Source organism: Enterobacter quasihormaechei (assembly GCF_004331385.1).
Lineage (GTDB): Bacteria > Pseudomonadota > Gammaproteobacteria > Enterobacterales > Enterobacteriaceae > Enterobacter > Enterobacter quasihormaechei.
Genome location: NZ_SJON01000002.1, coordinates 173,015 through 230,046 on the forward strand (window position 1 = coordinate 173,015; position 57,032 = coordinate 230,046).

A 57,032-nucleotide genomic window follows, 5' to 3' on the forward strand; every position below is an offset into this window, starting at 1 on the left:
CGGACGCCTGATTCGTTGACCCACTGACGCAGGTAGCGCAATCCCTCTTCGTTAATGTCGAAACGTGCGGACAGAACAGGCACATCCAGCAATGCCAGCACATCCTCAGAGATGAACCGGCTATCGGGCAGCGAAAGCAGGCTGATAAAGGCCTGAAGCGCCGGGTGTGACTGACGAGCGCGGCGGTCTGAGATCGCGTAAGGCAGATAGCGGTCACCCGTTGCGCTGCCAAATACCGCCTGAATAAACGGGCTATAGCTGTCGATATCCGCCACCATTACCACGATATCGCGCGGTGTCAGGGTTGGATCGTCCTGCAACATGGCAAGCAGGCGGTCATGTAGAACTTCAACTTCACGCTGTGGACTATGGCAAACGTGGATCGCGATACTACGATCGTCAGGATCCAGTTTTCGCTTCTTATCGCTTCGCGCAAACTCCTCGGCGGTGATTCCGGCAACGGCACGGTTCTCTAAATCCAGAATATCGAGCTGAATATTGTGCAGCAGGCTGTCGGGCGTAATATCCGCAAACGCATCCACGTCCCCCTCTCCCGAGGAGGTGATATCTGAAAGCAGATAAATATAGTCGCGCCCCAGCTTGCCCCACGAGGCAAGCAGCGGGTTCGGCAGGTTCTGAATCCCCTCTTCATCGAAAAGCTGCGCCGCGTTTTCAGTGTCCTTAAACAGCGGCACGGCACGTTCCTCAAAGAGGCGTTTTCGCTGGCGGGTGACCAGCCGTGAAAGCCAGCGCGGATCCTGAATGTCTCCCCAGTAGTGCCGACACGGGTTGGTAAAAAGGATATGGATATCAGTGTGCTTACCGAGCGCTTTGAGCGCGTTCAGGTAGACCGGCGGCAGCGCGGAGATACCGCAAATGAACACGCGTGACGGCAAACGGGCTGGCCGTTCTGCGGTGTTCTCAAGTGTTGAGATAAAGCGATCGTACAGGTTAGCACGGTGCCATTTAGGCTGACCGAGCTGCTCGGTATGTTCGACCAGCGCTTTCCAGAGCGGCGCCTGCCAGATTTGCGCTTCCGGCAACCCATCGACTAATTCTCCCGCTTCCCAGCGAATCAGCCATTCTGCACGGTAAACCAGATACTGGTCGTAGAGGTCGGCGGTGCGTGAGGCCAGTTGAAACAGTTTGCGCTTGTCGGTGTCATCATTCAGGTAGTGGCGCAGCATGGCGAACTCTTCATGCTCCAGCATGTCCGGCAGCAGCGTCATCAGTTTCCAGGCCATGCTTTGTTTGTTGAAAGCGCTCTGCTCGGGAATATCCGGCAGGACGCGAACAAACATCTCCCAGATAAAGCTCGCGGGCAGCGGAAAATCGATGTTCGCCGCAATGCCAAACTTCTGCGAAAGGGACATTTGCAGCCACTGCGCCATACCGGTGCTCTGCACCAGCACCATTTCTGGCTCAAACGGATCGTCGAGACGCTCTTGCTCAACGATATACTCCATCAGTGCTTCCAGCACATCCAGACGATTTGAGTGGTAAACCCTTAGCATAAACGCTCCCGACTACCGGCTAACCGGGCAATGCAGACGCGTCAACGCGCCCTGCCGCCCCATAGGAGAAATAAGTGTGACCGTGATGCTGACACATCCGGACTGCGTTGTCTGCCCCCGGCTGACCTGCCAGCCCGGCGGGAGCATCGACGTTGAGATCTGCGTCTGATTCCACGCATGATGCCATAGCTGACGATACTGGCTAAGCGCCGCATACCGGGCCGCCAGCGCGCGATGATATCCGGATAACGCCGTCACAACCACAACCAGCAACATCATTGCCAGCAAAACCTCAACCATGCTAAATCCTTTTTGTCTGCTCAGGGTAACTGACATAGCGCTTTTTCCTTAAGGGGGCAGAAATCGCTCCAGCCGTGGGCAGAAAAGCGTATTTGTCCTTCCGTGATTTCTCCGCCCTGCCAAAGCAACAGATCGTCAATTCCGGCAATAAGCAAAGCCCGATCCCTGAGCAGCCTTAAACAGACCCGCCAACGCTGCGTCTGCTTGCACTGAACCTCTGGCCGTAATGCCCAGCGCTGAACGCGTCCCCACTCCAGCGCAGACTGCACGGCAGCCTGCTGGCGAACGGACAGACTCTCATTACTCACCAGCGCGTTAAAAGTTTTCAGCTGCTGGTTTAATCCGGTTAGGATCAGCGTGCCGAGCACCAGCAACAGCAGGACCAGCGCCAGCGATGACATGCCCCGCTGACGATTCACAGATTAAACCCCGTTACGGTGTGGCGGGTTGAAAAGGGTGTGGTCAGTTCATCTTTGCGCCGGGCGCGCAGCTCGACATTGATTACCGGTGCAAAACCAGCATGGTCGGTTTTGGAGATCATGAACTGCTCGATCAGGATCCGATCGGGGTCGGTGAGTTTATCCCATCCCTTACCTTCACAGGACGTCGCGCCCCGCAGCGTTTCAAGTGCACCGGCTTCAAGCCGAAATCCCGTGCTGTCATTTTCTGACGCGGAGGTATCCCACTGACCGTTGCTGTTTGCATCCCACTGCACAATTGCACATCGCCCTTGCCAGCCGAGGATTAACCCTTGCCCCTGACAATGCCCTGCACAGTATCCTGCTCGCTGGAGTTGTTTACCCATCGCAAGCAGGCGTTGCCACACCTCATCTTCCAGCTCTCGTTGCCCGGATTGCAGTAAAACACCCCGCTGTAGCCCCGGTAAAAAACGTGACGTGCTGAGTAACAGAATGCTGCTTATCGTCATCGCAATCAGGACCTCCAGAAGGGAGAACCCTTTTTGTTTTACTGGCATAGATCTTCTCCTGCGGCATTACACAGCCTGATACGCCCACCATTTGAGACAACAACCCACCACGCACCGGCGCGGCTCTGCACGCGAATATGTCCGGCCCATGCGGTATCCCTTAAGCCGTAAAATCCCAGCGCAGGCGTGACGTCGCTCAGCGTGACCTCCGGCCATAACGGTTTCATCACGAACGGGCCGCCGCTGTCGCAGCCCGGGACCACAGCGCTGACAAGGCAGGCCTGATTCCCGTCAGCGTGAAGTGCGATCCTGTGCTCGCTGTTGTGACGATTTGCGTCGTTTCGCAAAAACACCAGGTAATCCCGCACCTGACAGGCTGTCTGCCAGAGCCGCTGCCGCTGTTGCCAGCTGTCCCAGCCATAAAGCCCCGTCGCGCTGAGGATCACGACCAGCGAGATGGCGACAAGGGTTTCGATAAGCGTAAAGCCATGTTCGTTTTTCATGGCGGGAGTGTGGCGGAAAGGCAGAAAAGGCGCGAGCGTCAAACCAGAACATTACGAGCCGCTTTCAGGAGAATGTCGTCTGTTGCAACGCATTGCATCCTCTCTGGAAACAGGCTCGAAAAACAAAACGAGCGCGAAAAAAAACCGGCGCTCAAGAGCACCGGTTGTGTCAGGATCCGCCGTATCAGATGGCGACAGGCGCTTTAATGCCGGGATGCGGGTCGTAGCCCTCAATCTCGAAGTCATCAAAACGGTAATCGAAGATTGATTCCGGCTTACGTTTGATCACCAGTTTCGGCAGCGCGCGCGGTTCACGCGTCAGCTGGAGATGCGTCTGTTCCATATGATTGCTGTAGAGATGGGTATCACCGCCCGTCCAGACAAAATCGCCCACTTCAAGATCGCACTGCTGCGCCATCATGTGCACTAACAGCGCGTAGCTGGCGATGTTAAACGGCAGGCCGAGGAACACGTCGCAGGAGCGCTGATAGAGCTGGCAGGAGAGCTTGCCGTCCGCCACGTAGAACTGGAAGAAGGCATGGCACGGTGACAGCGCCATTTTGTCCAGCTCACCCACGTTCCAGGCAGAAACGATGATACGACGCGAGTCCGGGTCATTCTTCAGCTGGTTCATGACGGTTGTGATCTGGTCGATATGGCGACCGTCCGGGGTTGGCCACGCGCGCCATTGCTTGCCGTAGACCGGCCCCAGGTCGCCGTTTTCGTCTGCCCACTCGTCCCAGATGGAGACATTGTTTTCATGCAGATAAGCAACGTTGGTATCGCCTTGCAGGAACCAGAGCAGTTCATGAATGATCGAGCGCAGATGGCAGCGCTTCGTCGTCACCAGAGGAAAGCCTTCTTGCAGATTGAAGCGCATCTGGTGGCCAAAAATGGAGAGCGTACCGGTACCGGTACGGTCGTTTTTCGGCGTGCCCTCGTCGAGCACTTTTTTCATCAATTCAAGATACTGTTTCATGGTTCCTCAGGAAAGTTGTTGCTGTGGACGACGACGATACGCCCAAATCATCATAATGGCACCCGCGACAATCATCGGGATGGAGAGGATCTGCCCCATGCTGATGTACTGTACCCATTCGCCGGTAAACTGCGCATCCGGCTGGCGGAAGAACTCGACGATGATACGGAATGCGCCGTAGCCAATCAGGAACAGACCAGAGACAGCCCCCATTGGGCGCGGTTTGCGGATGTACAGATTCAGGATGATAAACAGCACCACGCCTTCCAGGGCCAGCTCGTAAAGCTGAGACATGTGGCGCGGCAGAACGCCGTAGGTATCGAAAACAGACTGCCACTCAGGGTGCGAAGGCAGCAGCGCGATATCCTCTGCGCGCGAGCCCGGGAAGAGCATGGTAAACGGCACGCTCGGATCGACACGCCCCCACAGCTCACCGTTGATGAAGTTGCCCAGACGCCCTGCGCCCAGCCCAAACGGAATTAACGGCGCAATAAAATCAGCCACCTGGAAGAAGTTACGTTTGGTGCGTTTGGCGAAGATCACCATGACCAGGATCACACCAATCAGCCCGCCGTGGAAGGACATGCCGCCGTCCCAGACGCGGAACAGATAGAGCGGATCGTTCAGGAATACCGGGAAGTTGTAGAACAGGACATAGCCGATACGACCGCCCAGGAACACGCCGAGGAAGCCAGCATAAAGCAGGTTTTCCACTTCGTTCTTCGTCCAGCCGCTGCCGGGACGACTGGCGCGACGGCCAGCAAGCCACATGGCAAATACGAAGCCCACCAGGTACATCAAACCGTACCAGTGAAGCGCTACGGGTCCTATTGAGAAAATTACCGGATCGAATTCCGGAAAATGCAGATAACCACTGTTCATCTGTCACCACAAGATGTTGTTATTCCGCTGAAAGTGGACAGCGGCTGAATTGCATTCCCGCCGTTGGCAGGTGCTCCAAAGTTGCGAATCATAGCATAAGGCAGGCGCGGAGGATGCGCCTGAGATGTAAAAGATGTGTATAGGGTTTGATGCACGCAGGTCCCCTCACCCTGACCCTCTCCCAAAAGGGGCGAGGGGATTGTTAGCTGCTCGCATTCATTTGTGGGGTTCCCTCCGCCCTGAGGAATAGGGGAAAGGCGTTAGCGACCACCGCGGATCAGGCCACCCATACCGCGTCGTTCCATAAATGCCGCCACCTGGTGACGAACCTCAGTTGCCAGCTGCGCGTCAAGGCTGCGCTCAGCCAGCTCGCGGGCATCATTGACGTCAATATGACGCAACAAATACTTCACGCGCGCTACCGCGCGGCCGTTCATCGACAGATGGCGATACCCCAGACCAATCAGGATCGCGACGCACATAGAGTCTCCGGCCATTTCACCGCACAGGCGTAGATCAATACCGTACTGTTCAGCCTCACGGGCGATCATCGCCAGGGCACGAAGCATCGCCGGATGCAGGCTGTCGTAGATGCTGGCAACGCGGGTGTTGTTGCGATCGACCGCCAGAATGTATTGCGTTAAGTCGTTGGTGCCGACGGAGATGAAATCGACGCGGTTCGCCAGCTGCGGCAGCATAAAGACCATTGAGGGCACTTCGAGCATCACGCCGATACGCGGTTTCGGGATCGCATAGCCGATCATCTCTTCCACTTCGCGCCCGGCGCGTTCTATCAACCGCCGTGCTTCGTCGATCTCGTCAATACTGGTGACCATCGGCAGCAAAATGCTGAGATTCCCCGTGGCCGCGTTAGCGCGCAGCATCGCACGAACCTGAATAAGGAAGATTTCCGGCTGATCGAGGGTAATGCGGATCCCGCGCCAGCCGAGGCAGGGGTTCTCCTCGCTGATGGGCATGTAGGGCAGCTGTTTATCCGCGCCGACGTCCAGGGTGCGCAACGTTACGGGTTTGTCGTTGAACATCTGCAACATGCCCTGATACTGCGCAACCTGTTCCTCTTCTGAGGGGAAGCCGCTTTGCAGCATAAACGGGATTTCGGTGCGGTAAAGGCCAATGCCGTCGATGCGGCTGCCGAGCTTTTCTTCGTGCTCGGGGCTTAAGCCAGCGTTGAGCATCACCTTTACCCGCTCACCGCTTTTGAGCTGCGCGGGCAGGTTGACGTCATCTTCCGCCAGCTTGCTTAATTCATTCTCTTCGCTGATAAGGCGCTGGTACTCCTGGAGGAGAACCGGCTCAGGATCAACCAGCAGCTCACCGCGATACCCGTCCACCACCAGCGTGCGGCGATGCAGCACGGAGGGCTGAATATCCGCGCCCATAACGGTCGGGATACCGAGCGCGCGCACCATGATAGCGGCATGGGAGTTAGCTGCGCCATCGCGCACCACCACGCCCGCCAGCCTGTCCTGCGGTAATTCCGCCAGCGTCGTCGCCGAGAGTTCATCGGCCACCAGCACAAACCGGCTTGGCCAGGCATTCGCCCCCTGAATGGTATCATCGAGGTGGAAAAGCAGACGTTGCCCAAGCGCGCGTAAATCACCGGCTCGCTCTTTCAGATAACCGTCAGTCAGCACCGCAAACTGTTCGGCAAATTTTTCGATGACCTTTTTAACCGCCCACTCTGCCACCGAACCTTTATCGACCTCGGCAAACAGCTCACGGCGCAAGCGCGCATCGGAAAGCAGGTGTGAGTAAAGATCGAAAATGGCCGCCGTCTCTTTTTGCGCGCCAGCGGCAAAGCGTTTGCTGTAGCGTCGAAACTCATTCGCTGCCTCTTCCAGCGCGGCGGTAAGCCGTTCGCGCTCAAGCGCTTCATCCAGCGTAGAGGCTTCGTAGACCTGCTCCATCAACGGAAGCGTGGCATCCATCCAGCCTTCGGCGATAGCGACGCCCGGCGAGGCCGGAAGCGCGCGGATACGCGTATGACGATACTGGCCAAAAAGGGCGGCCAGCTGGGACTGGGAGAGGATCGCAGCCATCTGCGTTGCCAGCGTGACGAGGAAGGACTCCTCGCTTTCGTCGTACTGGCGCAACTCTCGCTGCTGAACAACAAGCACGCCAAGCAGCTGACGGCGCTGAATAATCGGCACGCCAAGAAAAGCGCGGAAACGCTCCTCTTTTACGGAAGGAATATATTTAAAGCTGGGGTGTTTTTGCGCATCGGCAAGGTTGATTGGCTCCGCCAGTCGCCCGACCAGGCCAACAATACCTTCATCAAACGCGAGCGTAACGGTGCGTCCCCGTGGTTTTTTTAAACCGCGGGTTGCCATCAGGTAGTAGCAACGTCGGTCATGGTCGGCCAGATAGACCGAACAGACTTCGGTTTCCATCGCAAGACAGATGTCCGTCACCAGAATATTCAGCGCCTCGTTGAGGCGAGGCGCACTGGCAACCTTTTCAACTATTTCTCGCAAGCGGGTGAGCATGATTTGCGTAGCTTAACCTCTTTTACGTCGCCAGGCAGGTGCGCTCTGTGGCTTCGGAGGCGTCTCCTGAAGCTGCATAACGGCACTTGCGAACTCTTTCATCACCCTACGGTAAACATCGCGCTTAAAAGACACGACCTGACGAACCGGATACCAGTAGCTTACCCAGCGCCAGCCATCAAACTCCGGCGTGCTGCTGGTTTGCATATTGATATCTGAATCGTTGCCCACCAACTGCAAAAGAAACCATTTCTGTTTCTGGCCGATACAAACCGGCTTTGTGTCCCAACGCACCAAACGTTTCGGTAACTTGTAACGCAACCAGTTGCGGGTCGAAGCCAGGATGCGAACATCTTTGCGGCTTAAACCAACCTCTTCAAACAGCTCCCGGTACATCGCTTGTTCTGGGGACTCTCCAGGATTGATCCCGCCTTGCGGGAACTGCCAGGAGTGCTGACCATATCGCCGGGCCCACATCACCTGACCCTGACGATTACAAATTACTATTCCTACGTTTGGGCGGTAGCCATCGTCATCAATCACCGGACTACCCCAAACTAAATCTGATATATGAATGATTGTTTCACACTACAGGGAGGCGGTAAACCACTCTCTTACAGGCCTGCAACCTAATAACATTTGAATAACTCACAAATTTGTGAGGAGTTATAAACAGATGAGGGCGACTGAGACCATTTTTATTCACCTTTTCTGTGGATATAGTTGTGAAGAAGTACGGAATTACCGATGAACAACCTTGTAGACCGACGAAATGCCCGTTTACGACCTTCATGATAAAGAATTTAAATTCATATGGTTATAGTTAAATACAGGGCGTTAAAGGCGATTAACGTGACGATCGTCACATCAAAGATCCTCCTGCTGATGAAAGATCGAACAGCGTCGGTTTTATCCACAGATTGTGCCAATAAGTTAGGCACAATTTGTGTGAAAATTCGATTTTCATCGCACGTCAAGGCTGTAAATTGAAACAGTAGTGGCGGTTATACCCAGTTATCCCATTTTTCTGTGGATAACATGGTGTAAGATCCTGTTTATTGTCAGTGACCAGAATTGCACAACCTGTTTTTTAGCCATGCCACGCTGCTTTTTATTCTAAAAAACCTGATAAAAACCAACCACATGGAATATGTACTCAGAAAAAGGTAAACTCTATCCACAAGGGATAAAATATCAGCTCATTTTTTAATCAAAAGGTTGTTAGCATGCATTCTCTCGCCCCACTGCTCTCCCCTCCCGTCAGTGAAGCCCAGCTGCTCCAGCAGGCACAGCGTCTGGCAGGCTATTCGCTGGGTGAGCTGGCCGTAATGGCGGGGTTAACGATACCTAACGATTTGAAGCGCGATAAAGGCTGGATCGGCGTGTTGCTTGAACGCTGGCTGGGCGCAAGCGCGGGCAGTAAACCCGAGCAAGATTTTGCGGCGCTGGGCGTTGAGCTGAAAACGATCCCTGTCGATAGCCAGGGGCGGCCGCTGGAAACGACCTTTGTCTGCGTGGCGCCGCTGACGGGGAACAGCGGAGTGACATGGGAAACCAGCCACGTCAGGCATAAGCTGAAGCGGGTGTTGTGGGTACCCGTTGAGGGCGACAGGCAGATCCCGCTGGCAGAACGTCGCGTTGGCGCCCCGCTGCTCTGGAGTCCGGATGAAGAAGAGGAAAGGCAGCTTTCCGAGGACTGGGAAGAGCTGATGGATATGATTGTGCTGGGACAGGTTGAGCGGATCACCGCCCGGCATGGCGAAGTGCTGCAACTCCGTCCAAAAGCCGCCAACAGCAAAGCGCTTACTGAAGCGGTAGGCGCACGGGGCGAACCGATCCTGACACTGCCGCGCGGTTTCTATCTTAAAAAGAATTTCACCGGGGCGCTGCTGGCACGCCACTTCCTGTTGAAAACATAGTTTTTTACCAATTTTGCGCTCCGGCTAACATAATCTCCTCCTTTTTAAGATTTCCCCCCTTTCACCTGTCGTAATATCAGGTTATTACTACACTATGATTTGATACGAGCCAGGTGAGGATGAGAACGATGAAAAAATGGGCAGTAATTATCTCAGCAGTCGGTTTAGCGTTTGCGGTATCGGGTTGTAGCAGCGACTATGTCATGTCAACGAAAGACGGTCGCATGATCCTGACCGATGGCAAACCCGAAGTCGACGACGATACCGGTCTGGTGAGTTACCGCGATCGCGAAGGCAACCAAATGCAAATTAATCGCGACGAAGTATCCCAGATCATCGAGCGTTAAACAGATAAAGGTCAGTAGCTTGCTGGCCTTTATGATTTTTTCCTTCCCCTTTTGCCTTCCCTCTGCCATGTTTATATTCCTTTGTCGGGAGGTTCCTGACGCAGTCTGTATGTCTAAAAAGGAAACCGGCTATGCATTATCACCGTATCCCCCACAGCGCTCTGGAGATCAGCCAACTGGGGTTGGGCACCATGACATTTGGTGAACAAAACAGCGAAGCCGATGCCCATGCACAACTCGATTACGCCGTCAGCCAGGGCATTAACCTGATTGACGTGGCGGAGATGTACCCTGTTCCTCCACGCCCGGAAACACAAGGCCTTACCGAAACATACGTCGGCAACTGGCTGGCGAAACGTGGCAATCGCGAAAAGCTGGTTCTCGCCTCTAAGGTTAGCGGCCCTTCCCGTAATAACGATGCCGGGATCCGCCCTAACCAGATCCTCGATCGCAAGAATATCCGTGCCGCGCTGGATGCCAGCCTCAAGCGCCTGCAAACAGACTATCTCGATCTTTATCAGGTGCACTGGCCGCAGCGTCCGACAAACTGCTTCGGCAAGCTCGGCTACACCTGGAACGAGAGTGCTCCGGCCGTTACCCTGCTGGAAACGCTGGAAGCGCTTACGGAATGTCAGCGCGCGGGCAAGATCCGCTACATCGGCGTTTCCAACGAGACGGCGTTTGGCGTGATGCGCTATCTGCATCTGGCCGATAAACACGACCTGCCGCGCATCGTGACCATCCAGAACCCATACAGCCTGTTAAACCGCAGTTATGAAGTGGGTCTGGCGGAAGTGACGCAGTACGAAGAGGTGGAGCTGCTCGCCTACTCTTGCCTGGGCTTCGGTACCCTGACGGGCAAATACCTGAACGGCGCGAAACCGGCTGGCGCGCGTAACACGCTTTTCAGCCGCTTCACCCGCTATAGCGGTGAGCAGACGCAAAAAGCCGTTGCGGCGTATGTGGATATCGCGAAGCGTCACGGGCTCGATCCGGCGCAGATGGCGCTGGCCTTCGTGCGTCGTCAGCCGTTCGTCGCCAGTACTCTGCTGGGCGCGACGACAATGGCGCAGCTGAAAACCAATATTGAGAGTTTCCACCTGACCCTCAGCGAAGAGGTGTTAGCGGAGATTGAAGCGGTGCATCAGGTTTATACTTACCCGGCACCTTAAGTTGACGTTTTGCCCGGTGGCGGCGTTGCCTTACCGGGCCTACAAAATCTGCCAACATCACGAAACGTAGGCCGGGTCAGGCGGAGCCGCCACCCGGCAAAGATATCACCGCCGACGCTGCCAGACCCACAGCCCGGTAATCGCCAGCGCAAACAGTGCGCCAAACCCCACTCCGATTGCCACGACCGGCGCGCCCGCTTTTACCGCCAGCGAGTAGATCCCCAGCATCAGCAACATCGCCATGTTTTCGCCAAGGTTTTGCACCGCAATGGCGTTGCCAGCCCCGACTGTCTGCTTGCCGCGCTCCTGCAAAAGCGCGTTGAGCGGCACCACAAAGAAACCGCCTAACACGCCAATCAGTAACAACAGGGCATAGGCAGGCAATATGGCATGTTGCAGGGAGAAGAACAGAACGCCGACGCCGATCAGGATCCCCGCAGGCATGCAGCGCGCAACGGTTTCAAGCGTTACCAGTTTGGCCGCCGCCCCGGCCCCGACAACAATCCCGACGGCAACCATGGCATTCAGGTAGGTCGGCGTGGCGTTATCTGTTATCCCCAGCGCCACCGGCACCCACAGCACCAGCAGGAAACGCAGCGTGACGCCGGCACCCCAGAACAGGCTGGTCCCCATCAGCGAGAAGCGCGTTTCACCGTTGCGCCACAGTACGCGGCAGGCATTAAAGAAGCTGCCGGTCATTGGCCCAAAGCGCCAGGATTGTCCCGGACGCGCCACTGCAAGTTTAGGGATAAACAGGTTGGCGATCACCGCGCCGCCGTACATCAGGGCACAGATGCCAAGCGCGGCGAGCACGTGCCAGTCTGCCAGCACGCCGCCCGCCACCGAACCCAGCAGAATCGCCGCAATGGTGGAGGACTCCATCAGGCCGTTGGCTTTCACCAGCTTATCACCGGTGGTAAGCTCCCCCAGAATGCCGTATTTCGCCGGAGAGTAAGCGGCCGCGCCAATGCCCACCAGCGTGTAGCCGACAAACGGGTTGATACCAAAGCAGATGCTTGCCGCGCCCAGAAGCTTAAGGCTGTTGGCAAACATCATGACCCGACCTTTCGGGAAGCTGTCCGCCACCTGTCCGACAAACGGCGCAAATACAATGTAAGCACCCACAAACACCATCTGTAGGATCGGCTGGCTCCAGTCGGGATAAAACTCAGCTTTCAGCAATGCCAGCGTGGCAAACAGCAACGCGTTATCGCCGAACGCGGAAAGAAACTGAGCGGCGATAACCGCCATCATGCCTTTCGACCAGATTGAAGTGTTAGTGTGTACTGACTCACGCATTTTGCTGTTCCGCCTCTTCAACCATGCCCTTCAGGGTCACGAAATCGGGTTTACCGCTGCCCAGCACCGGTAACTGTTTGAGATAACGAATATCGCGGGGCACTGCCAGCTCGGGAATACCGTGTTCGCGTGCATACCTGAGCAGCACGTCACGCTTCAGTTCAGCGTCGGTGGTAAAGAGCACCAGCGCCTCGCCTTTACTGGCATCACTTTTCACCACGGTCGCATGCATTTTCTCCGCAGAGACCGCGGTCGCCAGCGTCTCTACCATTTCAAGAGAGACCATTTCACCGGCGATTTTGGCGAAGCGTTTTGCCCGTCCCTGGATCTGCACGAAGCCCTGATCGTCGAAGCGCACGATATCGCCCGTGTCGTACCAGCCCGTTTCAACCTCGCCATTGACGTTCTCAGCCGTCGGCGCTTCGAGCACGCCCGGATTTTCCACGCGCAGATAGCCGTTCATGACGTTCGGCCCTTTAAGCTGAAGGCGTCCGCCGTCTTCAATGCCCGGCACCGCCAGCAGCCGCGCATCCAGCCCCGGCAGAATGCGGCCAACCGTTCCCGGTTTTGCCGCCATCGGTACGTTGATGGATACCACCGGCGCACACTCCGTCACGCCATAGCCTTCCAGAATGCGCAGGCCAAATTTGTCCTGCCAAATCTGGCGCGTGCTGTCCTGGAGTTTTTCCGCCCCCGCCACCACGTAGCGCACGCGGAAGAAATCATACGGGTTGGCGAAACGCGCGTAGTTACCGAGGAAAGTGGACGTGCCGAACAGCACGGTGCAGTTACGGTCATAAACCAGTTCCGGCACAATGCGGTAGTGCAGCGGGCTTGGGTAGAGGAACACTTCGGCCCCGGTCAGTAGCGGCGTGAAGAGCCCCACGGTCAGGCCAAAAGAGTGGAACAGCGGCAGCGCCGACATAAAGCGATCGTTGGCGGTAAAGTCGGCGATAGTTTTGATCTGTTCAACGTTTGCCAGGATGCTTTTGTGGCTGTGAACCACGCCTTTCGGGTTGCCTTCAGAGCCGGAGGTAAAGAGGATGATGGCATCGTCTTCCGGCTGCTGCTTGACCTGTGCCAGATGCGGCATCAGCAGATGGGCAAAAATCCACAGCTTATCGGCCGTCGTGACGTCTGCTTTCAAATCTTCCAGGAATACCCAGCGCACCTGGGTCAGCTGTTCCGGCAAGTGCCACAGCTTGCCTTTATCCAGGAACTGGCGGGAGGTAAAGACGGTGTTGATTTGTGCCGCGGTAATCGCGCTGGAGAGCCCCTTCACGCCCGCCGTGTAGTTCATCATTGCCGGAATGCGGCCCCGGGAGACGGCACCAAAGATCACCGCCGCGCTGATACCCGCATTCGGCAGCATCAGGCCAATTTTTTCGCCCCGTGTGCTGTACTTCTCAAGGATGCGCCCGACAAACAGCGTTTTGGTCAACAGCTTACGGTAAGTATCCGGCGTAAAGTTGATGTCTTCAATGCAGTTTTTCTTCGCGCCGTAACGATACTGCGCCGACAGCAACGATTCATACAGCGTTTCGCGCGGGCGAACGGCCATGCGCGCTTCCATCATAATCTGGTGCAGCATCTCCCCGGCGATTTTACGGCGGTCACGCGCCCGCGGCGCCTCGGGCATCGGCAGAGACGTTGGCGGTAAAATGTGCAGCGTGATTTTCGGGAACAGGCGCTGCTTCACCAGCCCTTTCAGGCGGCTGAAAAAGGTCAGTTCAGCCCCCTCAATGCGCAACGGCACGACGGTGGCGCGTGACTTCGCCGCGACAAAACCGGCCCCGTCATAAATTTTCATCAGGGAGCCCGTCACGGAAATACGCCCCTCCGGGAAGATGACGACCGGGCGTCCCTGCTCAACCAGACGCACCAGATGTTTAATCATCATCGGTTTGGTTGGGTCGAGCGGCACAAAATCAATCAGCGGCCTGAGCCAGCGCATGTACCATTTTTCACTGATGGAGCTGTACACCGCGAAGACGGGACGGACGGGCAAAAACAGCGCCAGCAATACGCCATCAAGAAAGGAGACGTGATTCGGAGTGATGAGAACACGCTCGCCATAGAGCGACTGCGTATCGCCCGTTACGCGGATGCGAAACAGGACGCGAAACAGTGTGCGGAAGAACCCAAAAAGCATTTCAACTCCCTTTGCCAGCCAGTATGAAAGGTATAAATGGTGGCAGATTACACGAGAAGTAGTGAGGGAGCGATAGCAAATACAGAGGCGAAAAAAAACCTGCGCATCCGCGCAGGTTGGTGCAAGAGAAGAGTACGAAAACGTACTAAGAATTCTCACCAATCAATACCTCTGGGATCTTGATTGTGGTCTCTGGCGGTACGCTTCGCCAGCTGGAAAACGCAAGGGAATGAGCCGAAGTGCAACCAGGTGTGAATATTCTCTGTTGCTGTTACAGGTTGAACTTACAGGCAAAAAAAAACCTGCGTAAAACGCAGGTTGGTGTAAATCGTGTTAATCAACCGAAGCTGATTCCACCTATCAATACCTCTGGGATCTCGACTCTAGCAATTCACGGCGCATCGTTGCTAACGGACAATCGCAACAGCCTGAGGCAAAGTGTAACTAAAGGTTCAGATTGACATTATTCAGACATGACTGGCCGTGTAACGATTACACCGCGAGGGATGTTCTGCATCACGTTTGCAGAGGACGCCCACCCGGTCCCCTTGAATGCGCGCCGCTTTTCCGCAACACTAGTTAGTGTGTAAACGCTTACCCCTATAAGAAGGTATTGAATGGCGACAATTAAGGATGTGGCTCGTCTGGCGGGTGTTTCCGTCGCGACCGTCTCCCGCGTGATCAACAACTCCCCTAAAGCCAGTGATGCATCGCGCCAGGCCGTGCAGGACGCCATGGAAAACCTGAATTATCACCCTAACGCCAACGCGCGTGCCCTTGCCCAGCAGTCAACAGAAACCATCGGGCTGGTGGTCGGGGATGTGTCCGATCCGTTTTTCGGCGCGATGGTCAAAGCCGTAGAACAGGTCTCTTATCACACCGGTAATTTTCTGCTGATTGGTAATGGCTACCACAATGAACAAAAAGAGCGCCAGGCCATTGAGCAACTGATTCGTCATCGCTGTGCGGCGCTGGTGGTACACGCCAAAATGATCCCCGATGCCGAGCTGATTCACCTGATGAAACAAATGCCGGGGATGGTGATGATCAACCGTATTATTCCCGGTTTTGAAACCCGCTGCGTGGCGCTTGACGACCGTTACGGCGCATGGCTGGCAACCCGTCATCTGATCCAGCAGGGCCATACCCGTATCGGTTATCTGTGCTCCAACCACCCGATTTCCGATGCTGAAGATCGCCTTCAGGGCTATTACGACGCGCTGCGCGAAGCCGGTCTGCCCTGCAACGATCGCCTTGTGGCGTACGGTGAACCCGATGAGAGCGGCGGCGAGCAGGCGATGACCGAGCTGCTGGGACGCGGGCGGAATTTCACCGCCGTGGCCAGCTATAACGATTCCATGGCCGCAGGCGCAATGGGCGTGTTAAACGATAACGGGATTGACGTGCCGGCAGAAATTTCGCTGATTGGCTTTGATGATGTGCTGGTGTCGCGCTACGTGCGCCCTCGCCTGACCACCGTGCGTTACCCGATTGTAACCATGGCCACGCAGGCGGCAGAACTGGCGTTAGCGCTGGCCGAGCATCGCCCGCCGCCGGAAATTACTCACCTGTTCAGCCCAACCTTAGTGCGCCGTCACTCGGTGGTTTCGCCCGCTGAAGCCGCGAGCGAACAGCGATAGAGATGGACGGTTTTATCCGGGTATTCCAGCGCATCGCCGATGTAGTGCCAGCCGTAACGTTCGTAGAAGTCGCGGCAGGCAGACCAGAGATGCAGCTCGTGATACCCGGCGCGTCGCGCATAGCCCTTCACATGCTCCTGAAGTTTTCCCGCCAGCCCTTTTCCCCGGGCGGCTTCATCGACATACAGCGCAGCCAGCCATGGATGAAGATCCTGCCGGGAAATTAAATCGCAGCGCCACAGCCCAACGGTGCCCAGCAGCCGATCGTTCTCAACGGCAATAAAGGTGAGCGGTAACGCGCCCGGCGTCAGGCTGTGCTCGACGATGCTCTGGAAAAAGGCGCGCGGCACTCCTTCACCAAACGCTTCCCAGATCCAGTCGATTAGCTGCTCTGTAAACTGCGGCGCAGCGTAAAGCGGCAGGATCTTCACACCAGCTTCCCCTGGAAAAGGGGAACCGATTCGAAGAGATAGCCGTCAAAATCTGGCGCGTCTTCGTCTGACAGCTCAAGCAGGCTCTTTTTAACGTTCTCAAGATGCTGGAACATGGCCTGCCAGGCCCCCATCACGTCGCGGCGGCGGAGCGCAGCGAGAATGGTTTGCCTGTCGCCGAGCCACTTCAGGCGCCAGGCGCGGCTGGCGATATGACCGTTGAACTGCTGCCACAGCGGGCTGCTGTCCATGTGATGCCAGACGCTCTCAACCGTCGCCAGCAGCATCTGGTTTTGGGTGGCCCCCGCCAGCACCAGGTGGAACATTTTATTGTTGTCCTGGCTGAGATCGTCGATGGCAATCGCCCGCTGCTCCTGCTCGATGATGCGGCGCAGGTTGTCGATGTCCGCGCGGGTTGCCATTTTTGCGGCAAAGGCAGCAATGTTGCTTTCAAGCAGCTGACGCGCCTGGAGTATTTCAAACGGGCCAACGTCACTGTTCAGAAAGCGCTCTTCCTCGTTTTCATGCTCCTCCGGAATGCGCATCACGTAAACGCCAGACCCCTGGCGAATATCCACCGTTCCCTGAAGCTCAAGCATCAGCAGCGCCTCGCGCACGATGGTGCGGCTCACGCCATACGTCTCGGCGATATTGCGCTCCGGCGGCAGGCGCGATCCCACGGGATAATGCCCCTGGATAATTTGCGCACGTAAATCCTCGCCAATTTCCTGGTACTGTTTTTTTTCCGGCAGGATGACAGCCTTATCCACGTTTTCACCTGTGTTTTTCAGTTAATGCGCGGGCCGGACGTCCTTCCGGCCAGTTTGTACACTATTTTACCAGAAGGCTTACTTCCATTCATCGTCAACGCTCAGCGTGAGCACGCGCGTCTCGCGCAGCTGGCGGAACCAGGAGGCCGATGCTTTTGCCCGCCGGGCGCGATGGTTCTCAAGGTCGATTTCAATGAGCCCGTAGCGGTTTTTAAACGCGTTCATCGGCGAGACGTTGTCGGTGAAGGCCCACAGCATATAGCCGTGGCAGTTCGCGCCTTCCTCGCGCGCCAGCAGCGTGTAGTAGAGATGTTCGCTGATAAACGCGATGCGGTACGCGTCATCAATAATGCCGTTGCGGTTGCGAAACTGCGCTTCGTTCTCCACGCCCATCCCGCTCTCCGCCACGAACCAGTCGATATTGCGGTAGTCCTGTTTGATCCGCATCGCCATGTCGTAGATGATGCGCGGATAAATTTCCCAGCCGCGGGAGGGGTTCATTCTGCGCCCGGGCAGTTCGAACGGCTCGTAGTAGTACGCCGGATGGAACGGCGTCTCCGGGTGCCAGGCGCGGGACGGGGCTTTTACGCGGTGCGGGTAATAGAGGTTGATCCCCAGCTCGTCAACGGTGTTGTCGGCAATCAGCGCCAGCTCGTCAGCCGTGTAGTCCCACTGCACCTGATGCTGCGCCAGCAGGGTAAAGAGCGCCTGCGGATAGCGCCCGTGCACCAGCGGATCGAGAAAAACGCGGTTATAGAACAGATCGTACATCTCCGCCGCCCGCACGTCATGCGGCGCGCGCGAGCGCGGGTAGGTCACCTCCGGGTTGAGAATACAGCCCACCGTGCCGTCATAGCCCTTCTCACGGAACAGCTTCACCACTTTTGCCGTCGCCAGAATCTTATGGTGGTTCCACTGCATCCAGGTACTGGTGTTTTGCTCATAGGGCCAGCGCAGCGCGTCGAGGTAGACGCGCGTCTGGACCACAATCGGCTCGTTGAAGGTAAACCAGCGGGTAACGTTGCCGTGAAAGCGCTCAAACACCTTTTCCGCGTAGCGCACAAACAGCTCGACGACGTGCTTCGACGCCCAGCCGCCGTAGGTCTCCAGCAGCACGCCCGGCAGCTCGTAGTGTTCCAGGCAAATCATTGGCTCAATGCCCTGACGGTGCATTTCATCGAACAGCGCGTCGTAGTACGCGGCGTACTCCTCGTCTACCGTCGCATTTTCATAGTCGGTTAAAAAGCGTGACCAGTTGATGGAGGTGCGATAGTGCGTCAGGCCCGCCTGCTTCATCAGCGCCACGTCTTCGCGGAAGCGATTGATAAAATCGGTGGCCACCGCCGGGCCATAGCCGTTGTGCCAGACGTGACGATCGTTCTTGTACCAGAGATCGACCCACGAATCCTGCCCCGGCTTTTTGCCGCTCCAGCCCTCGGTCTGCCAGGCCGATGCCGCCGCGCCCAGAATAAAGTCCTGCGGTATGGCTATCTGTTTTGTGCTCATCATATCCTCATGCGTTATCGGTAGCTTGTTGCAGCGCGGCCTGCTCCGCGCGGCGCGAGGCAATTTTCACAAACGGCAGATAGATAATCACCGCGGTCACGATGCAGATAAACTGGGTGATCACCGCCCCCATGGAGCCTGCGGTGGACAGCCAGGCGTTGATCAGCGGCGGCGTGGTCCAGGGCACCATCACCACGGCTTTACCGGCAAACCCTGTCACGGTGGCAAAGTAGCCAATGGAGCCCGTCACCAGCGGCGTGATGATGAACGGGATAGCCAGGATCGGGTTGAGCATGATTGGCATACCGAAGATCACCGGCTCGTTGATGTTAAAAATGCCAGGCCCGATGGACAGCTTGGCGATCTCCTTCATCTCTTTACGTTTGGTGGCAATCATCACCGCGATCAGCAGGCCGATGGTCAGGCCGGAACCGCCGATGCTCATATAGACGTCCCAGAACGGCATGGTGATGATGTTCGGTACCTCTTTGCCCTGCTCGAACGCGCTCATGTTGACGGTGATCGCCCCCAGCAGCAGCGGCTCGCGGATCGGCTTGATCATCTGGTTGCCGTGGATCCCAATCACCCAGAACAGCTGGGCGACAAACATCAGCAGCAGGATCCCCGGCAGGCTTTGCACCACCCGCTCCAGCGGCTGTTGCACCACCTGGTAAACCGCGTCGTAGAGATACATACCGGTAACCTGATGGAACACGAAGCCAAAGGTCGCAATGGCGGTGGTGGTGATAATGGCCGGGATCAGCGCGGAGAACGACGCGGCGACGTTTGGCGGCACCGTGTCCGGCATCCTGATTTTCAGTCCTTTACGGTTTTCCAGCCAGCAGTAGATCTCCACCGACAGGATGGCGATAAACATGCCGAGGAACAGGCTGCGGGTATCGGAGAACTGGCGCAGCAGCACGTCTTTCACCACGTGCATCTCGCCGTCCACCAGCATTTCCACCGTCGTCGGCGTCACGCAGATAAAGCAGATCACCGCCAGCAGGCCGGGGAACAGGGACTTTATGCCGTTAATACGCCCCAGTTCAATGCCGATTAAAAACACCGCGCCGATGTTAAGGAAGTTCAGCGTGGCATAGTTAAGCGCGCTGGTGATCGGCTTTAACGCCGCGAGAAACGACAGCGACTGAAAGCTCGCCAGGCCGTTTTTCGGATCCAGCACCATATTGGAGATCAGTACCGAGAACGCCCCCACAATGATGACCGGCATTAAGGTAATAAACGCAGACTTGATCGCCTGGATATAGCGATAGCTGTTGAAGGTGGTGGCAAAACTGCCCAGAGCGTCGATCAGTTTTTCCTGAAATGCCATAGGGTAATACCTCAGTAAAAGGGCTTTTATTGAATAAGGTGTACAGCCGGATACTATTGGTATGCCAAAAATAGCGTCAGGAGCCGCTTTGTTCTGTGATTAAGCTCTCAACGACGCCAGAGGTATTCCAGATAGCGATTTATCACCATTTTGGTATACCAATGGCAGGTATTTATTCCGCGGGTGAAGATCGTTACCGAAAAGCGTGATCGTTATGGGGTTTTGCCCTCCCCACGTCGCTTATGCGCCGGATGGTCTGTGTTAAACTGCAAACCATTACGTGGAAACAGGAATTTCGAATGGCAACAATGCTGGATGTCTCACTGCGTGCGGGCGTGTCGAAGGCCACCGTTTCGCGCGTGCTGAACGGCACAGGTCAGGTTAAAGAGAGCACGCGTCAGCAGGTATTTCGCGCGATGGAGGAGCTGGGCTATCGTCCGAACTTTCTCGCGCGTTCACTGGCTAACCAGACCAGCAACAGCATTGGTCTGGTCGTCTCGACCTTCGACGGTTTTTACTTCGGACGTTTGCTACAGCAGGCGTCGCGGCAGACCGAAACGCACGGTAAACAATTGATTGTCACCGACGGCCACGATGCCCCCGAACAGGAAGAACAGGCGGTGCAGATGCTCGCCGACCGCAAATGCGACGCCATCGTGCTGTACACGCGTTACATGAGCGAAAAGACGATCCTGAAGCTGATCAACAGCGTGCAGACGCCGCTGGTGATCATTAACCGTGAAGTGAGCCAGGCGGCGGATCGCTGCGTTTTCTTTGAACAGCAGGACGCGGCCTTCAAAGCGGTGGATTATCTGATAAGCCAGGGCCATCGGGAGATCGCCTGTATCACCGTCCCGATCCACACGCCAACGGGTAAAGCGCGGCTGATGGGCTACCGTAAGGCGCTGGAGAAGCACGGTATTCGTCTCGACGAACGGCGGATTAAATACGGCGATGCGGGCATGACGCGGGGTTACGAGCTGTGCAAAGAGCTGATTGCGGAAAAGACGCCGTTCAGCGCCCTGTTTGCCTGTAACGATGATATGGCCCTGGGCGCCTCCAAAGCATTACACCAGGCCGGGCTGAAGATCCCGCAGGATATTTCGCTGTTTGGTTTTGATGATGCCCCCAGCGCAAAGTGGCTGGAGCCTGCCCTGTCGTCGGTGTATCTGCCGATCGATAACATGATCGTCACGGCCATCGACCAGGCGATCCGGCTGGCAAAAAACCAGCCGGTTGAGGCGATCCCGCCGTTCACCGGCACGCTGGTTTTACGCGATTCGGTGACAACGGGACCCTGGTTTAATCAGACCAGCTCTAACGCCAGCAGCTCCTGAATGGTCTGGCGACGGCGAATCAGCCGCGCCACGCCGTTATCGAACAGTACTTCCGGCAGCAGCGGGCGGCTGTTGTAGTTTGAAGACATCGACGCCCCGTACGCACCGGTATCATGCAGCACCAGATAATCTCCCGGTTTTACCTCTGGCAGCGAACGGGTTTCTACTTTCCCGCCTTCCTGCTGAGTAAAGACGTCGCCGGATTCGCACAGCGGGCCGGCAACCACGGTGTCGATGCGCGGCGCGTTGACCAGATCGCGGCCATCGGCAGCCAGCGCCGTAATGTGGTGATAGCTACCGTACATGGACGGACGCATCAGGTCGTTAAAGCCAGCATCAATCAGCACAAAATGACGGCTTCCCATCTCCTTCACGCTACGCACCTGCGCCACCAGCACACCGGCTTCGGCGACCAGGAAACGACCCGGCTCAATCTCCAGCTTCACCGCGTGGCCCAGATGGGCGGCGATGCTGTCGCGGGCGGCGCTCCACAGCCCGTAGTAATGATCCGTGTCGATCGCCTCTTCCCCTTCACGATAGGGAATGGACAACCCGCCGCCGGCGGAGATCGCCTCCAGATCCTGACCAAAATCGATCACCTGACGCACCATGGCGCCACAGACCTGCTCAAGGTGGCCGTAATCCACGCCGGACCCAATGTGCATGTGAATACCCACCAGCTTAAGATCGTAGCGTTGTAAAACTTCCAGCGCCGCAGGCATATCGGCATACCAGATCCCGTGCTTGCTGTTTTCGCCCCCGGTGTTGGTTTTCTGGCTGTGACCGTGTCCAAAGCCCGGGTTGATGCGCAGCCAGACGCGATGGCCAGGAGAGACCTGCCCAAGCTGCTTCAGCATATCCACCGAACCGGCATTGACCGGAATTTGCAGCTCGTGCACGCGCGCCAGCGTGGCGTCGTCAATCAGGTCGGCGGTAAAGACGATCGCGTCGCTATCGGCTTTGGGATCAAACCCCGCCGCCAGCGCACGTTCGATTTCACCCAGCGATACGGAGTCAACCTTTACGCCCTGCTCGCGCATCAGGCGCAGGATGTGAATATTGGAGCAGGCCTTCTGCGCGAAACGCACCACGTCAAACTGATGCAGCGCGGCGATCTTCTCGCGGACAATCTGCGCATCGTAGACCCACACCGGACAGCCGAATTCGGCAGGCAGGCGCAGCAGGTTATAGGCGTTTAAATCGGTTTCGGTCTGGTTGAGCGGGCGTGGCATGGTCGTCTCCGGAAATCTGTTTTTTATTATTACGCCATAGCCTGAAGAGAATAAAAAATATCGTTTTATGGTGAGTCTATGCAAAAATGATATGGATAACGCTCAGACACCAGGTGCCCTATGCCCGCCGTTAACCTACGCCATATCGAGATTTTTCATGCGGTGATGACCACCGGCAATCTCACTGAAGCCGCGCAGATGCTGCACACCTCGCAGCCCACGGTCAGCCGCGAGCTGGCGCGCTTTGAGAAGGTGCTGGGGCTGAAGCTGTTTGAACGCGCGCGCGGCAGACTGCATCCGACGGTGCAGGGGTTACGTCTGTTTGAGGAGGTTCAGCGCTCCTGGTACGGCCTGGACAGGATCGTGAGCGCGGCGGAGAGCCTGAGGGAGTTTCGCCAGGGCGAGCTGTCCATCGTCTGCCTGCCGGTCTTTTCCCAGTCATTTCTGCCGGTGCTGCTACAGCCGTTTCTGGCCCGCTATCCGGAAGTCAGCCTGACCATCGTGCCGCAGGAGTCGCCGCTGCTGGAGGAGTGGCTTTCGGCCCAGCGCCACGATTTGGGTCTGACCGAAACCCTCGTGACGCCCGCGGGCACGGAGCGCACGGAGCTGCTCTCGCTGGATGAGGTCTGCGTGTTGCCCGTCGGCCATCCGCTTAGCCACAAAGCGGTGCTGACGCCGGCGGATTTCCACGGCGAAAACTATATCAGCCTGTCGCAGACCGACAGCTACCGGCAGCTTCTGGACGGCCTGTTTGCCGAACATCAGGTGAAGCGGCGGCTGGTGGTGGAAACGCACAGCGCGGCATCGATTTGCGCGATGGTGCGCGCGGGCGTGGGTATTTCGGTGGTGAACCCGCTCACGGCGATGGATTACGCCAGCAGCGGAGTGGTCCTGCGCCGGTTTAGCGTTTCCGTTCCCTTTACCGTGAGCCTGATCCGCCCCCTGCACCGCCCCGCCTCAGCGCTGGTGGATGCGTTCAGTGAACACCTGATTGCGCACACGCGTCAGGTGGCGCTTCGCTTACCTGACCTGCAAAAACCCTTATGACAGCATAAACTCCACCGCATCGGCGGCGTGAAGCGCGGCGGTATCAAATACCGGTATCGGGCTTTGGTCCGCCGGCACCAGCAGGCCAATTTCGGTACAGCCGAAAATTACCCCTTCCGCCCCCTGCTGGGCCAGTTTCTCAATCACGCTGACGTACCAGGCGCGAGAAGATTCGCTGAAGGTACCGAGGCAGAGCTCATCAAAAATAATCTGATTAATGCGTGCCCGGTCAGCCTCCTCCGGGATCAGGCTTTCTATCCCGAACTGACTGCTCAGCCGCCCGCGGTAAAAGTCCTGCTCCATGGTGTATCGCGTCCCCAGCAGCGCCACGCGCGTCATGCCGGAAGAACGTATGGCTCGCCCGGTGGCGTCCGCGATATGTAAAAACGGCAGCGAGCAGCGGTCTTCAATATGCGACGCCACCTTATGCATGGTATTGGTGCACAGCAGAATACCCTGCGCCCCCGCACGCTCCAGCCCAAGCGCGGCATCCGCCAGCATCTGCCCGGCTTTATCCCACTCCCCGCTCGACTGGCAAGCTTCGATTTCATGAAAATCCACGCTGTGCAGCAGCAGGCTGGCCGAATGCAGACCGCCCAGACGCTGTTTGACGCCTTCATTAATCAGGCGGTAGTACGGGATCGTTGATTCCCAGCTCATGCCCCCTAACAGACCGATCGTTTTCATCTTTCCTCCTGTGCGTTTCACCCAGTGAAGCAAACTTGTGATCGCCTTTCCAGTTATTTGGCTAATCGTTTCCTTTTATGCGTGGGTGAGATAAGTTAAATGAAACATTGTTTCATTACATGACAGGGCGAAAATATGTTTATTTTCCATAAAGAGACCACGCTTGACGATCTGGGTAATGGCGTGACGCGTCGTATTCTGGCGCATGACGGCAGGATGATGGCGGTGGAAGTGAATTTTGAGCAAGGGGCGATTGGCCCGATGCATAACCACCCGCATGAGCAGCTCACCTACGTTCTTTCGGGCGAATTTGAATTTACGATTGGGGAAGAGAAGCATGTAGTGACGGCGGGCGACACTCTCTACAAAGCGCCACACGTGATGCACGGCTGCATCTGCCTGAAACCCGGTACGTTGCTGGATACGTTTACGCCGGTACGCGAAGATTTCCTGAAATAAAAAAAAGGCGCTCATTTGAGCGCCTTTTTTGATGTTACTCCGTCACCGGCTCAGGAAGCTGTTCCGGCAGCGGATTGCGGGAGCTCATCGCCTCGCGCAGCAGCACGCTGCCACAGGCAAACAGTCCGCCCAGAACACACGCCAGCAGCACGATCAGGGCTTTGCCCGGACCATCTTTTTTCACCGGCATAGAAGGAGAAAGCTGGTATTTGAATGGCTCCAGGCTCACATCTTCGAACGAGAGTTTTTGCAGCTGTGCCAGATAGTATTCACGGTTCTGGAAATCGGCGTTCAGCTCAGAAACGTCCTTCAGATTTTTTTCAATCTGCAACTTCTGCGCAATCCCGTCCGCGCCGAGCGCAACGGAGTAATCCGGATCGTCTTTCACTGCCTGTCCATTGCTATAGACCGGCTTTTTGATCCCTGCCGCGTTCGCCACTTCCAGCGAGTAGTTGAGGCGTTGCAGGTTGGTATTGTGGATATTGGTCAGACGAACCCGATCCAGCTCCAGCTGCTGTTGAACCGTTTTGGTTCTCAGGATCAGCTGATCGCGGATGTTTTGCATCGTCTCCTGCTCGACGATGCGGGAGATGTACTGAATATACCCGTTCAGCACCTTCTGCGCGTCCTCTGCCGTTGGGGCCGTGAAGCTTAACGTCCAGGAAAGGTACGGTGCTTTATCGGCATTCTTTTCCTGGGTGTTATCAATGGCCTTCATCTTTTCGGCAATATTGACCACCGCGCGGTGCAGCTCCAGCGGGTCAACCTCGGCGCCATCGAGCTGAGCCATCACGTAAGGCGAGCTCTTCATGTACTCTTCAAGCAGGGACTGGGACTGAAACTTTTTGATAAACAGATTAAACACATCCGCACGAGTGATTTTCACATCCACATCAAGCACCTGTAGCGCCACCATCATCTGGCGCAGCGAGCTCCACTGCGTCTGTTCCGCTGGCGTAATGACCGCTTTACTGGTCCACTTTTGCGGTATCAGGAAGGCGATTGCCAGGCCGACCAGTGCAAATGCGAACACAATGGTGACGATGCGTTTTTTTGCTGCCAGCAGGACGTCCAGCAGACCCAGAAGATCTATTTCTTTAGCGCTGACCGCCGGGGGAGCATATTGAGGAAAGTTGAGATCCGTATGTTGTTTGAAATCCATCGCTGACATAACTGTTCTTCTTTTAGGGATGCAGTGAAATTCTGCCTGACTGGTTCCGGTGTAACAAATCATACAAGAATGTAAGAATTATCTGAATGCCGAATTGATACATCTGTAGACCTGCTATCAGATCTGGTAGTTAGCCACGCTGCGTGACTATTGTTATTCCCGTTCCCGATTTTGCCTCTTATCCCCTCGTCAGTGCCCGCGGCGATCGTCCGTGAAAAGTCAAAAATGCCACCTCCCTCACTATATTGAAACAGCGTTTCGACGCCGATCACATTTCCACCATTAAGCGCATGACGCAGAAATAAATCGCAATAATATAAAATAAAACGATGTTTTAGTATCCAAGAACGCCGGTTCAGCTCTTTTAAAACCCAAAGCGTTCCCGGCAATAACGAAAAAGAAAAAACGTTAAAAAACAATCTACTGTTTTGCCACCACCCGACATTGCACCCTGAATTTCATCTCTCATGCCGCGCAGTGCGGGCCTGGGAAAATGTAACAAAGCTGATTCCGTATTAAACCATTGATTGCCAGGTAGGTATGTATGAATGAAAACAAGCTGCTGGGGCTCGCATGGATATCACCCTACATCATCGGGTTGATACTCTTTACGGCATTCCCCTTCGTCTCGTCGTTTTTCCTCAGCTTTACGGATTACGATTTGATGAGCCCGCCGGTGTTTAACGGCATCGAAAACTATCGCTATATGTTTACCGAAGACACGCTCTTCTGGAAATCCATGGGCGTGACCTTTGCCTACGTATTTCTGACCATCCCGTTGAAGCTCGCCTTTGCATTAGGGATTGCCTTTGTCCTGAACTTTAAATTACGCGGCATCGGATTTTTCCGGACGGCCTACTATATTCCGTCGATCCTCGGCAGTTCCGTCGCCATTGCCGTCTTGTGGCGCGCCTTATTTGCGATCGATGGCCTGCTGAACAGCTTTATCGGCGTATTGGGTTTTGACCCGGTGAACTGGCTGGGAGAACCGTCGCTGGCGCTGATGTCCGTTACCCTGCTGCGCGTCTGGCAGTTCGGTTCCGCAATGGTCATCTTCCTGGCCGCGCTGCAAAACGTACCGCAGTCCCAGTACGAAGCGGCGATGATCGACGGCGCGTCTAAATGGCAAATGTTCATGAAAGTGACCGTGCCGCTGATTACGCCGGTGATCTTCTTCAACTTCATCATGCAGACCACGCAGGCGTTCCAGGAATTTACCGGGCCGTACGTGATCACCGGCGGCGGGCCGACCTACTCCACCTACCTGTTCTCGCTCTACATCTACGACACCGCCTTCAAGTACTTCGATATGGGCTACGGGGCGGCGCTGGCGTGGGTGCTATTCCTGGTGGTGGCCGTCTTCGCCGGCATCGCCTTTAAGTCGTCGAAATACTGGGTGTTCTACTCCGCCGATAAAGGGGGCAAAAATGGCTGATATTCAACAACTTTCCACGGCAAGAAGCGTTGCGGAGCGCGAAGTGGCCCGCACGCTGCGCAGAGAGAAAATCAACGCCTACGTTCGCTACGCGATCCTGCTGTTTGTCGGCCTGCTGATGCTTTACCCGCTGGTATGGATGTTTTCGGCGTCGTTCAAACCGAACCACGAGATCTTCACCACCCTGAGCCTGTGGCCCGCCCACGCCACCTGGGATGGCTTCGTCAACGGCTGGAAAACCGGCACCGAGTACACCTTCGGCCATTACATGCTGAACACCTTTAAGTACGTCATTCCGAAGGTGATCCTGACCATTATCTCCTCCACCATCGTGGCGTACGGCTTTGCCCGCTTCGAAATCCCGTGGAAGAAGTTCTGGTTCGCCACGCTCATCACCACCATGCTGCTGCCCAGCACCGTGCTGCTGATCCCGCAGTACCTGATGTTCCGTGAGATGGGCATGCTGAATAGCTACATGCCGCTGTACCTGCCGCTGGCCTTCGCCACGCAGGGGTTCTTTGTTTTCATGCTGATCCAGTTCCTGCGCGGCGTACCACGTGACATGGAAGAGGCGGCGCAAATCGACGGCTGTAACTCGATTCAGGTGCTGTGGTACGTGGTGGTACCGATCCTGAAGCCGGCCATTATCTCCGTCGCCCTGTTCCAGTTTATGTGGTCCATGAACGACTTTATCGGGCCGCTGATTTACGTCTACAGCGTGGATAAATACCCCATCGCACTGGCGCTGAAAATGTCCATCGACGTCACCGAAGGCGCGCCGTGGAACGAAATTCTGGCAATGGCGAGCATCTCCATTCTGCCATCCATCATTGTCTTCTTCCTGGCACAGCGCTACTTCGTACAGGGCGTCACCAGCAGCGGAATTAAAGGTTAAGAGGGAAATACCATGGCTGAAGTCATTTTTAATAAGCTGGAAAAGGTCTACTCCAACGGTTTTAAAGCGGTACACGCTATCGATCTGAAAATCGCCGAAGGGGAATTCATGGTGATCGTCGGGCCATCCGGCTGCGCCAAATCCACTACCCTGCGCATGCTGGCGGGGCTGGAAACCATCAGCGGCGGCGAGGTGCGCATCGGCGACCGGATCGTGAACAACCTCGCGCCGAAGGAGCGCGGTATTGCAATGGTGTTCCAGAACTACGCCCTCTATCCGCACATGACGGTGCGCGAGAATCTGGCCTTTGGCCTCAAGCTGAGCAAGCTGCCGAAAGATCAGATTGAGTCTCAGGTGAATGAAGCCGCCAAAATTCTTGAGCTGGAAGAGCTGCTCGACCGCCTACCGCGCCAGCTTTCCGGCGGCCAGGCGCAGCGCGTAGCGGTAGGCCGTGCGATTGTGAAAAAGCCGGACGTGTTCCTGTTCGATGAGCCGCTTTCAAACCTCGACGCCAAGCTGCGCGCCTCAATGCGCATTCGTATTTCCGACCTGCACAAGCAGCTGAAGAAGTCCGGAAAACCGGCCACCACCGTTTATGTGACCCACGACCAGACCGAAGCGATGACCATGGGCGACCGCATCTGCGTGATGAAGCTCGGTCACATCATGCAGGTGGATACGCCGGACAACCTCTACCACAAGCCGAAGAACATGTTCGTGGCGGGCTTTATCGGCGCGCCGGAGATGAATATTCGCAGGAGCGTGCTGATCGAAAAAGCGGGCCAACTGCACATCGCCATCGGCAATGAAACCATGCCGCTGAACGCGGAGAAGCAGGAGAAAGTCGCCGCTTATGCAGGTCAGGAGATTTTTTACGGCGTGCGCCCGGAGTTTGTCTCGCTTTCAGACGCGCCATTCCCGAACGGCGGCTGTAGCGGGGAGATGGTGCGCGTTGAGAATATGGGCCACGAATTCTTTGTGTACCTGAAAGTCGCGGACTACGAACTGACCGCCAGGATCCCGTCCGATGAAGCCAAGCCAATGATTGATAAGGGGCTTCATCGTAAGGTGTATTTCACGTTTGATATGAACAAATGTCATATTTTTGACGCAAAAACCGAACAGAACCTCTCTCTCTGATGGAGTGATAAAAATGAAAAAAGTGCTTTTAAGCGCAGCAATCTCCGCGACCCTGGGCCTGACCGCTTTGCCATCGATGGCGCAGAATGTGGATTTACGGATGTCCTGGTGGGGCGGCAATGGCCGTCACCAGGTTACCCTGAAAGCGCTGGAAGAGTTCCATAAACAGAACCCGGACATCAACGTGAAGGCGGAATACACCGGCTGGGACGGTCACCTCTCCCGTCTGACCACCCAGATTGCGGGCGGCACCGAGCCGGACGTAATGCAGACGAACTGGAACTGGCTGCCGATCTTCTCCAAAACCGGTGACGGCTTCTACGATCTGAACAAGATGAAGGGCGTGATCGACTTAACCCAGTTCGATCCTAAAGAGCTGCAAACCACCACCGTGGACGGCAAGCTGAACGGCATTCCGATTTCGGTGACGGCGCGCGTATTCTACTTCAATGACGAGACCTGGAAAAAAGCGGGTATTGCCTACCCGAAAACCTGGGACGAGCTGATGGCGGCCGGTAAAACCTTCGAGAGCAAGCTCGGCAAGCAGTATTATCCGGTCATCCTGGAGCACCAGGATACGCTGGCGCTGCTGAACTCGTACATGATCCAGAAGTACAACGTTCCTGCGGTGGATGAGAAAACCAAAAAGTTCAGCTACACGAAAGAACAGTGGGTGGAGTTCTTCCAGACCTACAAAAAGCTGATCGACAGCCACGTCATGCCGGACACCAAATACTATGCCTCGTTCGGTAAGAGCAACATGTATGAGATGAAGCCGTGGATCCAGGGTGAATGGGGCGGCACCTACATGTGGAACTCCACTATTAACAAATATTCCGACAACCTGAAGCCGCCTGCAAAACTGGAGCTGGGCAGCTATCCGATGCTGCCGGGCGCCACCGACGCGGGCCTGTTCTTCAAGCCAGCCCAGATGCTGTCGATCGGTAAATCGACCAAAAACCCGGAAGCAGCGGCGAAGCTGATTAACTTCCTGCTCAACAGCAAAGAGGGGGTCGATACGCTGGGCCTGGAGCGCGGCGTGCCGCTGAGCAAAGTAGCGGTACAGTATCTGACCGAAGACGGCACCATAAAAGAGGACGATCCTTCCGTGGCGGGCCTGCGTCTGGCGCAGTCGCTGCCGGCGAAACTGACCGTCTCGCCATACTTTGACGATCCGCAGATTGTGGCGCAGTTCGGTACCTCTTTGCAGTATATTGACTACGGTCAGAAAACCGTGGAAGAGACGGCCGCCGACTTCCAGCGTCAGGCAGAGCGTATTTTGAGACGTGCGATGCGGTAAACACAAAGCCGGGTAAGCGAAGCGCCACCCGGCAATTACATTACACGCCGATATTACGTAATTTCTCCCCTTTCATCAGCTTGCGTTCAATATGTTCCAGGGTCACGCCTTTGGTTTCCGGGATCAGCCAGAAGGTCACACCGATAAACGCCACGTTCAGTACCGTATAAAGCCAGAAGGTACCTGCCGCGCCAATCGCATCCAGCAGCGTCAGGAAGGTCGCGCCAATGATCATGTTCGACACCCAGTTAGTGGTGGTGGAACAGGTGATCCCAAAGTCGCGGCATTTCAGCGGCTGAATTTCAGAGCACAGGATCCACACCACCGGCGCGGCGCTCATTGCGTAACCCGCGATGCACATCATAGTCATGCCCACGGAGAGCCAGGAGAGGCCGCTTGACGCCGTGCCGTTATCAAACTGCATCAGGCAGTAGCCGAGGATCAGGGTGCCGAGCGCCATCACGCTAAAGCCAATTTTCAGCGCCGGTTTGCGTCCGGCTTTATCGACGGTGAACACCGCGATAAAGGTCGCGAACATAAAGGTCAGCCCTACCACCAGCGTGGCGATCATCTGCTGTTCGGTCGTGGTAAAACCGGCCATTTTGAAGATGCGCGGGGCGTAATACATGATGATGTTCATCCCCGTAAACTGCTGCATCGCCTGCAACAGCATGCCGAGGAACACCGCGCGGCGCACGTTGCGGTTAGCCTTAAAGAGGGACCAGCCGCCCTGCTTCAGCTTCAGGCTTTCGCGGATTTCGTTTAGCTCTTCACGGGCTTTTTCAGACGTGTCGCGCAGCATGCGCAGCACCTCTTCCGCCTCCACGTGGCGTCCTTTTTGCGCCAGCCAGCGCGGGCTGTTCGGCAGGAAAATGACTAACACAATCAGCAGCAACGCGGGCAGCGCCAGCACGCCAAGCATTGCCCGCCAGTTACCGCTGTAGCTGAAGTACGTATCCGACAGAAACGCCAGCACGATACCGAGCGTCACCATCAGCTGGTACATGCTGATCATCTTCCCGCGCACGTTTTCGCTCGCCATTTCCGAGAGATAAAGCGGCGCGGTGTAGGAGGCAATACCCACCGCGACGCCCAGCAGCACGCGGGACAGCAGCAGCACTTCAACGTTGGTGGCAAACGCCGAGCCAATGGAGCCGGCAACGAACAGGATCGCCCCAACCATCAGGCTGTATTTACGCCCGAGACGGAACGACAGCCAGCCGTTAAAGAGCGCGCCGATGGCCGCGCCCAGCATCATGCTGCTCACCACCCACTCTTGCAGGCGATTACTTAACGTAAAGTGATCGGTAATAAAGGGCAGCGCGCCGGCGATAACGCCAATATCCAGGCCAAACAATAAACCGGCGACGGCAGCCGCAACAGAAACAAACTGGTTCATGCGTCGGGTATCGCGCAACGCAGCGGGCATAAGGGTAGAGTCATTTATAGATGTCATAGTTTCCTGCCTCAACAGCGAAATTCGTTAAGTGAAATTACGAGATACCGGAAGAAAGTGTCAGGTCGGAACTGGTGAAGATATGGATTTTTTCGCTACGACATACCGATCTGTGATGGACATTACAATTTCAAATCAGGGCGATTTATCCTTATTTTTTATTAATTAGTTAATATCTAAGCAATAAATGTGTGATACCCGTCATCCATTCCTTTTCAGTATGGATTTTTCATCTTTAAGGATATGGATAAAGGCAATTTTGGCGTAAAAAAAACCTCCGCCCGAGGGCAGAGGTTCTTTATTCAGGATGAATTAACGTGCCAGCCAGCCGCCGTCGACGGCAACGGTGTAGCCGTTAATGTAATCCGATGCCGGGGACGCCAGGAACACAACCGGCCCCATCAGATCGCTTGGCAGACCCCAGCGACCCGCTGGAATACGCTCCAGGATTGCCGCGCTGCGCTCTTCATCCGCACGCAGCTGCTGGGTATTGTTGGTGGCCATGTAGCCCGGCGCAATCGCGTTGACGTTGATGTTGTGCTGCGCCCACTCGTTTGCCAGCAGACGGGTCACGCCCATCACCGCGCTCTTCGATGCGGTGTAAGACGGCACGCGGATGCCGCCCTGGAAGGAGAGCATAGACGCGATATTGATGATTTTGCCGCCTTTACCCTGCGCGATAAAGTGCTTCGCCGCCGCCTGGGACATAAAGAACACGCTCTTGATGTTCAGGTTCATGACGTCGTCCCAGTCCGTTTCGCTGAAGTTAATCGCGTCTTCACGACGGATCAGGCCCGCGTTGTTAACCAGAATATCGATATGACCAAACTCCGCCACCGCGCGATCCAGCAGCTCAGGGATCCCGTCGATTTTGCGCAGGTCAGCGGTCAGGCTCAGGAAACGACGGCCCAGCGCGGTGACGCGCTCGATGGTTTCCGTTGGCTCAACGATGTTAATCCCGACGATATCACAGCCCGCTTCCGCCAGGCCTAACGCCATACCCTGCCCAAGCCCGGTATCACAACCGGAGACGACAGCCACTTTACCTTGCAGAGAAAATGCATCCAGAATCATGTTTGTTCCTTAATCGTTCAGCGCCTGTCACCAACAGGCAGATTTATGCTTAACTGCCTGCGGCTAGCGCAGATCCTTAACAGCGACGTGGTCCATATCATCGAAGACCTGGTTTTCACCGACCATACCCCAGATGAAGGTATAGGCTTTCGTCCCCACGCCAGAGTGGATAGACCAGCTCGGCGAAATAACCGCCTGCTCGTTATGCATAACGATATGGCGCGTCTCCTGCGGCTGTCCCATCATGTGGAACACGCAGGCATCTTCATCCATGTTGAAATAGAAGTAGACTTCCATGCGGCGCTCGTGGGTATGGCACGGCATGGTGTTCCAGAGGTTGCCCGGCGCAAGCTCGGTCAGCCCCATGCTCAACTGGCAGGTTTCCAGCACGTCCGGAACGAAGTATTTGTTGATGGTGCGACGGTTGCTGGTGAGGTTATCGCCAAGGGTCACCGGGGAAACGTCCGCAGGCGTCACTTTTTTGGTTGGGTAGTGGGTGTGTGCCGGGGCGCAGTTGTAGTAGAACTTCGCCGGTTTGCTGGCGTCGACGCTGGCAAAGACCACTTCTTTTGCGCCTTTACCGACGTACAGCGCGTCGCGGTGGCCGATCTCGTAGCACTGGCCATCGACGGTAATGGTGCCCGCCCCGCCGATGTTAATCACGCCCAGCTCGCGGCGTTCAAGGAAGTAGCTCACGCCCAGCTGTTTACCCACTTCACCGCCCACGGAGACGGTGTTCGCCACCGGCATAATCCCGCCCACAATAATGCGGTCAATATGGCTGTAGACCATGGTGTACTTATCGGCTTCGAACACCTGCTCAACTAAAAACTCACCGCGCAGCCCCTGGGTATCCAGCGTTTTTGCGTGCGCGCTGTGGATGCTTTGTCTGACTTCCACATCAACCTCCAGAATGGATCGTGCCCGAAGGCAAAGATAATTAACGAAACAACGTTCCGTTTTCGTGATGAGCACATATTATCCCCTGCCACAGTGATTTTCAATTGCATTTAAAACATCGTTTCATTTTTTCTGCATGTTTATGCCGGAAATGGTGTTTCGATCACGATAAATCTATCAGGACGGTCTTCTTATCCATGAAACTGATAAATTGCGCTGTCAGTCACACATAATGAAACATTGTTTTGATAATTTAACACCCAGTTTTCAACCCACAATACGCGTTCAAAGGAGTGCATTATGGCTAAAGGTATGCGGGTCAAGCTGAACTACGAGGTCAGCCGCGATCCGGATACAGGCGTGGAAGTCACCCGCCTGACCCCACCGGAAGTAACCTGTCATCGCAACTACTTTTACCAGAAGTGCTTCTTTAACGATGGCAGCCATCTGCTGTTCGCCGGGGAGTTCGACGGTCACTGGAACTATTACCTGCTGGACCTGAAAAACGCCGAAGCGGTGCAGTTAACTGAAGGTGCGGGGGATAACACCTTTGGCGGCTTCCTCTCCCCGGACGATAAATCCTTCTACTATGTGAAGAACGATCGCACCCTGCTGGAGGTGGATTTACAGACGCTGGCGGAGCGTGAAGTGTACCGCGTCCCGGAAGAGTGGGTCGGCTACGGTACCTGGGTTGCGAACAGCGACTGCACCAGGCTGGTGGGCATTGAAATTGCAAAACGAGACTGGACCCCGCTCAACGACTGGAAAATTTTTCACGATTTTTTCCACAAAGGGCCGCACTGCCGCCTGCTGCGCGTTGATCTTAAAACGGGTGAAAGCACCACCATTCATGACGAGAAGATTTGGCTGGGGCATCCCATTTATCGTCCGTTCGATGACAATACCGTGGCCTTCTGTCATGAAGGGCCGCACGACCTGGTTGATGCCCGCATGTGGCTGGTCAACGAGGACGGCAGCAACGTGCGGAAAGTGAAAACGCACGCGGAAGGTGAAAGCTGTACGCATGAATTTTGGGTGCCGGACGGCTCCGCGCTGATCTACGTCTCTTATCTGAAGGGCCAGCAGGGCCGCACCATCTCCCGCTTCAACCCGGACACCGGCATTAATGAAGCGGTAATGAACATGCCCGCCTGCTCGCACCTGATGAGCAATTTTGACGGCACCCTGCTCGTCGGCGACGGTTCCGGCACGCCTGTCGATGTGAAAGACACCGGCGGCTACACCATTGATAACGATCCTTATCTGTATGCCTTTGACGTGGCGAAGAAAGCGTTTTTCCGCATCGCCCGTCACGACACCTCCTGGGCTACGGTGGCGAACAGCCGCCAGGTAACCCACCCGCATCCGTCCTTTACGCCGGACGAAAAAGCGGTGCTGTACAGTTCCGATAAAGACGGCAAACCGGCCCTCTATATCGCGAAACTCCCCGAGCAACCTGAAATGTTGCATGCCTGACTTGAGTAAGTGTTTCTGTAACTGGCCTTGCCCTCCGATTCGGAGGGCTTTTTTTTGCGAAGAAGGTGGATTATCAGAGTTGTAGGCCGGGTAAGCGTAAGCGCCACCCGGCGGTTTTTAGCGAAGAGGGTGGATTATCAGAAGGAATACGCCACGCCTGCACGGAAGCGGGTCTGTCGTTCGTCGGTCTCTTTAACCCCCACGTTACCCACCTCAACATACGGCGCCCAGTTTTTATCCCATTTATAGGCCAGCTTGGCGTTATATTCGTTGGAATAATCTTTATTGTTATTTCGGGCCATCCCTTCAGCGCTTTTCGCGTAAACATAATTCAGCTCGGTACGCCAGTCACCTAATACCCAACCGACCCACGCATCACCACGGTTAACTTTATCATCGTCCTTATTTGAGCTTGACGGGTAGCGGGTATATTCGTAACGGTAACGCGCGGCGACGTAGAAGCCATTATCGAAGCTATATTGCACATGCAGATTCGGTTTATAAATGGTGCGGCTGTCTGTACTTTCAATCGTAAACGCAGGGGTCAGGGCGATATTGTCCGTCGCTTTCCAGCGCCAGCTAATCTGATCTTCATGACCGTTCCCCACCACGTCGGCAAAAGGCTGATCCGCCTTGTCACCGCCGGATTTCCACTTCGCTTCAACGGAAAAACCGAAGCCATTATCAAAGCGATGCGAGACGGCAACACGGTCGGCATTCGAGCCGCTGTCGATATATTCGTGACGCAGATCGACGGTCACAGCGTGGGCCGAAAACGTGCTGGTAATAAGAGAGGCAAGGACCAGAGATTTTCTAAACATGAATAAACCCTCATTTAAAATATTGTTTCTTTTTTATGAAACTTGAGTTTATTTTTTATGCACCGTTATTTTAGTGACAAAGATCGAAATTATTTGTTTCATTTTTTTTGGCAAAGATCGACGTGAACCCCATCAACAAAAAAAGCGTATTACGCGTAAATTCCAGGAGTGAGATCACACTAAGCACTTCGCAATGCGAATAATTAACCGCGCAATGAATATTGCGAGCTTAAGAAAGAACGCAAATGTGTTAAAAAAAGATTCAGCGGGATAAAAAAAACCTCCCGTAGGGAGGCTTGTTGTGTGCAGAGAGGGAAATTACCGTTCAATAGCCAGCGCCACCCCTTGCCCTCCGCCAATGCAGAGCGTTGCAATTCCTTTTCGGGCGTTACGCTTTTTCATTTCGTGGACTAAAGACACCAGAATACGGCAGCCAGAAGCGCCAATGGGATGACCCAGCGCGATCGCCCCGCCGTTAACGTTGACCCGCAGCGGATCCCATTCCAGCATTTTCCCGACCGAGATTGCCTGTGCAGCAAAGGCTTCGTTGACTTCAATCAGATCCACGTCGCTCAGCTGCCAGCCCGCCCGCTCCAGACAGCGGCGCGTGGCATAGACCGGCGCAATCCCCATTAACGCCGGATCAACGCCCACGCTGGCAAACGCCTTGATGCGCGCCAGCACCGGCAGATCCAGCTCCTGGGCTTTGCTTTCACTCATCATCATCACCGCCGCCGCACCGTCGTTGATGGAAGAGGCGTTGCCTGCCGTCACAGAACCCAGCGTTTCGAAGGCGGGATCGAGTTTTGCCAGCCCTTCCGCGCTGGCATCGGTGCGCGGCTGCTCGTCGGTATCCACGATGAGCGCTTCGCCGTTCTGGCGCAGGGTGCTGACCGGTACAATTTCATCGCGAAAGCGCCCGGAATCGATCGCCGCGCGCGCTTTTTGCTGCGAGCTGAGGGCATACGCATCCTGAAGCTCGCGGCTGATCCCGTATTCCCGCGCCAGGTTCTCCGCCGTCACGCCCATATGGTAATCGTTAAAGGCGTCCCACAGCCCGTCGTGAACCAGGCTGTCGAGCAGCTGGCTGTTTCCGAGCTGCGCGCCGGTCCGGCTGTCGGTCAGCACGTGCGGAGCGCGGCTCATGTTCTCCTGCCCGCCGGCAATGACCACATCCGCTTCACCGCACTGGATGGCCTGTGTCGCAAGATGGAGCGCCTTCAGACCTGATCCACAGACGTCGTTGATGGTGATCGCCGAAACGGTGTTAGGCAGGCCGCCCTTCAGCGCCGCCTGACGCGCAGGGTTTTGTCCCGCGCCCGCGGTCAGCACCTGGCCCAGGATCACCTCATCAATTTCATGTGCGGCAATCCCGCTGCGTTCTACCAGCGCTTTTACCACCACGCTGCCAAGATCAACCGCAGAGTGACGCGCAAGCGCTCCCTGAAAACAGCCGATAGCCGTACGTAACGCACCCACTATAACGACATCTTTCATCACGACCTCTGTGCAAAATGACATGACGATAGTAGAGGATTGTTATCAACAATTGACGCAAATGTTTAAAATTAGTGAGTTTAGTCACAGGATTAGCGTGCGTCCTGCAAGTACTGGCGCAGCCAGCTTCCGGCGACGCCGGGCGGTGTTCGTTTGTTCCATAACAGATCGATAGCAATCGACCTCGGCCAGCCCGGCACGTTCAGCTGAACCAGCGATTTCGATGCGGCAAATTCATCCACCAGCGCGCAGGGCAATGCGCACCAGCCAAAGCCCTGTACCGCCATGCTCAACAGTAACAGGTAATTCGGCGCGGACCAGACCGGCCCGCGCGCAAGGGTGGCTTCCCGTTCGAGATAGGTACTCAGCCGCAGCTCGCGCCAGCCGTGCAGCTCGTCCGCCTGCGTCTCATGCTGCGCTGCCAGCGGATGTCCGGCAGAGACGTAGATAGCCATCCGCGTTTGCACGGGCAGACGGGTCGCGCCAATATCGGTCGGGTAGCTGTCGCGCGCTTCCGTGAGGCCAATTTGCGCCCTCTCCTTTTGCAGCAGGTCAATCACGTCTTCCTCTTCCCCAATCAGACACTCGAATTCCGTATGCGGAAAACGCCGGTCGAACTGGCTCATCATCTCTTCCAGCACGGCCGGGTTGAGCGTATCGGAGAGAACAAAGGTAAAACGCGCCTCCGTTTGCGCCGTTAAGGATACGGCCAGCTCGTCGAGGCGCGCGCTGGCGGCGAGGATCGACTGGACATAGCCCAGCACCTGTTCACCCTGGGCGGTTAACACCGGGTGACGCGCCGAACGGTCGAACAGCTCAAACCCCAGGTCAGCTTCAAGGTTGGCGATGGAGGTGCTGATGGTGGACTGGCTTTTGCGCAGCCGTCGGGCCGCAGCGGAAAACGAACCAGCGGCGACGGTTTCAACAAACGCGGTCAGGGCTTCGGGAGAATAACGCATGATGTATCTACTTTATCGATGGATACCATCTTTTATATATCACCTTAAGCGATAACAATAGGCGCCATTCACGCCCCTGCTGGCGAATTCATGAGGTAACTATGCAACATCAGGATGCACTCCAACGTAAATTGCCGGAGCGGATCTTCCACGCCGTCTGTTTTGAAGGCATTGCTACGGCGATCCTCGCCCCGACGGCCGCGTGGCTCATGCAGCGCTCGGTGCTGGAAATGGGTGGGCTCACCATTATTCTGGCGACCACGGCAATGCTCTGGAACATTATCTACAACTTTGGCTTCGACCGTTTCTGGCCCGTACAGCGGGTGAAGCGCACGGCGAAAGTGCGCGCCCTGCATGCGCTGGGTTTTGAATGCGGCTTTATCGTGATTGGCGTAACCATCGTTGCCGCCGTGCTGGGAGTGACGCTGCTTCAGGCATTCACGCTGGAAATAGGTTTCTTCCTGTTCTTCCTGCCGTACACCATGCTCTACAACTGGGCGTACGACACTCTGCGGGAGAAAATCATCAAGCGCCGCCAGCAGCGACGCGCGCTGGCAAGCGAATGATCCTCGGGCCGGAGGCGTTCTCCGGCCCTTCACCTGCGAAGCAACGGCGACCTCAACGCATAATTATGGTAAATTGCACTCCTTTTTGTTCGTTTTATAGTTGATACGTTGCTCTAATGTCGAAAATTTGGTCAAAAGAAGAGACTCTCTGGAGTTTCGCCCTCTACGGCACTGCCGTGGGCGCAGGAACCCTGTTCTTGCCCATTCAGCTCGGCTCTGCTGGCGCGATTGTCCTGCTGATCACCGCCCTTGTGGCGTATCCCTTAACCTACTGGCCGCACAAGGCGCTGGCGCAGTTCATCCTGTCATCGAAAACGAAAGGCAGCGAAGGGATCACCGGTGCCGTGACCCACTACTACGGTAAAAAGATCGGCAACCTGATCACCACGCTCTATTTTGTGGCCTTCTTTGTGGTGGTGCTGATTTACGCGGTGGCGATAACCAACTCGCTCACTGAGCAGCTGGCGAAACGGATGACGGTGGATACCGGCGTGCGGATGCTGGTGAGCTTTGGCGTGGTGCTGATCCTGAACCTCATCTTCCTGATGGGGCGGCACATTACCATTAAGGTGATGGGATTCCTGGTCTTCCCGCTGATTGCCTATTTCCTGTTTGTCTCGCTGTACCTGACGGGCAGCTGGCAGCCGTCGCTGCTGACCAGCCAGATGGCCGTCGATCGGCACACGCTGCATCAGGTGTGGATTTCCATACCGGTGATGGTTTTCGCCTTTAGCCATACCCCGATTATCTCGACGTTTGCCGTAGACCGTCGCGAGAAATACGGTGAAGAGGCCATGGGTAAATGCAAAAAAATCATGAAAGTGGCGTACCTGATCATCTGCCTTAGCGTGCTGTTCTTTGTCTTCAGCTGCCTGCTTTCGATTCCACCGTCCTATATCGTGGCGGCAAAAGAGGAAGGGGTGACAATCCTGTCCGCGCTGTCGATGATGCCTTCTTCCCCGGCATGGCTGGGCATTTCCGGCATTATCGTGGCGATTATTGCGATGTCGAAATCGTTCCTCGGCACCTATTTTGGCGTGATTGAAGGGGCAACGGAGATTGTGAGGTCGTCGCTGAATCAGGTGGGGGTTAAGAAAAGCCGCGCCTTTAACCGCGCTATTTCCATTCTTGGCGTGTCGTTGATTACCTTTGCGGTCTGCTGCATCAATCCGAACGCGATCTCGATGATTTACGCCATCAGCGGTCCGCTTATCGCCATGATCTTGTTCATCATGCCGACGCTGTCGACGTACCTGATCCCGTCGCTAAAACCGTACCGCTCCTTCGGCAACCTGCTGACGCTGATTGTTGGCGTGCTGTGCGTGTCGGTGATGTTTGTCGGTTGAGTGCGTAGTTTTTCCGTTCACCTTACGGTTAGTTGTTAATTTTAACCCCTCAACCTGTGAACGGGATAAGGGGGCCACCGCGGCCCCCTTATCAATCCCCGCGGCCCCGCGGAAAATCGGTGCTTCGCACTGCGCTCACCTCACGACAGTCTGCCTGCGGTCGGCTCAACTCGACATCCTGTCTCGATTCGCCTCTGGTCGCCATCCATGGCGCCCAGCCCTTGTCATCCTGTCTCCGGCTCGCCGATTTTAGCGGGGACTCAACACCCGTGCCCCATTCAGGCAGTGAAGAAGCTGGAGGAGGCATTTGTCCGGCTGAAAATCGCCGAATCGTTTCCTGGAGGCCGGGGCGACGCGCATGGATGCGCGTCGAGGGCGGCTTTACATGGACGTTACCTCCGCCCGTCCCCGATAAGCCGTAAGGAATAAGATGAGGGCACCGCGAAGCGGCGATTTTCCTGCCGGGAGCCGGGATTGTTAAGGGGGCAGCGGTAGCCCCCTTAACACGTTCACCGCAGCGGGCGTTTCAGATAGCAAAGATGCTGTAGTGAACGGAACAATTCTACTGCTATACCAAAGAGCATCTTAGCCAGAAAATCACGCCCGAATATCGTCATACTCCCGCGTGTTATCAAATTCATGCTTCGCAAACGGGCACAGCGGGATAATTTTACGGCTCTCGCCGCGCATCTTCTCCACCACTTTTGCCACCAGCTGCTTACCCACACCCTGCCCTTTCAGGCTCGGATCCACATCGGTGTGCTCGATAATACTCAAATGCTCGCCGGTCGGGACAAAGACGATCTCCGCCACCTGATTGCCTTCGGCGTCGTTGACGTAAAACTTGTTATGGCCTTCAAGAATATCCATGGTTCCTCGCTTATTTTTGGCGGTACTTCAGCGCACCGCTCGGGCAGGTATCAATTACGCGTACGACAGTTTCTGCATCCACTTCATCCGGTGCGATCCACGGTTTACGCTTCAGGTCGAACAGCGCCGCGCTGCCGCGCACGCAGTTGCCCGAGTGTTTGCAGATCCCGGTGTTGAAGTAGACATCGATTTTCTCACCGGTGTAGGCCCGGTATCCCGCATCCAGTAGCTCCTGATCCATGACATTGCCTCTGTAATTATTGTGGTGACAAATGCAGCATACCCTCACCCGTTCCGGCTGACCACGTCAAAAACGACGATCGGACACGTTGTTTTCGGCTCGTTATTTCGCTCCTCACTTAAGACTATTCCGAATAAAAAGACGCTGGTCAGCAAGATATATTTTTGCGCTACGTCAATTCTTGTAATAATTCTCGCCGCGTTCACATTAAGATTATTAGCTAAGCGGAATCCTAACGAGCCAAGTTATTACCCTCTAAGCAATGGATTTACTTCCGATTTTCAAAAGCCATAACGAAGCGGTATTTTCCTCGCCCCTCTGGAAATAGCGCAAAACAACCCAGACAGGAAATTTGACTCTTCTCACATAACGACTAATGTTAATTCCTGAACGACAACTGATACGAATTACTTATCGTATCTCCTGACATAAACGCAACATGAGGGTTGATATATGGCAGAGCAACATCGTGGTGGTTCCGGTAATTTCGCTGAAGACCGTGAGAAAGCATCAGAAGCTGGACGTAAAGGCGGCCAGCACAGCGGCGGTAATTTCAAAAACGATCCGCAACGCGCATCTGAAGCGGGTAAGAAAGGGGGACAGAACAGTCACGGCGGAGGCCGTAAATCTGATAACTCCTGATCTTATTTAAAGCTCTTATAAATATACCGAGAGCATGCTGCGGGCCCGTCGGCTCGCAGTACCTTCCCTTTATTTCACTGGAGCGAATATATGAATATGAAAAGTGTTGAAGATGTATTTATACACCTGTTATCCGACACCTACAGCGCTGAGAAGCAGCTGACCCGCGCGCTAAGCAAATTAGCCCGCGCCGCATCCAGCGAGAAGCTGAGCGCCGCGTTCACGGCTCACCTCGAAGAAACGCAGGCACAGATCGAACGTATCGATCAGATTATTGAGCAGGAATCTGGCCTCAAGCTGAAGCGCATGAAATGCGTTGCGATGGAAGGCTTAATTGAAGAAGCCAACGAAGTGATTGAGAGCACAGAGAAAAATGAAGTTCGTGATGCCGCCTTAATTGCCGCTGCGCAGAAAGTCGAGCACTACGAAATTGCCAGCTACGGCACCCTGGCCACCCTGGCAGAACAATTAGGCTATAAAAAAGCCGTTAAACTTCTTGCCGAAACGCTGGAAGAAGAAAAAGAAACCGATCTCAAATTAACCGATCTGGCTGTCGGCAATATTAATCAAAAAGCCCAGAAAGGATAAATACTAATTTGATGAGCATCAGCACCAAAAATTAACCAGAATATAAACTACCAGGAGTTAATTATGAATCATGTAGAACACTACCATGATTGGCTACGCGATGCCCATGCGATGGAAAAGCAAGCCGAATCAATGCTGGAATCAATGGCCAGCCGTATCGATAATTATCCCGACTTACGTGCACGAATTGAACAACACGTTAATGAGACTAAACATCAAATTACCGTGCTGGAAGAAATTCTCGACCGCAACGATATTTCCCGTTCGGTCATCAAAGACTCTATGAGCAAAATGGCGGCACTCGGCCAGTCCATTGGCGGCATGTTCCCTTCCGATGAAATTGTTAAAGGCTCTATCAGCGGCTACGTTTTTGAGCAGTTTGAAATTGCCTGCTACACCTCCCTGCTGGCTGCGGCCAGGAAAGCGGGCGATACCGCCTCCATTCCTGCCATTGAGTCCATTCTGGAAGAAGAGCGCCAGATGGCGGACTGGCTGATTCAACATATCCCTCAGACGACGGAACAGTTCCTGCTGCGTTCCGACGCGGACGGCGTTGAAGCGAAAAAATAACGGAAGAGGGAGAACCTATGTTTCGACACGTAAAACAGCTGCAATACACGGTCCGCGTAGCCGAACCGAATCCGGGCCTGGCCAACCTGCTGCTTGAGCAGTTTGGCGGGCCACAGGGCGAACTTGCCGCGGCATGTCGTTACTTTACGCAGGGACTGAGCGACGACGATCCTGGTCGTAAAGATATGCTGATGGATATCGCGACCGAGGAGTTAAGCCACCTGGAAATTATCGGCACCCTGGTGGGTATGCTGAATAAGGGTGCGAAAGGTGAGCTGGCGGAAGGCGTTGAAAATGAAGCGGAGCTGTACCGGTCCATGACCGAGAACGGCAACGACAGTCATATCACCTCCCTGCTCTACGGTGGCGGCACGCCGCTGACCAACTCCGCGGGCGTGCCCTGGACGGCAGCCTATGTAGATACCATTGGCGAACCCACAGCCGACCTGCGCTCTAACATAGCGGCAGAGGCGCGCGCCAAGATTATCTACGAGCGGTTGATTAACGTAACGGACGATCCGGGTGTTAAAGATGCGCTGGCGTTTCTAATGACGCGTGAGGCAGCGCACCAGCTCTCGTTTGAGAAGGCACTCCAGTCGATCCGTAACAATTTCCCACCGGGTAAACTGCCGCCGATCGAAGAGTACACCAACAAGTACTACAATATGTCTGAGGGGGGAGAAGTTCGCGGCAGCTGGAACAGCGATAAGCACTTCGACTACGTGGAATCTCCTCAGCCAGCGGTCGATGGTGGTGACGGTGGCGCAAGCGTGACGCTCACAACAGAGCAGGCCACGCTGGTCAAAGCGATGTGCGCGCGCACGAAATCCGATCCTGATGCCGATCCGCTTACCGGCGCCGAGCTTGGTGCGGGTAAGAAAAAACCGTAACCGGTTTTGCCAGGCCGCCTGAGGCTGCCTGGCAATACCATGTGCGCTATCAGTTCCAGAGGTACGGAGCATGTTCGAGCTCGATGCGTTTCATCTGGCCAGGATCCAGTTCGCCTTTACCGTCTCTTTTCATATTCTCTTCCCTGCGATCACCATCGGGCTTGCGAGCTATCTGGTGGTACTCGAAGGCATGTGGCTTCGCACAAAAAACGATGTCTGGCGCTCGCTATACCATTTCTGGCTAAAGATTTTCGCCGTGAACTTTGGCATGGGCGTGGTTTCCGGGCTGGTGATGGCTTACCAGTTTGGCACTAACTGGAGCGGCTTTTCCCAGTTCGCGGGCAGCATAACCGGCCCCCTTCTCACCTATGAAGTTTTAACCGCCTTCTTCCTGGAAGCCGGTTTCCTGGGCGTGATGCTGTTCGGCTGGAACAAGGTTGGCCCCGGCCTGCACTTCTTTGCCACCTGCATGGTAGCGTTGGGTACGCTGATGTCCACCTTCTGGATCCTCGCCTCCAACAGCTGGATGCACACCCCGCAGGGCTTCAGTATCCAGAACGGACAGGTTATTCCCGAAGACTGGCTGGCCATCATCTTCAACCCCTCTTTCCCTTACCGCCTGATCCATATGTCCATTGCCGCCTTCCTGTGCAGCGCCTTGTTTGTGGGCGCGTCCGGGGCGTGGCATCTCCTGCGCGGTAACGATACGCCCGCGATCCGCAAGATGTTCTCCATGGCCATGTGGATGGCGCTGCTGGTCGCACCCATTCAGGCTGTGGTCGGGGATATGCACGGGCTGAATACGCTTGAGCATCAGCCGGCCAAAATCGCCGCGATTGAAGGCCACTGGGAAAACCCGCCGGGCGAGGCCACCCCGCTGCTGCTGTTTGGCGTACCGGATATGGAAGAAGAGCGCACCAAATACGGGCTTGAAATTCCGGCTCTCGGCAGCCTGATCCTGACGCACAGCCTGGATAAACAGGTGCCTGCGCTAAAAGATTTCCCGAAAGAGGACCGTCCGAACTCGCTCATCGTCTTCTGGTCCTTCCGCATTATGGTCGGCATGGGCCTGCTGATGATTACGCTTGGCGTGCTGAGCGTCTGGCTGCGCTATCGCCGTCGGCTTTACCACTCCCGGCCATTCCACTGGTTTGCCCTCTGCATGGGGCCAGCCGGACTGCTCGCGCTGCTCGCCGGATGGGTCACCACCGAGGTAGGCCGTCAGCCGTGGGTCGTCTACGGCTATCTGCGCACGATAGATGCGGTGTCTCTGCACAGCACGTTGCAGATGAGCATCAGCCTGCTGGCCTTTATCGTGGTTTACTGTTCGGTGTTTGGCGTGGGCTATGTGTATCTCGCCCGGTTAATTAAGAAAGGGCCACAGCCTGTCGGCACGCTGACGTCTAACACGTCGGGCACCCCTGCCCGTCCGCTGTCCGCCGCCGAGTCCGTTCCGGAAGAGGAGAAAATCTGATGGGCGTCGATATCCCGGTCATCTGGTTTGCCATTATTGTCTTCGCCACGCTGATGTACATCATCATGGACGGCTTCGATCTCGGTATCGGCATGCTGTTCAGCTTTGTGGGAGATGCCAAAGAGCGCGACGTGATGGTGAACAGCGTCGCCCCGGTCTGGGACGGAAATGAAACCTGGCTGGTTCTCGGCGGCGCGGGGCTGTTCGGCGCGTTCCCGCTGGCCTACGCGGTGATTATTGATGCTCTGACCATCCCGCTGACGGCCATGCTGATCGGGCTGATTTTCCGCGGCGTCGCGTTTGAGTTTCGCTTCAAGGCAACCCCTTCCCACCGCAAGTTCTGGGACTACTCCTTTGCTGGCGGCTCCCTGCTCGCGACCTTCAGCCAGGGGATCGTGGTCGGCGCGATGATCAACGGCTTTGACGTCGAAGGGCGACGCTTTGTCGGTTCCTCGCTGGACTGGTTCACGCCGTTCAACCTGTTCTGCGGGCTGGGCTTAATTGTCGCCTATACCCTGCTGGCCACCACGTGGCTAATCATGAAAAGCGAAGGGGCGCTGCAAAACCGAATGCGCGAGCTGACCCGTCACGTGCTGCTGGCGCTGATCGCCGTCATTGCGGTGGTGAGCATCTGGACGCCACTCGGCTGGCAGTTTGTCGCCGAGCGCTGGTTCACCCTGCCCAACTTCTTCTGGTTCCTGCCGGTCCCTGTGCTGGTGGCGGTATTCAGCCTGTGGATCTGGCGGCTGACGCGCAATCCCGACAGCCACGCCCGCCCGTTCCTGCTGACGCTGGGCTTAATCTTTCTCGGCTTTAGCGGGCTGGGCATCAGCCTGTGGCCACACATTATTCCGCCGCACATTACCCTGTGGGAAGCCTCCGCGCCGCCTGCCAGCCAGCTGTTTATGCTGATTGGCACGCTGCTCATCGTTCCGGTGATCCTGGTTTACACCGCCTGGAGCTACTACGTCTTCCGGGGCAAAGTGTCTGATACCGAAGGTTATCACTAAGGATTGCTATGGCAGGCTGGCATACACGCGCCATTATTTACCAGATTGATACCGCCCTGTTTTACGATCTTAACGGCGATGGCTGCGGCGACATCGCCGGGATCGCCGCGAAGCTGCGCTACATTCGCCGGATGGGCGCGACGGTTATCTGGATCACCCCGTTTTACCTCACGCCTTTTCTCGATGAAGGCTATGACGTGAGCGACCATTTGCAGGTCGATCCCCGCTTCGGCAAGCTCAACGATATTATCGCCTTCATTGAGCAGGCGCGGGAGCTGGGGATGAAGGTCATTATTGAACTGCTGATCCAGCATACCTCGGATGCGCATCCCTGGTTTCAGCAGGCCCGCCGCAACCCGCAGTCACCCTACCGGGACTATTATCTCTGGTCCGACACGGACGAGGACGATACGCCCCCAATGTTCCCTGGCGTGGAAAAGAGCGTCTGGACATGGGACGACGAGGCGGGGCAATACTACCGGCATATGTTCTATCGCCACGAGCCGGATCTTAATCTGGCTTCCCCTGCGGTGCTGAAGGAAGTTGAGAACATCATCATCTTCTGGCTAAAGCTCGGGGTGTCGGGCTTTCGTCTGGATGCGGCGTCGCACCTGACAAAACAGGCCGGGCGTGGGGATGAAAAACGCGGGCTGTGGATCCTGGAACACCTGCGGCGTCTTATCGAGCAGCGTAACCCGGACGCGATCCTGCTCGGCGAAGTCGACGTGGAGGTCGAAGCCTACAAAGCGTATTTTGGGCAGAACGATCGGCTGAATCTGGTGCTGAATTTCTGGCTCAATAAGTACTTCTACGTCAGCCTTGCGGAGAAAAGCGCGCGACCGCTGCGCAACGCGGTAAAGAAGATGATTGTGCCGCCAGACTCCTGCTGTTTCGCCAACTGGCTGCGCAATCATGATGAGCTGGACCTGGAAGGGATAGGGAAAAAAGCGAAGCAGACCGTCGTTGATGCCTTTGCCCCGGATGAAGAGATGAGCGTGTATCAGCGTGGGATCCGCCGCCGTCTGGCGCCGATGCTTAATGGCGATCGAAAGCGGCTGGCCTTTTGCCATGCGGTCTTATTTTCGCTGCCGGGCGTACCGGTCATGCGCTACGGGGATGAGATTGGCATGGGAGATGATTTGGATCTGGAAGAGCGTTACGCCGTCCGCACTCCGATGCAGTGGGCCGGATCGCAAGGCGGCGGCTTCTCAGATGCCGACCCGGATACCTTTATCGCCCCGATCATTGACCACGGTCCGTACCGCTACCAGAAAATCAACGTGGCGGACTCCCTGTTGCACCGCAGCTCGCTTCTGCACCGCATTATCGACATCGCCAATACGCGCTCCGAGTTTCCTGAAATCGGCGTCGCGCCGTTTCGCCTCATCACTATCGACAGCGATGCGGTGCTCGGGCTCTATTACGAAACCGATACGCGCAGCATCCTGACCTTCGTTAACTTCAGCGATAAGCCCGTTAATTTTACCGCCAGAGGGATCCGACACGCCACATGGACCGCCTGCCTGGCGGACAAACGCTACGACGACGCGCTGATTTGCGGCAAAACCGTTGAGCTTAACCTCAGCGGCTACGGCTACCGCTGGTTCTGGACCGATCGTACCGCGTTGCGCTGATTAGCGTCTCCGGGAGAGCAGCAGACGAGCCACGATCGCGCCCGTGACGGCAAGCGATCCGAGCAGCACTTTCCCCGGCATACCGGAGGTGACGCTGGTGGCGCGCTCTTTTGCTTCGTTGGTGAAGTGCCCGTGGATTTTATGCAGATCGTTAACCGGCTGATCCAGATAGTCCTGGCGATCCTCCGCATTCAGCGTATCGGTCATCTGTCCTTCCCAGGCTTTTTTGATCATCAGCCGGTCCAGAAAATGGGGGAAAAGGAATTGCCCGACAATCGACTGGATCGTGCTGCTGCCCACCCACAGCTCCCGCACCGGTTTTTGCGCTACCTTGAAAATCGCGCTGGCAGCCACTTCCGGCTGAAACACGGGGGGAACCGGTCGCATAGCCCATGCAAATTTATTCCTCGCCCACTCGAACTGCGACGTGTTGAGGCCCGGCATCTGTACCATGGCGATCTGCACCCGGCTGTTTTCATGCATCAGCTCGGTGCGCACGGCGTCGGTAAACCCGCGGATCGCGGCCTTCGCCCCACAGTAGGCTGACTGCAAGGGAATGGAGCGGTAGGCCAGCGCGGAGCCAACCTGAATAATCGTTCCCCGGTCACGAGGCGTCATTAACTCCAGCGCGGCGCGTGTGCCGTTAACATAGCCCAGATAGGTCACCTCGGTGACGCGGCGAAACTCCTCAGGGGACATGGTGCGAAACGGCGCCAGCATCCCGCCCATGGCGTTATTCACCCACACGTCAATGGCCCCTAGCCGGTACTCAATCTCGTTGGCAGCCTCGGTCACCGCCTTGCTGTCCGCCACGTCGGCCTGAACGGCACACGCGTTAATTCCGAAACGGCGTAACTCCTCTTCCGTGGAGCGCAGGCTCTGCTCATCGCGGGCAATAATGCCCACGTCGTAGCCCGCTTTAGCAAAGTGCAGCGCCGTGGCTTTCCCCACGCCCGCCGTACCGCCGGTAATTATGATGACAGCCATAGCCTTTCCCCTTGTTTCAGACGTTATCCCAGCCGGAAAGTATTTCGATCAGTTCAGACAGCGAATAACGCACCGCTTTTTCCACCACATCCTGACATTCCCCGGAGAACAGCACGGTGCGGGTTTCCGTCTGCCCGCAAATATTCCAGCCGAAGCAGACCGTACCGGCTGCGGTGCCATCGTCTCCGCCTTCCGGCCCCGCATAGCCGCTGATGGCAACGCCGATATCCGCCTCGGCAATATCGCGAATTTTCGCAGCCATCTCGGTCACCGTCTGCTCGCTGACGGCGGTGAACCGTTCAATCGTGTCGTGGTTAACGCCCAGGATCCGCTCCTTCGCTTCGTCGCTGAATACCACCATGCCCACGTCATAAAACTCTGCGGTGTTTTCTTCTGCACAGAGCGCCACCGCCAGATTGCCGCCGGTACAGGACTCCGCCGTGGTCATACGCAGCCCTCTGTCTGTGAGCGTTGTGGCGAGCTTTTTCGTCAGCTCGCTGATGGTCGTGTTGTTATCGTGAATAAGGTTGCTCATGGATGTGCCCCTTAATTAATTTTCTTCAGGAATAATCGAAATATGGCCGTTACGCTCAAGGATTGCGTACTTAATATCTTTTAATTCCGTTATGCCATGATTCTGGCGTGCTGAAACCAATATATCATCGCAGGATACATCGACTTTTTTCAGTTTATCCGCGATGGGAACACCATTCTCTACCAATATTACCGGCGTGCCATCGAGAACATTCTCAACGGAGGAAGAATATTTTTTCATCAGTCCAAAAATAATATCCACCACCACCAGCGTTGTTATTGTAATCATCGCCCCGGTAACGGAAAAATCTTCGCCCAGTAGCGCCTGCTGTGTCGCCTCACTGATAATTAAGAGCAAAATAAGGTCAAAGCTGGTCATTTGCAGCAGGGCGCGCCGCCCGGCGACTTTAAACACGATAACCAGAAACAGGTATATTGCCAGGGCACGAAAAACCATGTCCATATTCGACTCCTAGGGGTAAATAAACTGCCAGAAGCGGATATCTGGCTCGTTGTTTACGCGGATACTGTTTGTCCATTTCCCTGCTTTTGTCGGCGTGATGAACAGCAAGACGGTGAACTTATCGCTCTGTTTTAAGTTATCGTAGACAAGAAACAGGGTATTCCCATGGCTATACATGCTGTCCGGCTGCGGCCAGACGCTGCCTGGCTCATACACGTCGCTGCTTTCGCTGGTCAGGCTGAGGGTGTATTTGCCCTCGGCTTTTACCGGGAAGGTGAGCGCCATCTGCGATTCGGTTTGGCGGCGGCCGAAGCGCTCATAGCTCAGATTCAGGGATTTTGCTTCGTTTGTTTTCTCCACGTCGCTGAGCGCACCGCTGGAAAACAGGCCGGCGATCGCGGCCACGATAATAGCTAACAGGACAATAAAACCAACCTGACGAAATGCATACTCAAACGTCAGTAAACGATTACTCTCTTTTATCCCGGGCACTTTTTCATTTTCAGGTTCCATGGCTTTCGTCACCGTTTCGCTTAATTGCCGAAATTTATGATTTTTCTACGCAAATGCTTTTAAGACTTATCACATTTGCCACATAAAGGAATAGCAACAATACTTAATAAGTCAAGACATGCAAAATGAAGGATATCAGATGAAATTATCAGCCATTACAGCTTTGTTAATATTAATTATCCCTTCTGCATGGGCAGATAATAACGGCGGGTTACAAAAGGGTGAAGCGCCCCCGCCACCGCATGCGCTGGACAGCGGTTATCGTGGTACTGATGATGCGCGCATTATGACGATAACTCAGGCGAAAGAGATGCATGACGGCGCCTCTATTTCACTGCGCGGCAACCTTATTGACGGGAAGGACGATAAATACGTATTCCAGGATAAAACCGGGAAAATAGATGTTGTTATTCCGAAAGCCGTATTTGATGACAGAACCGTGGAGCCTGACAACATGATCAGTATTAGCGGCTCGCTCGATAAAAAATCATCACCGCCCGTCGTGCGGGTCAGCCACCTGCAAAAATAATTCAGCGAAGCGTTAACGCTGTACCTATCCATCAAATCTCACCCCTAACAAGGAGTTAGCTATGAGTGATAATGAACAACGTACGAACGCTTACCCAACGCCCCCTTTCCCGGAACAGCCCCAGACGCCACCGGGCCTGGCCTCTGAAATGGACCCTGTTCCCGATCACGGTGAGACAAGCTACAAAGGGCATGGCCGGCTTACCGGTAAAAAAGCGCTTATCACCGGGGGCGACTCCGGCATCGGGCGCGCGGTAGCCATTGCCTATGCCCGCGAAGGGGCAGACGTGGCGATCAACTACCTGCCGGAAGAGGAAGAAGACGCATCCGAGGTGATTGCCCTGATTAAAGCCGAAGGGCGCAACGCCGTCGCGCTGCCGGGCGACGTACGGGACGAAACATTTTGTCAGAACCTCGTGGAGCAGGCCGTCAGCAAGCTGGGCGGGCTGGACATTCTGGTGAATAACGCTGGCCGCCAGCAGTACCGTGAGTCGCTCGAAGAGCTGACCACGGAAGATTTTGACGCGACCTTTAAAACCAACGTTTACGCGCCTTTCTGGATCACCAAGGCGGCGCTACGCCACCTGAAGGCCCCCGCGTCCATTATCAACACCTCATCCGTACAGGCGGTAAAACCGAGCGCCGTACTGCTTGACTATGCGCAGACCAAAGCCTGTCTCGCGGTGTTCACCAAAGCGCTGGCGAAGCAGCTGGGGCCGAAAGGGATACGCGTTAACGCGGTAGCGCCCGGACCTTACTGGACCGTGCTCCAGCCCAGCGGCGGTCAGCCGCAGGAAAAAGTGAAACACTTTGGTGAGAGCACCCCGCTGGGGCGTCCGGGTCAGCCCGTCGAAATCGCGCCGCTGTACGTCACGCTTGCCTCGGATGAGTGTTCATACACATCCGGCCAGGTATGGTGTTCAGACGGCGGGGATGGCGTCATTTAACGATCAAGGCGAAGCCGCCACCCGGCAAATTGATGCATGCGAATGCTAAAAGGCTGCGAAAGCAGCCTTTTTTACGTTCAAGGGGTAACGAGAGTAAACCAGAAACGGAAGCTTTCCATGCAGCGCAGCATGTCATCCACCTTTGCGGCATTGCCGACGATCGTCACCTCACCTGCCTGTTGCGCCTTTTTCAGCGTGGTTTCTTTAAGGATGATTTTGTTCAGCGTTTCCCGGCTGAGCGTTATGGTCGCATCCGGATCTTCTGCCTGAGCGTTGGCGCTATGGTTTAGCACACCATTTTCCAGCTCCAGCTTATACCTGCCGCCCTCACGGCCTAAATCAACGTTAAAAATGCCGCTGATATTCGCTGCCCTGACGCCGTTAAGGTGAACGCCGAAATAATCGAAAATCATCTCCGTCGACATGGCGCGGACCGCATCCGGGCTGGCGGTTTTGGGCGTCGGCATTTTCTTCACGCCGTGGCGCAGCTCCTGCGCGCCGGTGAGGTAGGCGTTACGCCACGGCCCTGACTCGGCCTGGTATCCCAGCTGTTCAAGCGCGTCGGCTTCCAGTTCGCGCGCCGCTTTATTATTGGGATCGGCGAAGACGACTTTACTGACCACCTGTGCCACCCAGCGGTAATTCCCCCTGGCGTAATCAATACGGGCTTTTTCAAGGATCGCGCTGGCTCCCCCCATGTAATCGACATACTTTTTCGCCGCCTCGACCGGCGGCAGTTCATCGAGCGTCGCCGGATTGCCGTCGAACCAGCCAAGATAGTAGACAAAGGTGGCTTTGACATTGTTGCTTACCGAGCCGTAGTAGCCGCGGCCTGCCCAGGATTTTGCCAGCCCGTAAGGCAGGGCGAAATTAGCGGCTATTTCATCCCGCGTCAGCCCTTTATTCGCCAGCCTTAGCGTCTGGTCGTTAATATAGCGGTAGATATCACGCTGGCTCTTCATCAGCTTCACCACTTTTTTGTTACCCCACGTGGGCCAGTGGTGCTGCGCGATGATGATTTCCGCTTTATCACCCCAACGATCGATGGCGTTATTGATGTACTTTGACCATGCCAGCGGATCGTGTATTTTCGCCCCGCGCAGCGAGTAAGTATTGTGCAACGTGTGGGTGACGTTCTCCGCGGCTTCAATCAGCTTTTTCTCTTCTATATACCAGAGCATTTCCGCAGGCGCTTCCGAGCCCGGGGCCAGCATAAAGTCATAGGTGAGACCGTCGATAACCTCTTTCTGCCCGTCTTCGACAATAGTGCGAGTGGGCGCGATGAGCGTCACCGTGCCTGCTGAGGTGGTACTCCCCAGACCCGCCCCCACCTGCCCCTTCACGCCGGGCTTCAGCAGGTTTCCATGGATATAGCTGGCACGCCGGCTCATGGCATTTCCGGCCATGATATTTTCCGACACCGCCTCTTCCATAAAACCGGCTGGGGCATAAACTTTCACCTTGCCGGACGTCACATCGGCGTCATCCACTACGCCACGCACACCGCCATAGTGATCGACGTGGCTATGAGTATAAATAACGGCAACAACCGGACGTTTGCCGCGATTATTGGCGTAAAGATCCATGCCCGCTTTGGCAGTTTCAGCAGACACCAGCGGATCGATAACCGTGATCCCCTCTTTACCCTCTACGATCGTCATATTCGACAGATCGAGGTTGCGGATCTGGTAGACGCCTTCTGTGACCTCGAACAGACCACCGATATTATTCAGCTGCGCCTGACGCCACAGGCTCGGGTTGACGGTATCAGGTGCTTTTTGCCCTTCTTTGATAAAAGCATATTGCCGGGGGTTCCAGATAACGGCGCCTTTTTCATCTTTAATCACCGCAGGCGGCAGCGGGGCGATAAAGCCTTTATGCGCATTGCGGAAATCGGTTTTATTAAAGAAGGGCAACTGACCATAAAGTGCATCATTCATTTCCTTCGTACGGGCAGTTGCCTCCTTTACGTCCTTTTGTGCCAGGACAGGCAATGAGATCAACGAGGCCAGGAGCAGACCAGCAACGGCCATCGCACTAACGAGAGTTTTAAATTTCATACTTCCTCGAGGAGACATATTCACGCTGGCGGTACAGGGGGGAAAGGAGGCTATCACCGGAGTTTTCTTTTACCTAAGGAAATAACGTTTATAAATAAACAAGGTTAACCTTTCGTCGCTGTGGCCTTCAGGGATAATGCTGAGTCCCATTATTTTTCCGGAGTGATTCGATGAAGAGCCTGCCGTTCTTTTTCGCTGTCTTAAGCCTGAGCACATTAACAGCATGTCGTTCTTCCCCACCCGATAACGTTGAAAAGATTAATCATCTGCAAATTCCGCTGGTATTGCCGGGAGAGAAACCGCCGCAGGCACAGATTTCTCATATCGCGTCTCTTTATCAGGAAAATAAACAGCAGATTGATAACTTAACGCGCAGCGTAAAATCGCAGTATCTTCAGGGCACAACCGCAAAAGAAATTTTTGTTTCTGACAGTGCGGTTCAACGCGTCTATGCCTCGCTGACCAAACTGGAACAATTAGATATGGTTAATCAGCAGTACCTGAAAGATAAAAACTTAACGGGCCTGCAAAATATTCACCTCATTCTTGAACCGTTATTATCCAGCTGAATGCAAAAAACCCGGCTACACGGTAGCCGGGTTCTTATTATGAGTAATGTCACGGGCATCAGTCGTACTGACCGAAGCGATAGCTAAGCCCTGCGGTGACGGAACTCAGGTCGCTGCTCACACCGATCTGGTTAACATTTCCCACGTTGCTTACCCACTGGTACTCCAGACGACCCGCCCAGTTTTTGTTGAAGGCGTATTCAGTACCTACGGCTGCAAGCGGGCGCACGCCGGTTTCAAAGCGATTGTGACCACTTACATCGGATTCAGCGCGATAGCCCATCGCACCGGCACGGCCATAAATATCCCAGTCATTGGTCAGGGCGTAGCTCGCCTTCAGGGACATTTGCAGGCCCTGAGTCTTCATTTGCGCCCCTGCGCTATGTTGACCCTTGATCTGCATATTTCCTAAATAGTCATAACCGCCTTCTACCGCAAGCCATGGGGTAATCTGATAACCCGTATAAACACCTCCACCGACATTATCATGGTCAAAATCGAAGTGGTCGGAATTATTGTTATCAAATGCTTTTGAACCCGTACTGGTATCAAAATAGTGAGACCAGCCGAATTTCGCTCCGCCGTACCAGGTGCCCGCATCCGCGGCGGCTAACGCTGAAGTGGCGGTAAACGCATTTACCATAATCAATGCGATAACTGTCTTTTTCATAAATATACCGTTTACGTGATAAAATAATATTTAGAAAGCAAACGATATAGAAAATGAACAGCCTCGTTAATTCTATTTCTGTTTAATTTTAAACTTTCTCTAGAATGATTCAGGTAAATGCCTGACTTCCAGCAGATATCCACCGCGCCTGAAGGAGATATACTCTCCCTGCTTAAGGGCGGATAATACATTGAGTATACTGCTGCGAGAGAGCAGCGTTCGATCCTGAATATATTCCAGAATCGTGGTTCGTAAACGCGTCTCTTCAGGTAATAAAATCATTTCCTGAAGGTGGTTACGAATAACCGAATAGGTACGCTGCTGTAGTACCTGCGCATCACGGAATATCAAATAGGCCGTGTGGTATGAGAGCAGCGCCGCAACATCCTCCCAGACGCCCTCGGCACGAAACAACGCTGCCGCCTTGTCCGCATCGAGACGTAAAATGGTCGACGTCCTCTCGGCCCGCAGAAAATGCCCCTGGGTAGGCTGGATCATCTCTGCGATACCAAACAAATGCGGCTCGTAAACGGTTACTACCACCAGTCCATCCGAGGCCCGCAGCAGGGACAGCTCCCCTTCCAGAAAGAGATACATCTGCTGCTTCCCTTTCCGTAACCACGTGAGTCGCTTGCGCGGGACAACCTGCACTTTCTCCGCTATCGGCTCAAGGATAGCGGTCAGTCGTTCGATGGATTTTTCGGGTCGAACAGGCGGTAAAATATGCATGGTACAACCTTCTGACATTGAATATCTGCGAGTATAGACCATATATTTTAAGCGGTTAGCCGATCAAAACTGATAGCTGTAGTTGACGCTGGCAAACCAGAGATAAGGATGGTCGTAACTTCCGGCAAACGCC

Annotated in this window: 58 protein-coding genes and 1 pseudogene (2 of these 59 running past the window's edge); 25 read left to right on the forward strand and 34 right to left on the reverse strand. The window is 55.3% G+C overall.

Annotated elements, in window-relative coordinates:
- The 9 genes from recC to rppH all read right to left on the reverse strand — a co-directional run.
- A protein-coding gene (gene recC, locus E0L16_RS03400; protein ID WP_131636325.1) for an exodeoxyribonuclease V subunit gamma crosses the window boundary here: on the reverse strand, positions 1-1,514 show its 5' portion. 1,861 nt of this gene lie to the left of the window's left edge; only the first 1,514 of its 3,375 coding nucleotides appear in the window; the start codon lies at positions 1,512-1,514; its stop codon lies off the left edge, out of view.
- 12 nt (positions 1,515-1,526) lie between these two features.
- On the reverse strand, positions 1,527-1,850 hold the full coding sequence (locus E0L16_RS03405; protein ID WP_131636326.1) for a prepilin-type N-terminal cleavage/methylation domain-containing protein: 324 nt from the start codon (positions 1,848-1,850) through the stop codon (positions 1,527-1,529).
- Positions 1,835-2,233: a DUF2509 family protein gene (locus tag E0L16_RS03410; protein WP_063451930.1), complete on the reverse strand. Its 399-nt coding sequence runs from the start codon at positions 2,231-2,233 to the stop codon at positions 1,835-1,837. Before E0L16_RS03410 ends, E0L16_RS03405 begins: the two co-directional genes overlap by 16 nt.
- A complete protein-coding gene (locus E0L16_RS03415) occupies positions 2,230-2,790 on the reverse strand; it encodes a prepilin peptidase-dependent protein (protein ID WP_131636327.1) in 561 nt (186 codons plus the stop codon). Before E0L16_RS03415 ends, E0L16_RS03410 begins: the two co-directional genes overlap by 4 nt.
- Complete coding sequence (locus tag E0L16_RS03420) at positions 2,781-3,245, reverse strand: prepilin peptidase-dependent protein (RefSeq protein WP_131636328.1); 465 nt, start codon at positions 3,243-3,245, stop codon at positions 2,781-2,783. Before E0L16_RS03420 ends, E0L16_RS03415 begins: the two co-directional genes overlap by 10 nt.
- Before the next feature lie 184 nt (positions 3,246-3,429).
- On the reverse strand, positions 3,430-4,224 hold the full coding sequence (gene thyA / locus E0L16_RS03425; protein WP_131636329.1) for a thymidylate synthase: 795 nt from the start codon (positions 4,222-4,224) through the stop codon (positions 3,430-3,432).
- A gap of 6 nt (positions 4,225-4,230) precedes the next feature.
- Complete coding sequence (lgt, locus tag E0L16_RS03430; RefSeq protein WP_063869279.1) at positions 4,231-5,106, reverse strand: prolipoprotein diacylglyceryl transferase; 876 nt, start codon at positions 5,104-5,106, stop codon at positions 4,231-4,233.
- A gap of 260 nt (positions 5,107-5,366) precedes the next feature.
- Entirely contained in the window at positions 5,367-7,613 is a 2,247-nt protein-coding gene (ptsP, locus tag E0L16_RS03435; RefSeq protein WP_131636330.1) for a phosphoenolpyruvate--protein phosphotransferase, read from the reverse strand.
- A gap of 12 nt (positions 7,614-7,625) precedes the next feature.
- Entirely contained in the window at positions 7,626-8,156 is a 531-nt protein-coding gene (gene rppH, locus E0L16_RS03440) for an RNA pyrophosphohydrolase (protein WP_063451936.1), read from the reverse strand.
- Between the two features lie 454 nt (positions 8,157-8,610).
- Between rppH and E0L16_RS22170 the strand changes: the two are divergent.
- The 4 genes and pseudogenes from E0L16_RS22170 to E0L16_RS03460 all read left to right on the forward strand — a co-directional run.
- Positions 8,611-8,685: pseudogene (locus E0L16_RS22170) on the forward strand (hypothetical protein); the annotation flags it as partial.
- Positions 8,686-8,839: 154 nt separating this feature from the next.
- Positions 8,840-9,532: a DNA mismatch repair endonuclease MutH gene (gene mutH / locus E0L16_RS03450; protein ID WP_063451937.1), complete on the forward strand. Its 693-nt coding sequence runs from the start codon at positions 8,840-8,842 to the stop codon at positions 9,530-9,532.
- Between the two features lie 128 nt (positions 9,533-9,660).
- Positions 9,661-9,879: a YgdI/YgdR family lipoprotein gene (locus E0L16_RS03455; protein WP_003862794.1), complete on the forward strand. Its 219-nt coding sequence runs from the start codon at positions 9,661-9,663 to the stop codon at positions 9,877-9,879.
- A 131-nt stretch (positions 9,880-10,010) separates the two neighbouring features.
- Entirely contained in the window at positions 10,011-11,051 is a 1,041-nt protein-coding gene (locus E0L16_RS03460; RefSeq protein WP_063451938.1) for an NADP(H)-dependent aldo-keto reductase, read from the forward strand.
- Positions 11,052-11,156: 105 nt separating this feature from the next.
- Here the strand turns inward: E0L16_RS03460 and lplT are convergent, their stop codons facing one another.
- The gene (gene lplT / locus E0L16_RS03465) at positions 11,157-12,350 is read right to left on the reverse strand and encodes a lysophospholipid transporter LplT (RefSeq protein WP_112791681.1); all 1,194 of its coding nucleotides are present in this window, start codon (positions 12,348-12,350) and stop codon (positions 11,157-11,159) included.
- On the reverse strand, positions 12,343-14,502 hold the full coding sequence (gene aas, locus E0L16_RS03470) for a bifunctional acyl-ACP--phospholipid O-acyltransferase/long-chain-fatty-acid--ACP ligase (protein ID WP_131636332.1): 2,160 nt from the start codon (positions 14,500-14,502) through the stop codon (positions 12,343-12,345). The genes lplT and aas overlap by 8 nt, the downstream gene beginning before the upstream one ends.
- A 617-nt stretch (positions 14,503-15,119) precedes the next feature.
- Here aas and galR point away from each other — a divergent pair.
- Entirely contained in the window at positions 15,120-16,142 is a 1,023-nt protein-coding gene (galR, locus tag E0L16_RS03475; RefSeq protein WP_063869266.1) for an HTH-type transcriptional regulator GalR, read from the forward strand.
- Here galR and E0L16_RS03480 read toward each other — a convergent pair.
- The 4 genes from E0L16_RS03480 to E0L16_RS03495 form a co-directional block, all read right to left on the reverse strand.
- Entirely contained in the window at positions 16,097-16,573 is a 477-nt protein-coding gene (locus E0L16_RS03480; RefSeq protein ID WP_112791679.1) for a GNAT family N-acetyltransferase, read from the reverse strand. The genes galR and E0L16_RS03480 overlap by 46 nt on opposite strands.
- Positions 16,570-17,343, reverse strand: a complete 774-nt coding sequence (locus tag E0L16_RS03485; RefSeq protein ID WP_131636333.1) for a GntR family transcriptional regulator — start codon at positions 17,341-17,343, stop codon at positions 16,570-16,572. The genes E0L16_RS03480 and E0L16_RS03485 overlap by 4 nt, the downstream gene beginning before the upstream one ends.
- Before the next feature lie 78 nt (positions 17,344-17,421).
- Positions 17,422-18,849, reverse strand: a complete 1,428-nt coding sequence (locus tag E0L16_RS03490; protein ID WP_131636334.1) for a glycoside hydrolase family 1 protein — start codon at positions 18,847-18,849, stop codon at positions 17,422-17,424.
- Positions 18,850-18,856: 7 nt separating this feature from the next.
- Complete coding sequence (locus E0L16_RS03495; protein WP_006811828.1) at positions 18,857-20,182, reverse strand: PTS sugar transporter subunit IIC; 1,326 nt, start codon at positions 20,180-20,182, stop codon at positions 18,857-18,859.
- Positions 20,183-20,481: 299 nt separating this feature from the next.
- Between E0L16_RS03495 and E0L16_RS03500 the strand changes: the two genes are divergently transcribed.
- Positions 20,482-21,519, forward strand: a complete 1,038-nt coding sequence (locus E0L16_RS03500; RefSeq protein ID WP_107533660.1) for a LacI family DNA-binding transcriptional regulator — start codon at positions 20,482-20,484, stop codon at positions 21,517-21,519.
- On the opposite strand, the gene lysA is transcribed toward E0L16_RS03500, so the two are convergent.
- Positions 21,489-22,751: a diaminopimelate decarboxylase gene (lysA, locus tag E0L16_RS03505; protein WP_131636335.1), complete on the reverse strand. Its 1,263-nt coding sequence runs from the start codon at positions 22,749-22,751 to the stop codon at positions 21,489-21,491. The two genes, E0L16_RS03500 and lysA, sit on opposite strands and share 31 nt — an antisense overlap.
- A 120-nt stretch (positions 22,752-22,871) precedes the next feature.
- On the opposite strand from lysA, the gene E0L16_RS03510 reads away from it, so the two are divergent.
- Positions 22,872-23,798, forward strand: coding sequence for a LysR family transcriptional regulator (locus E0L16_RS03510; protein WP_131636336.1), 927 nt, complete (start codon positions 22,872-22,874; stop codon positions 23,796-23,798).
- Here the strand turns inward: E0L16_RS03510 and E0L16_RS03515 are convergent.
- A complete protein-coding gene (locus E0L16_RS03515) occupies positions 23,793-24,485 on the reverse strand; it encodes an aspartate/glutamate racemase (RefSeq protein WP_131636337.1) in 693 nt (230 codons plus the stop codon). The two genes, E0L16_RS03510 and E0L16_RS03515, sit on opposite strands and share 6 nt — an antisense overlap.
- Positions 24,486-24,620: 135 nt before the next feature.
- Here E0L16_RS03515 and E0L16_RS03520 point away from each other — a divergent pair, with 135 nt between their 5' ends.
- Entirely contained in the window at positions 24,621-24,944 is a 324-nt protein-coding gene (locus E0L16_RS03520) for a cupin domain-containing protein (protein ID WP_063869249.1), read from the forward strand.
- A gap of 34 nt (positions 24,945-24,978) precedes the next feature.
- Here E0L16_RS03520 and wzz(fepE) read toward each other — a convergent pair whose 3' ends face one another.
- On the reverse strand, positions 24,979-26,115 hold the full coding sequence (gene wzz(fepE), locus E0L16_RS03525) for an LPS O-antigen length regulator Wzz(fepE) (RefSeq protein WP_064909881.1): 1,137 nt from the start codon (positions 26,113-26,115) through the stop codon (positions 24,979-24,981).
- Positions 26,116-26,659: 544 nt separating this feature from the next.
- On the opposite strand from wzz(fepE), the gene E0L16_RS03535 reads away from it, so the two are divergent.
- From E0L16_RS03535 to E0L16_RS03550, 4 genes are read left to right on the forward strand one after another with little or no spacing between them, the layout of a single operon-like run.
- The gene (locus E0L16_RS03535; RefSeq protein WP_063451951.1) at positions 26,660-27,550 is read left to right on the forward strand and encodes a carbohydrate ABC transporter permease; all 891 of its coding nucleotides are present in this window, start codon (positions 26,660-26,662) and stop codon (positions 27,548-27,550) included.
- Positions 27,543-28,445 (forward strand): carbohydrate ABC transporter permease, encoded by a 903-nt coding sequence (locus E0L16_RS03540; RefSeq protein ID WP_131636339.1) that lies wholly within the window; start codon positions 27,543-27,545, stop codon positions 28,443-28,445. The genes E0L16_RS03535 and E0L16_RS03540 overlap by 8 nt, the downstream gene beginning before the upstream one ends.
- Positions 28,446-28,457: 12 nt before the next feature.
- Positions 28,458-29,585, forward strand: coding sequence for an ABC transporter ATP-binding protein (locus tag E0L16_RS03545; RefSeq protein ID WP_063451953.1), 1,128 nt, complete (start codon positions 28,458-28,460; stop codon positions 29,583-29,585).
- Positions 29,586-29,598: 13 nt separating this feature from the next.
- Positions 29,599-30,885: an ABC transporter substrate-binding protein gene (locus E0L16_RS03550; RefSeq protein ID WP_131636340.1), complete on the forward strand. Its 1,287-nt coding sequence runs from the start codon at positions 29,599-29,601 to the stop codon at positions 30,883-30,885.
- A 40-nt stretch (positions 30,886-30,925) separates the two neighbouring features.
- On the opposite strand, the gene araE is transcribed toward E0L16_RS03550, so the two are convergent.
- From araE to kduI, 3 genes are all read right to left on the reverse strand, one after another.
- Positions 30,926-32,341: an arabinose-proton symporter AraE gene (araE, locus tag E0L16_RS03555; protein ID WP_063869238.1), complete on the reverse strand. Its 1,416-nt coding sequence runs from the start codon at positions 32,339-32,341 to the stop codon at positions 30,926-30,928.
- 312 nt (positions 32,342-32,653) lie between these two features.
- Positions 32,654-33,415: a 2-dehydro-3-deoxy-D-gluconate 5-dehydrogenase KduD gene (kduD, locus tag E0L16_RS03560; RefSeq protein ID WP_063451956.1), complete on the reverse strand. Its 762-nt coding sequence runs from the start codon at positions 33,413-33,415 to the stop codon at positions 32,654-32,656.
- Positions 33,416-33,478: 63 nt separating this feature from the next.
- Complete coding sequence (gene kduI, locus E0L16_RS03565; protein ID WP_063869236.1) at positions 33,479-34,315, reverse strand: 5-dehydro-4-deoxy-D-glucuronate isomerase; 837 nt, start codon at positions 34,313-34,315, stop codon at positions 33,479-33,481.
- Positions 34,316-34,615: 300 nt separating this feature from the next.
- Here kduI and E0L16_RS03570 point away from each other — a divergent pair, with 300 nt between their 5' ends.
- Positions 34,616-35,791 carry an oligogalacturonate lyase family protein gene (locus E0L16_RS03570; RefSeq protein WP_063451958.1) on the forward strand — a complete coding sequence of 392 codons (1,176 nt, stop codon included), beginning with the start codon at positions 34,616-34,618 and terminating at the stop codon, positions 35,789-35,791.
- Positions 35,792-35,928: 137 nt separating this feature from the next.
- Here E0L16_RS03570 and E0L16_RS03575 read toward each other — a convergent pair whose 3' ends face one another.
- The 3 genes from E0L16_RS03575 to E0L16_RS03585 all read right to left on the reverse strand — a co-directional run bounded on the left by E0L16_RS03575 (position 35,929) and on the right by E0L16_RS03585 (position 39,068).
- Positions 35,929-36,612 (reverse strand): oligogalacturonate-specific porin KdgM family protein, encoded by a 684-nt coding sequence (locus E0L16_RS03575; protein WP_131636341.1) that lies wholly within the window; start codon positions 36,610-36,612, stop codon positions 35,929-35,931.
- Positions 36,613-36,930: 318 nt separating this feature from the next.
- A complete protein-coding gene (locus tag E0L16_RS03580) occupies positions 36,931-38,109 on the reverse strand; it encodes an acetyl-CoA C-acetyltransferase (RefSeq protein ID WP_063869230.1) in 1,179 nt (392 codons plus the stop codon).
- Between the two features lie 92 nt (positions 38,110-38,201).
- A complete protein-coding gene (locus E0L16_RS03585; RefSeq protein WP_063869227.1) occupies positions 38,202-39,068 on the reverse strand; it encodes a LysR family transcriptional regulator in 867 nt (288 codons plus the stop codon).
- 101 nt (positions 39,069-39,169) lie between these two features.
- On the opposite strand from E0L16_RS03585, the gene E0L16_RS03590 reads away from it, so the two are divergent.
- Entirely contained in the window at positions 39,170-39,634 is a 465-nt protein-coding gene (locus E0L16_RS03590; protein ID WP_063869225.1) for a multidrug/biocide efflux PACE transporter, read from the forward strand.
- 116 nt (positions 39,635-39,750) lie between these two features.
- Entirely contained in the window at positions 39,751-40,980 is a 1,230-nt protein-coding gene (locus E0L16_RS03595; RefSeq protein ID WP_131636342.1) for an amino acid permease, read from the forward strand.
- A gap of 597 nt (positions 40,981-41,577) precedes the next feature.
- Here the strand turns inward: E0L16_RS03595 and E0L16_RS03600 are convergent.
- Positions 41,578-41,850: a GNAT family N-acetyltransferase gene (locus tag E0L16_RS03600; RefSeq protein ID WP_063451963.1), complete on the reverse strand. Its 273-nt coding sequence runs from the start codon at positions 41,848-41,850 to the stop codon at positions 41,578-41,580.
- 10 nt (positions 41,851-41,860) lie between these two features.
- Positions 41,861-42,091 (reverse strand): 4Fe-4S mono-cluster protein YjdI, encoded by a 231-nt coding sequence (yjdI, locus tag E0L16_RS03605; protein ID WP_003862849.1) that lies wholly within the window; start codon positions 42,089-42,091, stop codon positions 41,861-41,863.
- Between the two features lie 453 nt (positions 42,092-42,544).
- Here yjdI and E0L16_RS03610 point away from each other — a divergent pair, with 453 nt between their 5' ends.
- The 7 genes from E0L16_RS03610 (at position 42,545) to E0L16_RS03640 (ending at position 48,899) form a co-directional block, all read left to right on the forward strand.
- A complete protein-coding gene (locus E0L16_RS03610) occupies positions 42,545-42,733 on the forward strand; it encodes a con-10 family general stress protein (RefSeq protein WP_022651794.1) in 189 nt (62 codons plus the stop codon).
- 90 nt (positions 42,734-42,823) lie between these two features.
- Positions 42,824-43,321, forward strand: coding sequence for a YciE/YciF ferroxidase family protein (locus tag E0L16_RS03615; RefSeq protein WP_131636343.1), 498 nt, complete (start codon positions 42,824-42,826; stop codon positions 43,319-43,321).
- Positions 43,322-43,384: 63 nt separating this feature from the next.
- Positions 43,385-43,891: a ferritin-like domain-containing protein gene (locus tag E0L16_RS03620; RefSeq protein WP_107533669.1), complete on the forward strand. Its 507-nt coding sequence runs from the start codon at positions 43,385-43,387 to the stop codon at positions 43,889-43,891.
- 17 nt (positions 43,892-43,908) lie between these two features.
- The gene (locus E0L16_RS03625; RefSeq protein ID WP_063869221.1) at positions 43,909-44,781 is read left to right on the forward strand and encodes a manganese catalase family protein; all 873 of its coding nucleotides are present in this window, start codon (positions 43,909-43,911) and stop codon (positions 44,779-44,781) included.
- Positions 44,782-44,851: 70 nt separating this feature from the next.
- Entirely contained in the window at positions 44,852-46,255 is a 1,404-nt protein-coding gene (locus E0L16_RS03630; protein ID WP_003862857.1) for a cytochrome ubiquinol oxidase subunit I, read from the forward strand.
- On the forward strand, positions 46,255-47,265 hold the full coding sequence (gene cydB, locus E0L16_RS03635) for a cytochrome d ubiquinol oxidase subunit II (RefSeq protein WP_063451967.1): 1,011 nt from the start codon (positions 46,255-46,257) through the stop codon (positions 47,263-47,265). The genes E0L16_RS03630 and cydB overlap by 1 nt, the downstream gene beginning before the upstream one ends.
- An 8-nt stretch (positions 47,266-47,273) precedes the next feature.
- A complete protein-coding gene (locus tag E0L16_RS03640; RefSeq protein WP_131636344.1) occupies positions 47,274-48,899 on the forward strand; it encodes an alpha-amylase family protein in 1,626 nt (541 codons plus the stop codon).
- Here the strand turns inward: E0L16_RS03640 and E0L16_RS03645 are convergent, their stop codons facing one another.
- Genes E0L16_RS03645 through E0L16_RS03660 form a run of 4 tightly spaced genes read right to left on the reverse strand, consistent with a single transcriptional unit; the run spans position 48,900 to position 51,396 of the window.
- Entirely contained in the window at positions 48,900-49,886 is a 987-nt protein-coding gene (locus tag E0L16_RS03645) for an SDR family oxidoreductase (protein ID WP_131636345.1), read from the reverse strand.
- Between the two features lie 16 nt (positions 49,887-49,902).
- Positions 49,903-50,421, reverse strand: a complete 519-nt coding sequence (locus tag E0L16_RS03650; protein ID WP_063451970.1) for a 2-oxo-tetronate isomerase — start codon at positions 50,419-50,421, stop codon at positions 49,903-49,905.
- A gap of 15 nt (positions 50,422-50,436) precedes the next feature.
- A complete protein-coding gene (locus E0L16_RS03655; protein ID WP_063451971.1) occupies positions 50,437-50,883 on the reverse strand; it encodes a DUF421 domain-containing protein in 447 nt (148 codons plus the stop codon).
- Positions 50,884-50,892: 9 nt separating this feature from the next.
- Positions 50,893-51,396, reverse strand: coding sequence for a hypothetical protein (locus tag E0L16_RS03660; protein WP_131636346.1), 504 nt, complete (start codon positions 51,394-51,396; stop codon positions 50,893-50,895).
- Between the two features lie 139 nt (positions 51,397-51,535).
- Between E0L16_RS03660 and E0L16_RS03665 the strand changes: the two genes are divergently transcribed.
- Entirely contained in the window at positions 51,536-51,925 is a 390-nt protein-coding gene (locus tag E0L16_RS03665) for a YdeI family stress tolerance OB fold protein (RefSeq protein WP_063869470.1), read from the forward strand.
- A 61-nt stretch (positions 51,926-51,986) separates the two neighbouring features.
- Entirely contained in the window at positions 51,987-52,871 is an 885-nt protein-coding gene (locus E0L16_RS03670) for an SDR family oxidoreductase (protein ID WP_131636347.1), read from the forward strand.
- Between the two features lie 77 nt (positions 52,872-52,948).
- Here E0L16_RS03670 and E0L16_RS03675 read toward each other — a convergent pair whose 3' ends face one another.
- Positions 52,949-54,931, reverse strand: coding sequence for an alkyl/aryl-sulfatase (locus tag E0L16_RS03675; protein ID WP_131636348.1), 1,983 nt, complete (start codon positions 54,929-54,931; stop codon positions 52,949-52,951).
- 170 nt (positions 54,932-55,101) lie between these two features.
- Between E0L16_RS03675 and E0L16_RS03680 the strand changes: the two genes are divergently transcribed.
- A complete protein-coding gene (locus tag E0L16_RS03680; RefSeq protein WP_063867929.1) occupies positions 55,102-55,500 on the forward strand; it encodes a hypothetical protein in 399 nt (132 codons plus the stop codon).
- 58 nt (positions 55,501-55,558) lie between these two features.
- On the opposite strand, the gene E0L16_RS03685 is transcribed toward E0L16_RS03680, so the two are convergent.
- The 3 genes from E0L16_RS03685 to E0L16_RS03695 all read right to left on the reverse strand — a co-directional run.
- A complete protein-coding gene (locus E0L16_RS03685; protein ID WP_107533676.1) occupies positions 55,559-56,170 on the reverse strand; it encodes an outer membrane beta-barrel protein in 612 nt (203 codons plus the stop codon).
- A 99-nt stretch (positions 56,171-56,269) separates the two neighbouring features.
- Positions 56,270-56,899 (reverse strand): winged helix-turn-helix transcriptional regulator, encoded by a 630-nt coding sequence (locus tag E0L16_RS03690; protein ID WP_107533677.1) that lies wholly within the window; start codon positions 56,897-56,899, stop codon positions 56,270-56,272.
- A gap of 63 nt (positions 56,900-56,962) precedes the next feature.
- Positions 56,963-57,032: the 3' end of an OmpP1/FadL family transporter gene (locus E0L16_RS03695; RefSeq protein ID WP_131636349.1), read on the reverse strand. The gene runs 1,106 nt beyond the window's last position; only the last 70 of its 1,176 coding nucleotides appear in the window; its start codon lies off the right edge, out of view; the stop codon is at positions 56,963-56,965.

Coding starts and splice junctions, on each gene's coding strand:
- aas (WP_131636332.1), bottom strand. CDS start 14,502: ATGCTTTTTGGGTTCTTCCGCACACTGTTTCGCGTCCTGTTTCGCATC.
- E0L16_RS03640 (WP_131636344.1), top strand. CDS start 47,274: ATGGCAGGCTGGCATACACGCGCCATTATTTACCAGATTGATACCGCC.
- E0L16_RS03645 (WP_131636345.1), bottom strand. CDS start 49,886: ATGGCTGTCATCATAATTACCGGCGGTACGGCGGGCGTGGGGAAAGCC.
- E0L16_RS03660 (WP_131636346.1), bottom strand. CDS start 51,396: ATGGAACCTGAAAATGAAAAAGTGCCCGGGATAAAAGAGAGTAATCGT.
- mutH (WP_063451937.1), top strand. CDS start 8,840: ATGCATTCTCTCGCCCCACTGCTCTCCCCTCCCGTCAGTGAAGCCCAG.
- E0L16_RS03690 (WP_107533677.1), bottom strand. CDS start 56,899: ATGCATATTTTACCGCCTGTTCGACCCGAAAAATCCATCGAACGACTG.
- E0L16_RS03500 (WP_107533660.1), top strand. CDS start 20,482: ATGGCAACAATGCTGGATGTCTCACTGCGTGCGGGCGTGTCGAAGGCC.
- E0L16_RS03650 (WP_063451970.1), bottom strand. CDS start 50,421: ATGAGCAACCTTATTCACGATAACAACACGACCATCAGCGAGCTGACG.
- galR (WP_063869266.1), top strand. CDS start 15,120: ATGGCGACAATTAAGGATGTGGCTCGTCTGGCGGGTGTTTCCGTCGCG.
- E0L16_RS03575 (WP_131636341.1), bottom strand. CDS start 36,612: ATGTTTAGAAAATCTCTGGTCCTTGCCTCTCTTATTACCAGCACGTTT.
- E0L16_RS03510 (WP_131636336.1), top strand. CDS start 22,872: ATGCCCGCCGTTAACCTACGCCATATCGAGATTTTTCATGCGGTGATG.
- E0L16_RS03420 (WP_131636328.1), bottom strand. CDS start 3,245: ATGAAAAACGAACATGGCTTTACGCTTATCGAAACCCTTGTCGCCATC.
- E0L16_RS03460 (WP_063451938.1), top strand. CDS start 10,011: ATGCATTATCACCGTATCCCCCACAGCGCTCTGGAGATCAGCCAACTG.
- E0L16_RS03520 (WP_063869249.1), top strand. CDS start 24,621: ATGTTTATTTTCCATAAAGAGACCACGCTTGACGATCTGGGTAATGGC.
- E0L16_RS03515 (WP_131636337.1), bottom strand. CDS start 24,485: ATGAAAACGATCGGTCTGTTAGGGGGCATGAGCTGGGAATCAACGATC.
- yjdI (WP_003862849.1), bottom strand. CDS start 42,091: ATGGATCAGGAGCTACTGGATGCGGGATACCGGGCCTACACCGGTGAG.
- ptsP (WP_131636330.1), bottom strand. CDS start 7,613: ATGCTCACCCGCTTGCGAGAAATAGTTGAAAAGGTTGCCAGTGCGCCT.
- E0L16_RS03455 (WP_003862794.1), top strand. CDS start 9,661: ATGAAAAAATGGGCAGTAATTATCTCAGCAGTCGGTTTAGCGTTTGCG.
- E0L16_RS03495 (WP_006811828.1), bottom strand. CDS start 20,182: ATGGCATTTCAGGAAAAACTGATCGACGCTCTGGGCAGTTTTGCCACC.
- thyA (WP_131636329.1), bottom strand. CDS start 4,224: ATGAAACAGTATCTTGAATTGATGAAAAAAGTGCTCGACGAGGGCACG.
- E0L16_RS03600 (WP_063451963.1), bottom strand. CDS start 41,850: ATGGATATTCTTGAAGGCCATAACAAGTTTTACGTCAACGACGCCGAA.
- E0L16_RS03680 (WP_063867929.1), top strand. CDS start 55,102: ATGAAGAGCCTGCCGTTCTTTTTCGCTGTCTTAAGCCTGAGCACATTA.
- E0L16_RS03670 (WP_131636347.1), top strand. CDS start 51,987: ATGAGTGATAATGAACAACGTACGAACGCTTACCCAACGCCCCCTTTC.
- E0L16_RS03490 (WP_131636334.1), bottom strand. CDS start 18,849: ATGAGCACAAAACAGATAGCCATACCGCAGGACTTTATTCTGGGCGCG.
- lplT (WP_112791681.1), bottom strand. CDS start 12,350: ATGCGTGAGTCAGTACACACTAACACTTCAATCTGGTCGAAAGGCATG.
- E0L16_RS03630 (WP_003862857.1), top strand. CDS start 44,852: ATGTTCGAGCTCGATGCGTTTCATCTGGCCAGGATCCAGTTCGCCTTT.
- E0L16_RS03685 (WP_107533676.1), bottom strand. CDS start 56,170: ATGAAAAAGACAGTTATCGCATTGATTATGGTAAATGCGTTTACCGCC.
- lysA (WP_131636335.1), bottom strand. CDS start 22,751: ATGCCACGCCCGCTCAACCAGACCGAAACCGATTTAAACGCCTATAAC.
- E0L16_RS03675 (WP_131636348.1), bottom strand. CDS start 54,931: ATGAAATTTAAAACTCTCGTTAGTGCGATGGCCGTTGCTGGTCTGCTC.
- E0L16_RS03665 (WP_063869470.1), top strand. CDS start 51,536: ATGAAATTATCAGCCATTACAGCTTTGTTAATATTAATTATCCCTTCT.
- kduD (WP_063451956.1), bottom strand. CDS start 33,415: ATGATTCTGGATGCATTTTCTCTGCAAGGTAAAGTGGCTGTCGTCTCC.
- E0L16_RS03405 (WP_131636326.1), bottom strand. CDS start 1,850: ATGTCAGTTACCCTGAGCAGACAAAAAGGATTTAGCATGGTTGAGGTT.
- E0L16_RS03545 (WP_063451953.1), top strand. CDS start 28,458: ATGGCTGAAGTCATTTTTAATAAGCTGGAAAAGGTCTACTCCAACGGT.
- E0L16_RS03610 (WP_022651794.1), top strand. CDS start 42,545: ATGGCAGAGCAACATCGTGGTGGTTCCGGTAATTTCGCTGAAGACCGT.
- E0L16_RS03540 (WP_131636339.1), top strand. CDS start 27,543: ATGGCTGATATTCAACAACTTTCCACGGCAAGAAGCGTTGCGGAGCGC.
- E0L16_RS03535 (WP_063451951.1), top strand. CDS start 26,660: ATGAATGAAAACAAGCTGCTGGGGCTCGCATGGATATCACCCTACATC.
- E0L16_RS03620 (WP_107533669.1), top strand. CDS start 43,385: ATGAATCATGTAGAACACTACCATGATTGGCTACGCGATGCCCATGCG.
- E0L16_RS03655 (WP_063451971.1), bottom strand. CDS start 50,883: ATGGACATGGTTTTTCGTGCCCTGGCAATATACCTGTTTCTGGTTATC.
- lgt (WP_063869279.1), bottom strand. CDS start 5,106: ATGAACAGTGGTTATCTGCATTTTCCGGAATTCGATCCGGTAATTTTC.
- E0L16_RS03590 (WP_063869225.1), top strand. CDS start 39,170: ATGCAACATCAGGATGCACTCCAACGTAAATTGCCGGAGCGGATCTTC.
- E0L16_RS03580 (WP_063869230.1), bottom strand. CDS start 38,109: ATGAAAGATGTCGTTATAGTGGGTGCGTTACGTACGGCTATCGGCTGT.
- E0L16_RS03585 (WP_063869227.1), bottom strand. CDS start 39,068: ATGCGTTATTCTCCCGAAGCCCTGACCGCGTTTGTTGAAACCGTCGCC.
- E0L16_RS03625 (WP_063869221.1), top strand. CDS start 43,909: ATGTTTCGACACGTAAAACAGCTGCAATACACGGTCCGCGTAGCCGAA.
- E0L16_RS03570 (WP_063451958.1), top strand. CDS start 34,616: ATGGCTAAAGGTATGCGGGTCAAGCTGAACTACGAGGTCAGCCGCGAT.
- araE (WP_063869238.1), bottom strand. CDS start 32,341: ATGACATCTATAAATGACTCTACCCTTATGCCCGCTGCGTTGCGCGAT.
- E0L16_RS03595 (WP_131636342.1), top strand. CDS start 39,751: ATGTCGAAAATTTGGTCAAAAGAAGAGACTCTCTGGAGTTTCGCCCTC.
- cydB (WP_063451967.1), top strand. CDS start 46,255: ATGGGCGTCGATATCCCGGTCATCTGGTTTGCCATTATTGTCTTCGCC.
- E0L16_RS03415 (WP_131636327.1), bottom strand. CDS start 2,790: ATGCCAGTAAAACAAAAAGGGTTCTCCCTTCTGGAGGTCCTGATTGCG.
- E0L16_RS03550 (WP_131636340.1), top strand. CDS start 29,599: ATGAAAAAAGTGCTTTTAAGCGCAGCAATCTCCGCGACCCTGGGCCTG.
- E0L16_RS03615 (WP_131636343.1), top strand. CDS start 42,824: ATGAATATGAAAAGTGTTGAAGATGTATTTATACACCTGTTATCCGAC.